The organism is Pseudomonas sp. ef1, from assembly GCF_007293365.2.
GTDB lineage: Bacteria > Pseudomonadota > Gammaproteobacteria > Pseudomonadales > Pseudomonadaceae > Aquipseudomonas > Aquipseudomonas siliginis.
Window position 1 is genome coordinate 4,984,513 of the sequence record NZ_CM129815.1, and the last position, 57,671, is coordinate 5,042,183.

55 protein-coding genes and 1 pseudogene (2 of these 56 only partly in view) are annotated in these 57,671 nt (G+C 57.4%); 28 read left to right on the forward strand and 28 right to left on the reverse strand.

Annotated elements, in window-relative coordinates; all coding sequences use genetic code 11:
• Positions 1–498, reverse strand: the 5' portion of a protein-coding gene (locus FEE99_RS22710; RefSeq protein WP_041477266.1) for a ribonuclease T2 family protein. The gene continues 171 nt to the left of window position 1, outside the view; only the first 498 of its 669 coding nucleotides appear in the window; its start codon is at positions 496–498; its stop codon lies beyond the left edge, outside the window.
• 164 nt (positions 499–662) lie between these two features.
• Between FEE99_RS22710 and FEE99_RS22715 the strand changes: the two genes are divergently transcribed.
• The 8 genes from FEE99_RS22715 to FEE99_RS22750 all read left to right on the forward strand — a co-directional run bounded on the left by FEE99_RS22715 (position 663) and on the right by FEE99_RS22750 (position 6,985).
• Positions 663–1,133, forward strand: coding sequence for a hypothetical protein (locus FEE99_RS22715; protein WP_041477268.1), 471 nt, complete (start codon positions 663–665; stop codon positions 1,131–1,133).
• 102 nt (positions 1,134–1,235) lie between these two features.
• Positions 1,236–2,933, forward strand: coding sequence for a copper resistance system multicopper oxidase (locus tag FEE99_RS22720; RefSeq protein ID WP_041477270.1), 1,698 nt, complete (start codon positions 1,236–1,238; stop codon positions 2,931–2,933).
• An 11-nt stretch (positions 2,934–2,944) separates the two neighbouring features.
• Positions 2,945–3,814: a copper resistance protein B gene (locus FEE99_RS22725; protein WP_064361265.1), complete on the forward strand. Its 870-nt coding sequence runs from the start codon at positions 2,945–2,947 to the stop codon at positions 3,812–3,814.
• A 32-nt stretch (positions 3,815–3,846) separates the two neighbouring features.
• Positions 3,847–4,221, forward strand: coding sequence for a copper homeostasis periplasmic binding protein CopC (gene copC, locus FEE99_RS22730; RefSeq protein ID WP_041477271.1), 375 nt, complete (start codon positions 3,847–3,849; stop codon positions 4,219–4,221).
• 3 nt (positions 4,222–4,224) lie between these two features.
• Entirely contained in the window at positions 4,225–5,094 is an 870-nt protein-coding gene (gene copD / locus FEE99_RS22735) for a copper homeostasis membrane protein CopD (protein ID WP_041477273.1), read from the forward strand.
• 58 nt (positions 5,095–5,152) lie between these two features.
• Positions 5,153–5,938, forward strand: coding sequence for a transporter substrate-binding domain-containing protein (locus FEE99_RS22740; RefSeq protein ID WP_041477274.1), 786 nt, complete (start codon positions 5,153–5,155; stop codon positions 5,936–5,938).
• Positions 5,939–6,128: 190 nt separating this feature from the next.
• Positions 6,129–6,563: a YeeE/YedE family protein gene (locus tag FEE99_RS22745; protein WP_041477277.1), complete on the forward strand. Its 435-nt coding sequence runs from the start codon at positions 6,129–6,131 to the stop codon at positions 6,561–6,563.
• A gap of 2 nt (positions 6,564–6,565) precedes the next feature.
• Positions 6,566–6,985 (forward strand): DUF6691 family protein, encoded by a 420-nt coding sequence (locus FEE99_RS22750; RefSeq protein WP_041477278.1) that lies wholly within the window; start codon positions 6,566–6,568, stop codon positions 6,983–6,985.
• Between the two features lie 58 nt (positions 6,986–7,043).
• Here FEE99_RS22750 and rimA read toward each other — a convergent pair whose 3' ends face one another.
• The 4 genes and pseudogenes from rimA to FEE99_RS22770 all read right to left on the reverse strand — a co-directional run bounded on the left by rimA (position 7,044) and on the right by FEE99_RS22770 (position 10,747).
• The gene (gene rimA / locus FEE99_RS22755) at positions 7,044–7,853 is read right to left on the reverse strand and encodes a S6 modification regulatory phosphodiesterase RimA (RefSeq protein ID WP_052392137.1); all 810 of its coding nucleotides are present in this window, start codon (positions 7,851–7,853) and stop codon (positions 7,044–7,046) included.
• A 141-nt stretch (positions 7,854–7,994) separates the two neighbouring features.
• Positions 7,995–8,867 (reverse strand): methyl-accepting chemotaxis protein, encoded by an 873-nt coding sequence (locus FEE99_RS22760; RefSeq protein WP_370695147.1) that lies wholly within the window; start codon positions 8,865–8,867, stop codon positions 7,995–7,997.
• 33 nt (positions 8,868–8,900) lie between these two features.
• Positions 8,901–9,929 (reverse strand): annotated as a pseudogene (locus FEE99_RS22765) (methyl-accepting chemotaxis protein); the annotation flags it as partial.
• A 455-nt stretch (positions 9,930–10,384) separates the two neighbouring features.
• Positions 10,385–10,747 carry a DUF6124 family protein gene (locus tag FEE99_RS22770; protein ID WP_016775441.1) on the reverse strand — a complete coding sequence of 121 codons (363 nt, stop codon included), beginning with the start codon at positions 10,745–10,747 and terminating at the stop codon, positions 10,385–10,387.
• A 1,305-nt stretch (positions 10,748–12,052) separates the two neighbouring features.
• Between FEE99_RS22770 and FEE99_RS22775 the strand changes: the two genes are divergently transcribed.
• The 3 genes from FEE99_RS22775 to FEE99_RS22785 are packed head-to-tail and all read left to right on the forward strand — an operon-like array spanning position 12,053 to position 15,230.
• Positions 12,053–13,477: a hypothetical protein gene (locus FEE99_RS22775; RefSeq protein WP_052392138.1), complete on the forward strand. Its 1,425-nt coding sequence runs from the start codon at positions 12,053–12,055 to the stop codon at positions 13,475–13,477.
• Positions 13,478–13,479: 2 nt separating this feature from the next.
• Positions 13,480–14,460 carry a helicase HerA domain-containing protein gene (locus FEE99_RS22780; RefSeq protein ID WP_447121733.1) on the forward strand — a complete coding sequence of 327 codons (981 nt, stop codon included), beginning with the start codon at positions 13,480–13,482 and terminating at the stop codon, positions 14,458–14,460.
• 35 nt (positions 14,461–14,495) lie between these two features.
• Positions 14,496–15,230, forward strand: a complete 735-nt coding sequence (locus tag FEE99_RS22785; protein ID WP_447121734.1) for an ATP-binding protein — start codon at positions 14,496–14,498, stop codon at positions 15,228–15,230.
• A 45-nt stretch (positions 15,231–15,275) separates the two neighbouring features.
• Here FEE99_RS22785 and FEE99_RS22790 read toward each other — a convergent pair whose 3' ends face one another.
• Positions 15,276–16,298 (reverse strand): phage portal protein, encoded by a 1,023-nt coding sequence (locus tag FEE99_RS22790; RefSeq protein WP_041477391.1) that lies wholly within the window; start codon positions 16,296–16,298, stop codon positions 15,276–15,278.
• A gap of 181 nt (positions 16,299–16,479) precedes the next feature.
• Here FEE99_RS22790 and FEE99_RS22795 point away from each other — a divergent pair, with 181 nt between their 5' ends.
• The 4 genes from FEE99_RS22795 (at position 16,480) to FEE99_RS22810 (ending at position 19,950) form a co-directional block, all read left to right on the forward strand.
• A complete protein-coding gene (locus FEE99_RS22795) occupies positions 16,480–17,652 on the forward strand; it encodes a polymorphic toxin type 44 domain-containing protein (RefSeq protein ID WP_041477282.1) in 1,173 nt (390 codons plus the stop codon).
• Positions 17,639–18,058: a hypothetical protein gene (locus FEE99_RS22800; protein ID WP_041477284.1), complete on the forward strand. Its 420-nt coding sequence runs from the start codon at positions 17,639–17,641 to the stop codon at positions 18,056–18,058. Before FEE99_RS22795 ends, FEE99_RS22800 begins: the two co-directional genes overlap by 14 nt.
• A gap of 434 nt (positions 18,059–18,492) precedes the next feature.
• Positions 18,493–19,503 (forward strand): tRNA dihydrouridine(20/20a) synthase DusA, encoded by a 1,011-nt coding sequence (dusA, locus tag FEE99_RS22805; RefSeq protein ID WP_081932395.1) that lies wholly within the window; start codon positions 18,493–18,495, stop codon positions 19,501–19,503.
• A gap of 75 nt (positions 19,504–19,578) precedes the next feature.
• On the forward strand, positions 19,579–19,950 hold the full coding sequence (locus FEE99_RS22810) for a DUF2388 domain-containing protein (protein ID WP_041477285.1): 372 nt from the start codon (positions 19,579–19,581) through the stop codon (positions 19,948–19,950).
• Here the strand turns inward: FEE99_RS22810 and FEE99_RS22815 are convergent, their stop codons facing one another.
• Positions 19,951–20,784, reverse strand: coding sequence for an undecaprenyl-diphosphate phosphatase (locus FEE99_RS22815; protein ID WP_041477287.1), 834 nt, complete (start codon positions 20,782–20,784; stop codon positions 19,951–19,953).
• A gap of 571 nt (positions 20,785–21,355) precedes the next feature.
• Between FEE99_RS22815 and FEE99_RS22820 the strand changes: the two genes are divergently transcribed.
• The 3 genes from FEE99_RS22820 to FEE99_RS22830 all read left to right on the forward strand — a co-directional run bounded on the left by FEE99_RS22820 (position 21,356) and on the right by FEE99_RS22830 (position 24,818).
• Positions 21,356–22,096 (forward strand): winged helix-turn-helix domain-containing protein, encoded by a 741-nt coding sequence (locus FEE99_RS22820; protein ID WP_041477288.1) that lies wholly within the window; start codon positions 21,356–21,358, stop codon positions 22,094–22,096.
• Positions 22,097–22,373: 277 nt separating this feature from the next.
• A complete protein-coding gene (locus FEE99_RS22825) occupies positions 22,374–23,033 on the forward strand; it encodes a winged helix-turn-helix domain-containing protein (protein WP_041477289.1) in 660 nt (219 codons plus the stop codon).
• A gap of 390 nt (positions 23,034–23,423) precedes the next feature.
• The gene (locus tag FEE99_RS22830; protein ID WP_016775452.1) at positions 23,424–24,818 is read left to right on the forward strand and encodes an undecaprenyl-phosphate glucose phosphotransferase; all 1,395 of its coding nucleotides are present in this window, start codon (positions 23,424–23,426) and stop codon (positions 24,816–24,818) included.
• Between the two features lie 188 nt (positions 24,819–25,006).
• Here the strand turns inward: FEE99_RS22830 and FEE99_RS22835 are convergent, their stop codons facing one another.
• From FEE99_RS22835 to galE, 6 genes are all read right to left on the reverse strand, one after another.
• Entirely contained in the window at positions 25,007–27,085 is a 2,079-nt protein-coding gene (locus FEE99_RS22835; RefSeq protein ID WP_041477290.1) for a YjbH domain-containing protein, read from the reverse strand.
• Entirely contained in the window at positions 27,082–27,843 is a 762-nt protein-coding gene (locus FEE99_RS22840) for a capsule biosynthesis GfcC family protein (RefSeq protein ID WP_041477291.1), read from the reverse strand. Before FEE99_RS22840 ends, FEE99_RS22835 begins: the two co-directional genes overlap by 4 nt.
• Positions 27,840–28,505: a YjbF family lipoprotein gene (locus tag FEE99_RS22845; protein WP_041477292.1), complete on the reverse strand. Its 666-nt coding sequence runs from the start codon at positions 28,503–28,505 to the stop codon at positions 27,840–27,842. The genes FEE99_RS22840 and FEE99_RS22845 overlap by 4 nt, the downstream gene beginning before the upstream one ends.
• Before the next feature lie 12 nt (positions 28,506–28,517).
• On the reverse strand, positions 28,518–29,579 hold the full coding sequence (locus FEE99_RS22850; protein WP_052269119.1) for a polysaccharide biosynthesis/export family protein: 1,062 nt from the start codon (positions 29,577–29,579) through the stop codon (positions 28,518–28,520).
• 145 nt (positions 29,580–29,724) lie between these two features.
• Positions 29,725–29,961, reverse strand: coding sequence for a hypothetical protein (locus tag FEE99_RS22855; RefSeq protein ID WP_016775457.1), 237 nt, complete (start codon positions 29,959–29,961; stop codon positions 29,725–29,727).
• A 230-nt stretch (positions 29,962–30,191) separates the two neighbouring features.
• Entirely contained in the window at positions 30,192–31,208 is a 1,017-nt protein-coding gene (galE, locus tag FEE99_RS22860) for a UDP-glucose 4-epimerase GalE (RefSeq protein ID WP_016775458.1), read from the reverse strand.
• A 387-nt stretch (positions 31,209–31,595) separates the two neighbouring features.
• Between galE and galU the strand changes: the two genes are divergently transcribed.
• A complete protein-coding gene (gene galU, locus FEE99_RS22865; protein WP_041477294.1) occupies positions 31,596–32,429 on the forward strand; it encodes a UTP--glucose-1-phosphate uridylyltransferase GalU in 834 nt (277 codons plus the stop codon).
• A 32-nt stretch (positions 32,430–32,461) separates the two neighbouring features.
• Positions 32,462–32,872 (forward strand): mannose-1-phosphate guanylyltransferase, encoded by a 411-nt coding sequence (locus FEE99_RS22870; RefSeq protein WP_041477296.1) that lies wholly within the window; start codon positions 32,462–32,464, stop codon positions 32,870–32,872.
• A 95-nt stretch (positions 32,873–32,967) separates the two neighbouring features.
• Here the strand turns inward: FEE99_RS22870 and FEE99_RS22875 are convergent, their stop codons facing one another.
• The 7 genes from FEE99_RS22875 to FEE99_RS22905 form a co-directional block, all read right to left on the reverse strand.
• The gene (locus FEE99_RS22875) at positions 32,968–34,098 is read right to left on the reverse strand and encodes an SGNH/GDSL hydrolase family protein (RefSeq protein ID WP_041477299.1); all 1,131 of its coding nucleotides are present in this window, start codon (positions 34,096–34,098) and stop codon (positions 32,968–32,970) included.
• A gap of 178 nt (positions 34,099–34,276) precedes the next feature.
• Positions 34,277–35,326 carry an acyltransferase family protein gene (locus tag FEE99_RS22880; protein ID WP_041477301.1) on the reverse strand — a complete coding sequence of 350 codons (1,050 nt, stop codon included), beginning with the start codon at positions 35,324–35,326 and terminating at the stop codon, positions 34,277–34,279.
• Between the two features lie 12 nt (positions 35,327–35,338).
• Positions 35,339–36,442 carry a hypothetical protein gene (locus FEE99_RS22885; RefSeq protein ID WP_041477303.1) on the reverse strand — a complete coding sequence of 368 codons (1,104 nt, stop codon included), beginning with the start codon at positions 36,440–36,442 and terminating at the stop codon, positions 35,339–35,341.
• 1,220 nt (positions 36,443–37,662) lie between these two features.
• Positions 37,663–38,775: a polysaccharide pyruvyl transferase family protein gene (locus FEE99_RS22890; protein WP_041477306.1), complete on the reverse strand. Its 1,113-nt coding sequence runs from the start codon at positions 38,773–38,775 to the stop codon at positions 37,663–37,665.
• A 15-nt stretch (positions 38,776–38,790) separates the two neighbouring features.
• Positions 38,791–39,873 carry a glycosyltransferase gene (locus FEE99_RS22895; protein ID WP_041477309.1) on the reverse strand — a complete coding sequence of 361 codons (1,083 nt, stop codon included), beginning with the start codon at positions 39,871–39,873 and terminating at the stop codon, positions 38,791–38,793.
• A gap of 40 nt (positions 39,874–39,913) precedes the next feature.
• A complete protein-coding gene (locus tag FEE99_RS22900; protein WP_041477311.1) occupies positions 39,914–42,136 on the reverse strand; it encodes a polysaccharide biosynthesis tyrosine autokinase in 2,223 nt (740 codons plus the stop codon).
• A 39-nt stretch (positions 42,137–42,175) separates the two neighbouring features.
• On the reverse strand, positions 42,176–42,616 hold the full coding sequence (locus tag FEE99_RS22905; protein WP_041477312.1) for a low molecular weight protein-tyrosine-phosphatase: 441 nt from the start codon (positions 42,614–42,616) through the stop codon (positions 42,176–42,178).
• Between the two features lie 289 nt (positions 42,617–42,905).
• Between FEE99_RS22905 and FEE99_RS22910 the strand changes: the two genes are divergently transcribed.
• Entirely contained in the window at positions 42,906–43,862 is a 957-nt protein-coding gene (locus FEE99_RS22910; RefSeq protein ID WP_041477314.1) for a glycosyl hydrolase family 5, read from the forward strand.
• Between the two features lie 202 nt (positions 43,863–44,064).
• Positions 44,065–44,991, forward strand: a complete 927-nt coding sequence (tal, locus tag FEE99_RS22915) for a transaldolase (protein WP_041477315.1) — start codon at positions 44,065–44,067, stop codon at positions 44,989–44,991.
• Positions 44,992–45,205: 214 nt separating this feature from the next.
• On the opposite strand, the gene rssC is transcribed toward tal, so the two are convergent.
• The 3 genes from rssC to FEE99_RS22930 form a co-directional block, all read right to left on the reverse strand.
• Positions 45,206–45,688, reverse strand: a complete 483-nt coding sequence (gene rssC / locus FEE99_RS22920) for an anti-sigma factor antagonist RssC (RefSeq protein WP_003226553.1) — start codon at positions 45,686–45,688, stop codon at positions 45,206–45,208.
• Positions 45,688–46,869, reverse strand: a complete 1,182-nt coding sequence (rssB, locus tag FEE99_RS22925; protein WP_041477317.1) for a two-component system response regulator RssB — start codon at positions 46,867–46,869, stop codon at positions 45,688–45,690. Before rssB ends, rssC begins: the two co-directional genes overlap by 1 nt.
• A gap of 345 nt (positions 46,870–47,214) precedes the next feature.
• Positions 47,215–47,904, reverse strand: coding sequence for an MlaA family lipoprotein (locus FEE99_RS22930; protein WP_016775470.1), 690 nt, complete (start codon positions 47,902–47,904; stop codon positions 47,215–47,217).
• Positions 47,905–48,103: 199 nt separating this feature from the next.
• Between FEE99_RS22930 and FEE99_RS22935 the strand changes: the two genes are divergently transcribed.
• Entirely contained in the window at positions 48,104–48,724 is a 621-nt protein-coding gene (locus FEE99_RS22935; protein WP_041477319.1) for a phosphatase, read from the forward strand.
• Between the two features lie 108 nt (positions 48,725–48,832).
• On the forward strand, positions 48,833–49,096 hold the full coding sequence (locus tag FEE99_RS22940; RefSeq protein ID WP_016775472.1) for a DUF4404 family protein: 264 nt from the start codon (positions 48,833–48,835) through the stop codon (positions 49,094–49,096).
• Positions 49,097–49,283: 187 nt separating this feature from the next.
• On the opposite strand, the gene queF is transcribed toward FEE99_RS22940, so the two are convergent.
• Positions 49,284–50,114 (reverse strand): NADPH-dependent 7-cyano-7-deazaguanine reductase QueF, encoded by an 831-nt coding sequence (queF, locus tag FEE99_RS22945; RefSeq protein WP_041477321.1) that lies wholly within the window; start codon positions 50,112–50,114, stop codon positions 49,284–49,286.
• A gap of 61 nt (positions 50,115–50,175) precedes the next feature.
• Positions 50,176–50,709, reverse strand: coding sequence for a copper-resistant cuproprotein CopI (gene copI / locus FEE99_RS22950; protein ID WP_041477323.1), 534 nt, complete (start codon positions 50,707–50,709; stop codon positions 50,176–50,178).
• A gap of 166 nt (positions 50,710–50,875) precedes the next feature.
• On the opposite strand from copI, the gene FEE99_RS22955 reads away from it, so the two are divergent.
• Together FEE99_RS22955 and FEE99_RS22960 are read left to right on the forward strand one after the other, a co-directional pair.
• Positions 50,876–51,556, forward strand: a complete 681-nt coding sequence (locus FEE99_RS22955) for a heavy metal response regulator transcription factor (RefSeq protein ID WP_041477325.1) — start codon at positions 50,876–50,878, stop codon at positions 51,554–51,556.
• Positions 51,556–52,902: a heavy metal sensor histidine kinase gene (locus FEE99_RS22960; protein ID WP_041477327.1), complete on the forward strand. Its 1,347-nt coding sequence runs from the start codon at positions 51,556–51,558 to the stop codon at positions 52,900–52,902. Before FEE99_RS22955 ends, FEE99_RS22960 begins: the two co-directional genes overlap by 1 nt.
• Before the next feature lie 119 nt (positions 52,903–53,021).
• Here FEE99_RS22960 and FEE99_RS22965 read toward each other — a convergent pair whose 3' ends face one another.
• The 3 genes from FEE99_RS22965 to FEE99_RS22975 all read right to left on the reverse strand — a co-directional run bounded on the left by FEE99_RS22965 (position 53,022) and on the right by FEE99_RS22975 (position 56,271).
• Positions 53,022–54,266, reverse strand: coding sequence for a lipoprotein-releasing ABC transporter permease subunit (locus tag FEE99_RS22965; RefSeq protein ID WP_024013627.1), 1,245 nt, complete (start codon positions 54,264–54,266; stop codon positions 53,022–53,024).
• A 63-nt stretch (positions 54,267–54,329) separates the two neighbouring features.
• Positions 54,330–55,028 (reverse strand): lipoprotein-releasing ABC transporter ATP-binding protein LolD, encoded by a 699-nt coding sequence (lolD, locus tag FEE99_RS22970; RefSeq protein WP_024013628.1) that lies wholly within the window; start codon positions 55,026–55,028, stop codon positions 54,330–54,332.
• The gene (locus FEE99_RS22975; RefSeq protein WP_041477329.1) at positions 55,021–56,271 is read right to left on the reverse strand and encodes a lipoprotein-releasing ABC transporter permease subunit; all 1,251 of its coding nucleotides are present in this window, start codon (positions 56,269–56,271) and stop codon (positions 55,021–55,023) included. Before FEE99_RS22975 ends, lolD begins: the two co-directional genes overlap by 8 nt.
• A gap of 94 nt (positions 56,272–56,365) precedes the next feature.
• Between FEE99_RS22975 and FEE99_RS22980 the strand changes: the two genes are divergently transcribed.
• Both FEE99_RS22980 and FEE99_RS22985 read left to right on the forward strand, forming a co-directional pair.
• On the forward strand, positions 56,366–56,947 hold the full coding sequence (locus FEE99_RS22980) for a PilZ domain-containing protein (protein WP_016775478.1): 582 nt from the start codon (positions 56,366–56,368) through the stop codon (positions 56,945–56,947).
• 14 nt (positions 56,948–56,961) lie between these two features.
• Positions 56,962–57,671 carry the 5' portion of a glycerophosphodiester phosphodiesterase gene (locus FEE99_RS22985; RefSeq protein WP_041477331.1) on the forward strand. 13 nt of this gene lie beyond the right edge of the window, so the window shows 710 of its 723 coding nt (coding positions 1–710); its start codon is at positions 56,962–56,964; its stop codon lies beyond the right edge, outside the window.

Sequence of the window (57,671 nt, forward strand, 5' to 3'; positions counted from 1 at the left end):
AAACAGATCGACAATCTCTTGCGCTTCGAAGTAGTACGACGTCGAGCCGAACGGCTGTAACGCCTGCGGAATCTTCACCGCGCCGAGGGCCTGATCGGACTTGTCCAGATAGCCCACCGCGCCCAGACCGCTGCAGGTACCGTGCTTGGACCATTCGTGATCAAGGAGTTTTTTCGTCGGGTACATCGTCAGGCCCTTGCTGGTTTCTGCCGCCGACAGCCTGGTCAGCGGCGGACAGGATTGCGGCCAGCCGCCCTTGGCGTATTGCGGCCACAAACCGTGCAGGACAAAACCGTAACCCTTGCCGGTGCACTGCGCATCGTCCTTGTGCGTCAGACAAAAGGTCGGCGACCAGGACAGCGCCAGCAGGTAGTAGTCGAACACCCCCGCCACCGATTCGGCCTGCGCTTTCATCGATGCCGGCTGACGCGCGGCACTCGTGCCGATGCTACCGGCCGTCAGCGCGATCAGCGCCAGAATTGTAAACAGCTTTTTCATTAACCCGTTCCTTGGGACGCCTGCGTCCGTGGTTTTCGTTGTTGGCCAGACCTGGCCAGTGCTGATTTCGACACGCTTGTATTGCAAGCGCATGACGCAAGGCAAGGCCCTGCGCCGTGCAAAGGTCTACGCTGAACAGGCAGACATCCAACAAGGGAACCGACATGAGTAAAGCAGACGAACTCGCCGCCAGACTCAAGCAGACACGGCACACCCAGGCTGATGCGGCGCTGGAAATCGATTGCTGGCCTGCTCAGGTGTACGACTTGTACCACCGCATTGAGGGCTGGCTGCAACCAGTCACCGAAGTAGGACTGAAGATTCGGCGAAATCCTACGCACGTTTGCGAAAGTTCGCCGGATGGTGAAAGCCACGACTACGCCATAGACCAGTTGGTGATCGAAGCCAACCATCACAGTTTGATGTTCGATCCGATTGCGCGGTTTACCGAGGACGGTTGCGGACGTGTCGAGATCAAGGTACCGGGGCGCGATCAGTCGCTGCTGCGCACGGTTGACGAGCATGGCGAGAGTCACTGGTGGTTGCAGACTATCGAGACCGGCCAGGAGCTGGATGCGATTGCGCTGACGGAAAACAATCTGCTGCAAGTGGTGCAGCAAGGGCTGGGGCTGTAACCCGTCCGACTCAACTGACAAAACTGTAATGTTTGCCTCAGCCAACTGAAAGCTGGGGCTGGCTAGTCTCTCTGTCATGAGTCAGACGGGGATTTCCAGCGCATGCCTTCCATTCTCACAAGACGCACTTTTGTCAAAGGCCTGGCCGCCGGTAGCCTGCTCGGTGGCCTCGGGCTCTGGCGTACACCGGTCTGGGCGCTGAACGGCGCCGCGCCCGTCAACGAACTGAGCGGCAACGAATTCGAGTTGTTCATCGGCGAAACTCCGGTCAATTTCACGGGTTCCGCACGCACAGCGATGACCATCAACGGCAGCCTGCCCGGCCCGCTGTTGCGCTGGCGCGAAGGCGATACCGTGACGCTGCGCGTGCGTAACCGGCTCGCGGCCGACACCTCGATTCACTGGCACGGCATTCTGCTGCCGGCGAACATGGACGGCGTGCCGGGTCTGAGTTTCCACGGCATCGAACCGGGCGGCATGTACGTCTACCAATTCAAAGTTCGGCAACACGGCACCTACTGGTATCACAGCCATTCCGGGTTACAGGAGCAGGCCGGCGTCTACGGGCCGCTGGTCATTGAGGCCAAGGAGCCAGAGCCTTTCCAGTACGATCGCGACTACGTGGTGATGCTCAGCGACTGGACTGACGAAGACCCTGCCAGCCTGATGAAGACCCTGAAAAAGCAGTCCGACTACTACAACTTTCACAAACGCACCGTTGGCGACTTTATCAACGACGTCAGTGAAAAAGGCTGGGGCGCCACGGTTGCCGATCGCAAGATGTGGGCGCAAATGAACATGAACCCTACCGACATCGCCGACGTCAGTGGCGCCACGTATACCTTTTTGATCAACGGCCAGGCACCCGATGACAACTTCACCTGGCTGTTCCGTCCCGGCGAAAAACTGCGTCTGCGCCTGATCAATGGCTCGGCCATGACGTATTTCGATGTGCGCATTCCGGGATTGAAAATGACGGTGGTGGCTGCCGATGGCCTGCACGTCAAACCGGTCAGCGTCGATGAACTGCGCATTGCCGTGGCCGAGACCTATGACGTGATCGTCGAACCTGACGCCGAGGCCTATACCCTTTTCGCCCAGGCAATGGATCGCAGCGGTTACGCCCGTGGCACTCTTGCCACACGCGCCGGCATGTCGGCAGCAGTGCCGGCGCTGGATCCGCGTCCGTTGGTGAGCATGGACGACATGGGCATGGGCGGCATGGATCACGGCAGCATGGACATGAGCGCCATGGATCACTCCACCATAGGCCCGATGCAAGCCCATCCCGACAGTGAAAACAACAATCCGCTGGTGGACATGCAGGCCATGATCACCGCGCCAAAGCTCGACGATCCGGGCCTTGGCCTGCGCAACAACGGCCGCCGTGTGCTGACCTACGCCGACCTGCGCAGCACCTTCGAAGACCCGGACGGCCGCGATCCGAGCCGCACGATAGAGCTGCACCTGACCGGCCACATGGAGAAATTCGCCTGGTCGTTCAACGGCATCAAATTCTCCGATGCCGAGCCTTTACGGCTGAAATACGGCGAGCGCATCCGCTTGGTGCTGGTCAACGACACCATGATGACCCACCCGATTCACCTTCACGGGATGTGGAGCGATCTGGAAGACGAAGACGGCAACTTTCAGGTGCGCAAACACACCATCGACATGCCGCCCGGCAGCCGCCGCAACTATCGCGTCACCGCCGACGCCCTCGGCCGCTGGGCCTATCACTGTCATCTGCTTTATCACATGGAAACGGGCATGTTCCGCGAAGTGCGGGTGGAAGAATGAAGAGGCCGATCATGACTCGACTCAGCGTGTTTCCGCTGCTGCTCGCCGGCACCTCAGCCATGGCCGCCGACGACATGCACGGTATGGATCACAGCCAGATGCCCGGGATGGATCATTCGGCAATGCAAAGCGTGGACGACGGCATGATGCAGCCCGCCGCGCCGAGCGAAAGCCGCACGCCGATTCCGCCCGTGACCGACGCCGACCGCGCTGCGGTGTTCACCAGCCCCGGCGGTCATCAGGTGCATGACAGCGTTATAAACAGTTACTTTCTTGCCGACAAACTCGAATGGCAGAACGCCGATGACGGCAGCGCTTTGGCCTGGGATCTGTCCGGCTGGATCGGCGGGGATACCGATCGGCTGTGGCTGCGCTCTGAAGGCGAGCGCAACAACGGCAAGACTGAAGACGCGGAAATTCAAGCGCTATGGGGCCACGCGATTTCACCATGGTGGGACGTGGTCAGCGGCGTGCGTCAGGACTTCAAACCCGGCGCACCGCAAACCTGGGCCGCGTTCGGCGTGCAAGGCATGGCGCTGTACAACTTCGAGGCCGAAGCCACGGCTTTCCTCGGCGAGGGCGGCCAGAGCTCGGTACGGCTGGAAGGCGACTACGACATCCTGCTGACCAATCGACTGATCCTGCAGCCGACCGCTGAACTGAATATCTACGGTAAGAACGATCCGCAGCGAGGCATCGGCTCAGGGTTGTCCAATACCGAGGCGGGCCTGCGGTTGCGTTATGAAATCCGCCGCGAATTCGCGCCTTATATCGGCGTGACGTGGAATCGCACTTACGGCAACACCGCCGACTACGCCCGCGAAGAAGACGAGGATCGCAGTGAGGCGCGCCTGGTCCTCGGGGTCAGGCTGTGGTTCTGAATTCTTCTAAAAAAACAAATCGGAGACCTTGCATGCGCACATTAACCCTGCCCCTGATATTCGCCAGCGGATTGCTCCTGAGCGCCCTCGCCCAGGCCCATCCGAAACTGCTTTCGTCAACGCCGGCCGAAGGCGCGGAAGGTCCCGCGCCGAACAGGATCGAGCTGCACTTTTCCGAGAACCTGGTCACGCAATTCTCCGGGGCCAAACTGGTAATGACCGAAATGGGTGGCATGGCTCACTCGCCGATGCCGATGAAAGCCAAAGTCAGCGCCAGCAGCGATCCGAAAACCATGCTGATCACCCCGCTCGCCCCGCTGCCTGCCGGCACCTATCAGGTGCAGTGGCGCGCGGTGTCCGCCGACACGCACCCGATCACCGGTAACGTCACGTTCAAAGTGAAGTGAACAATGGCGGACCTGCTCAACATCATCCTGCGGTTCGCCTTGTATATCGATTTGCTGCTGTTGTTCGGGCTGGCATTGTTTGGCTTGTACAGCTTCAACACGTTGCTGCAGTTCCGTCGGTTATTGCGTGGCATGGCAGTCACAGGGGCATTGCTGTCAGTGGCCGGGCTGGTGCTGATGACCCGCGCCATGAGTGGCGAAACACAGCTCGCGGCGTTGTGGCCGCACCTGCAGATGATGGTGTTGGAAACGGACGTCGGCCTAGCGTGGGCACTGCGGATGACAGCGCTGGCCATCGTGGTGATCCGACCGGGTCTGTGGCCAGCGTCGTTGGCAGGCGCCATTGCCCTCGCTTCGCTGGCGTGGAGCGGGCATGGCGCGATGGACGAAGGATGGCTGCGGTTCTGGCACTTTCTCAGCGACATCTTGCACTTGCTTGCGGCGGGAGCGTGGTTGGGTGCCTTGCTGGCGCTGGTGTTGATGGCGAGCGGGCGGATCGGTGACACACGCCTTCGCCTGCTCGCCGATGCAGTGAAACGCTTCGAATGGGTGGGCGCTGTGATCGTGCTGACGGTGTTGGTCACCGGCGTGATGAATTATCTTTTCATCGTCGGCCCAAGGCTCGACGGAGTGCTGTTCGGCACTTACGGGCTGCTGCTGGCGATCAAGGTGCTGGCGTTTGCCGTGATGCTGGTGCTGGCTGCGTTGAACCGCTTTCATCTTGGACCGTCACTGCAACGATCGCTGCGCGACGGCCAGCACCTCATCGCCGCGAACGCGCTGCGGCGCAGTGTCGTAATGGAGTTGGCCCTTGCCCTGTTGATCGTGGCGCTGGTGGCGTGGCTCGGCACATTGAGTCCGGACCCGGGATGACACCCGTGGAAGGCTTTCACTACACTGGGTCACCTTCCCTTTCAGAAGCCCGATCTCAATGACAACACTAAAAAGCACGATGATCCTCGGCGGCCTGCTGACCCTGGCGACTGGCGCTCACGCCGCTCCAGGCACTTCCCACCTCGACAGCATTCAGCAACAAGGCCAGTTGCGTGTCTGCACCACCGGCGACTACAAGCCCTACACCTTCAAGCGCAGCGACGGCGACTTCGAAGGCATCGACATCAGCATGGCCCGCTCCCTGGCCGACAGCCTCGGCGTCAAGGTGCAATGGGTGCAGACCACCTGGAAAACCCTGATGCCCGACATGCAGGCCGGCAAATGCGACATTGGCATGGGCGGCATCTCGGTCACCCTCGAACGGCAGAAAAAAGCCTTCTTCAGCAACACCCTCGACACCGACGGCAAAATCCCGCTGGTGCGCTGCGCCGACCAGTCCAAATACCAGACCATCGACCAGATCAACCAGCCCAACGTGCGCCTGGTGGAACCTGCCGGCGGCACCAACGAAGCTTTCGTTCACGCCTTCCTGCCCAGAGCGCAACTGGCCCTGCACGACAACGTGACGATCTTCCAGCAACTGCTCGATAACAAAGCCGACGTGATGATCACCGACGCCTCGGAAGCGCTGTATCAGCAGAAACTCAAACCCGGTTTGTGCGCGGTGAATCCGCATCAATACATGCAATACGGCGAGAAGGCTTATCTGCTGCCGCGCGATGACATCAGTTGGAAACTGTATGTCGATCAGTGGCTGCATTTGAGCAAGGTCACTGGCACGTATCAGCAGACGTTGAGTGAGTGGATTGCGGTGCCACAGTAAGCCACGGAACCCGGCCGACGCGCGCATTGAGGGAACGGTTCGCTCAACGCACGCGGTCGGCACGCGCTGGAGAAAAGTGGCAGCCGTGATTCCAAAAAGCAGACAAGGCCTACACTGAAATCACAGCGACACTTGCGCATCTGCCGCGATGCATACCGCACATCCACCGCTACTGCGCTTGAGGCGTCCCATGAATGTCGACTGGCTCAATTTCACGCCTTGGTCTTCCCTCGCCGGCGGCGCGCTGATCGGTCTGGCCGCGAGTCTGTTCGTGGTCGGCAATGGGCGTATTGCCGGCATCAGCGGCCTGATCGGCAGCCTGCTGCAGCGCAACCGTGAAGGCGCCAGCGAGAAGGCGCTGTTCATCCTTGGCCTGTTGGCGGCGCCACTGCTGTGGGGATTGTTCAAAGCGTTACCGCCGATCGAGTTCCAGAGCGGCTGGTCAGGGCTGATTCTCGCAGGGTTACTCGTAGGGCTTGGCACACGCTACGGCTCAGGTTGCACCAGCGGCCATGGCGTTTGCGGCATATCGCGCCTTTCGCCACGTTCGATGCTCGCCACTGCCTGCTTTATGCTCAGCGGGTTCTGCACCGTATTTGTCCTGCGCCATCTGACGGGAGTCTGAACGTGCTCAAACTCAATGCATTCCTGGCCGGCCTGCTGTTCGGCGTCGGATTACTTCTGGCGGGCATGGCCAATCCGACGAAAGTCCTGGCGTTCCTCGACGTGGCCGGGGCCTGGGATCCCTCGCTGGCATTGGTCATGGTGGGCGCCATTGCCATCGCTATCGGCCCGCTGACCTGGGCACGCCAGCAACGCAAATCGGTACTGGGCAACCCCATGCAACTACCCGCCCGAAAAGAGCTGGACCGACGTCTGGTTGGTGGCAGCCTGCTGTTCGGGGTCGGTTGGGGGATAGCCGGCATCTGCCCCGGCCCGGCAGTGACCATCCTGTTGACGGGCCACTGGCAGGCAACCGTTTTCGTATTGGCGATGATCGCAGGCATGGGGCTATTTACGCTGCTGGAAACCCGACGCAACCCGTGACCGCAGAACAACCGGCATTCAGGCGCAGGGCACCCACGGCAGCCAGTGTTGGTGGTGATCAATGTTTTGCACAAGAGCGCGGATTGGATGATCTCCCCTGCCACGCACTCGTCGAGATCTGCGCCAATGATTTGAAGGCGGGCCTGGCGAACCAGTAGCCCTGCATCAGATAAATGCCGCAATCGGCGAGAAAGTCTCTTTCCTCGGCATCTTCTATGCCCTCGGCGATCACTTCCACGCCCAACTCTCTACACATGTTCACCACGTTGCGCACGATGGTCTGGCGTACGCGGTCACGGTGAATATTGCGGATCAGCGCCATATCCAGCTTGATCAGGTCCGGTTGAAAATCCGCCAACAAGTTAAGGCCGGAATAGCCTGCGCCAAAGTCGTCGATGGCCGTCTTGAAACCAAACTCACGATACTCACGCAAGATATTCATCAAGTGTTTGTTGCTTTCGACGTGCTCGCCTTCCACAGCCTCGAAGATCAGCCGCTCCAGCGGAAAGCCGTATGTGCGCGCCGCTTCCAATGTGCTGCGGATACACATTTCCGGACGGTAAACGGCGTTCGGCAGAAAGTTGATCGACAGGTACTGCGTCATGCCCAAGTCAGCCGCCGTGGAAATCGCCCGCACACGACACAGTTGATCGAATCGATAACGGTTCTGATCGTCCACCTGCTCCAGGACAGACAAGGCGCCTTCACCGTTTACGCCGCGAACCAACGCTTCATGGGCAAACGTGGTTTGATCGCGCAGATCCACAATGGGCTGGAAAGCGAAGGCGAAATCCATCTCTGGCACACCTTTGTTCCTACAGCCCTGGCAGCCACCGGGAGACGCGAATGATTTTGGAAAGTCGGTCATGAACCACCTGATGACGGCGTGCAACCTTCCATGGCGATAAATAAAACAGCTGCTGGCCTTAGTTATCTGCAAACAAGGCAATAACTGTAGCCCTGCGGCGCCTGAGTAGTTGAAGGCACCGCGTGCGCCAAGTTGAAAAGATCAGGTGCGGAAATGCGCGGTCATTCGCTGCAGGTCCTGCCCCAGTGACGCCAACTCAATGGTCGCCGCCGCACTTTCTTCGCTGGCGACAGCCGACTGGTCAGCCACATCACGCACACTGACAATGCTGCGGTTGATTTCGTCGGCCACGGCACTTTGCTGCTCGGCGGCGGCCGAGATCTGCAGACTCATCTCCTGGATCGTACCGATGGACTGATTGATCTCGGTAATCGCCAATTCGGCCTTCTGCGCCAGTACCACCGTATCGAGGGTGCGTTCGCGGCTTGAGGTCATCAGCGTCGCGGCCGCTTGCGTGCCTTGTTGCAGGGTGACGATCAGCGCTTCGATTTCCTTGGTCGAGTCCTGCGTGCGCTGCGCCAGCGAGCGCACTTCGTCTGCCACCACAGCAAAACCACGACCCTGCTCACCCGCCCGCGCGGCTTCGATAGCGGCGTTCAACGCGAGCAGATTGGTCTGCTCGGCGACGGCTTTGATCACATCGATGACTTTGCCGATCTGCTCGCTGTCCTGAGTCAGCACGTTCATCGCACCGCCCAACTCTTCAATGGCCATGGCAAGTTCGCTGATCTGCACCGTCGCCTGCTTGACCACCGTGCTGCCATGGCGCGCCTGCTGATCGGCGAGGGTCGCGGCAGCAGAGGCATCGGTGGTGTTACGCGCAACTTCCTGCACCGTCGAAGCCATTTCATGCATCGCCGTGGCGACCTGATCGACCTCGCTCTTTTGCTGACGCACACCCGCGCTGGTCTGCTCGCTCATGGCCGAGAGCTTTTCCGCAGAGGTGGAAATCTGCGTGACGCCATTGCCGATACCTTGCACCAGCGTGTTCAGGTTCTGCGCCATCTCCTGCATCGCATTTTGCAGATCGCCCAACTCATCTTTGCGCGCAGACCTGGCCTGTACCGTCAGGTCGCCTTTGGCAATACGTCGTGCCAGATCAACCGTCAGCGCTAGCGGCGCAGTGATCTGACGCGAGATGACCACCGAAGCCAACAGCCCGATCACCAGCGCCAACGCAGTCAATACCGCCATCTGAATAAAAGCCGAATGCTGATCCTCATGCGCAAGGCGCTGCTGGGTGTCCATCAGGCCACTCATGATCTTGTCCATCGCCTTGCTTTCCTGGTCGACCTGCTCGCGCATGTTCTGCTTCTGCTCAAACAGCCCGGCCACTTCCACCAGTACTTCGCGATAACGCCGCATGCCGGCGTGGGCTTCTTCCAGTTGGCTCGACAGCGCCGTCGGCAGGCTGGTGCGCGCCTTGCTGATATCACTCAAGAAGGTATCGATGGTTTCCATCAGCAGTTTTTTGTTCACCTCGTTGGGCACCGCAATATAACGACGCAACATCAGGCGAAACGTGGTCATGCCATTGCGCAAGTCGGCTACCGTGCGCAGCTCCCGAACGCGTTCACCATCGGCAGACGCCAAGGCACTGGTCGTGGTGCTTTCAAGCATGCCGGCAAAAGTTTGCGCGTACTTGTCCGACAGCGCCGTCAGCGGTTTCAGCGCATCGGTGGTCGACTGATCGGCAGCGATCAGCCGTTTGACCTTCTGGTCGTAGGCAACAATCGTGGTTTGCAAAGCCTTCAGGGCTTGCTGGTTTTCAGCACGGGTCAAGGTGTCCAGCGCCTTGCCCACAAGGCCCTGCAAGACATTCAACTGCGCGTTATAGGACTCGGCGAAGGCTGCCTCAGCGGCGGCTTCGTACTGTTTCTCGGACAGACGCATATTTTGCGTAGCGTCATTCAACGTGCCGATCAGACGCGTCGTACTCAAGCGATCAACCAGCACGCTGTTGCTGTTATAGCCAATGAAGGCAACCGCCAAAACGGCCAGCAGAAGAATGCCGAAGCCGGTTCCCAGCTTGCGGGAAACTTTGATGTCACCGAGGAAATTCGATGCTACTGCCATATTCAGCCTCAAACGTCCTGACGCGAAACGCCAGGCACAAAAATTGATCTCCGGTAACCACAGTCACCGTCCAGACATTCGGGGGGTCGTCATCCAGGGCGTAATACGGGACGCTCCAGCTGTCCCGGAAATGCAAATGCCGATGCTGTTGAAGCGTCGAAAAGAGACCCGACGCGAGCACCGGCAGACAAACCCTTCACGTCGCAAACAGAGCGTCTGCACGCTGGATTTATCGTTTCAGCAAAGGTGTCTGGAGGGATGCTATTAATTTTGCGAAAACTTGTACAACTTTATATTTTTGTATAAACGTTGAACTTTTTGAGTGGCGTGATGACGCATTGCCATCATTATTTGTGGCACATCGCTACTGCCGTGAAACGGGGGCTGAAAATGTCAATGCAGAACCCCGCCCCTCTGCAGCAACGGCGTGCCGCATGCCACAGAGGGACACGGGTTTACGGCTTGATTTCAACCTTATCCAACGCCTGATTCACCGCCAACTCCGCCAACATCACCACCTGCGCAATGCCTAGCGCAGATTTGCGGCGCGAGTTATCCAGCGTCGCGGCAAAGTTGTTGAGCATTTCGGAGGCAGAACCCAGGGTTTCGCAGGCATTGGCCAACAGGGATTCCATGTCGTACTTCGGATTGGCGAGGTACATGCGTTCGGGCGCATCGGTGCTGGCCCTGATTAGGCTGGCGGGAAGGAGATAGTGATCAAGCGCGCGCTCGGCGGCTTCGTGGAGTTTTTTGGAATTGGCGGATTCGTAGGGGGATGCGGGGTCGGTTTCTGGCGGGTTGGGTGTTGGTTTGAACATGGTGTAACTCCTGACGGATAAACGAAAAGGAGCCATCACTCTCGCTACCAAACGAAGGGTGGAGGCCATACGCAGGTTGGTAGACCGGTCGTCAGGAACCCCGGCGCATCCGAAGACGCCCCGCGCATGACCACCATAAAACGAAGACGAAAAACGCCCTCGCAAGACAGTAGTCTTGTGCTTCTGACGGAGACGGGCTACCAAACCCGATCACTGTTTTCAGTGACCCGGAGACGATAGAACCCGCAGGCTAGACGCACAAGCCGGCGGATTCTGTCTTAGGTGTAGGGGGAGGCGCAAGACAAGGTAGGCTTCGGATGACTTTCACCAGTCAGATTTAAACAAGTGCCTGCGCAATCGTTTAAACGGATACTGAAGGACAGAAAACAGGCAGAAATACACTTCCTCCCATCAGGCCGAGCGCGTCGGAGCCCAGTTCAAACCACAAACAGCGCCTCGCAAGCCTTTGCCTGTTCGCAGACCTGATAAACTCTTGCGCCTTCGCCTTCTTGATCCAGATTCCTCACATGTCCCTACAACCCGTCACACTCTCCCGCCGCTTCTCCGTCGCCCCGATGATGGATTGGCACGGCTAATCCTTTAGGCCGCTAAACCTCTGGCCTCCAGCATCGTCAAGAAACACGCGTACCACTTTCGTACCACCCATTTTCTTTTTCTCTCCTGGCGGGACAAGCGACGATCCTCTTTCATCGTCGACACACACGCCAGTCGCTCCAATCCCAAGCACTTCCTACAAGCGTTTCCGCACGGGCAAAAGGACCTGCGCGAGAGTGTCCCTTTATCATCTGCGTGAGTGAGCCCAGCAGCCATCGGCTGCGCCACCTTAGTAGGAGATGCCGTTTTTCGGGAAACGCATCGGAAAAAGGTAATTTTGGTAAGCCGAACGGTCAATCTTGCTGAGAGCCTTGATTTTACTGGGCTGCAAAGGATCGGCATGAAGTAATTTTTGAGTAATGTAGAAGTAAGGTAATTACCTTTTAAGGAAGTAATATTTTTTTGTGCATCCCTTATAAATCAACCACTTACAACCACATTACCTTTTTCATTACTCAAAATTACTTTCCGAAGTAAGCCAGCAAAGCCAATGAATACAGGGCTTTCGCCGGTAACCTAATATTCGAATTACCACATTACTTTTTTCCGATGGCGCTCCTGAAAAAAGACGCGTCGAAAGGTTTTGCCTACCTGCCTTCCGCTTCCCCAGGTCCGCCCTGTCAGACACCCACCCTTCGCAGGGATCCGCAGGCTTTTTAACCCTGGACGCCACTACTACAGCGCCCGGCTGTGGGGGCGCTCGGCCAGGTGCAGGACTGCGGAAAAAAAGACCCATTTAGCCCGCAGGCGAGGTGGGGGGACGACGGCGCGCGCCAGCGTTCAATCGAGCTGGTGCGGCGCCATTTGCCGTTTGAGTTTGGAGGGGAGAGGAAAGAACTGAGAACGTGTCCTACACTGAAATTTTGCGCCACTATTCTGGCATCAAAGCTGACGACTAAAGGCGAATTTATGGAAGATGGCGGTTATTACGCACTCAAGGGCTTTGACTTTCAAATAGACAAAACCATCATTGAAATTTTTTCGGCAGCGGCGGACACCGACGAAATTTCTATAGAAAGAATCCAAGATCTAAACTCGGATGCTTTCGTCACCCAAGTCAAATATAAAGAAACGCAAACTTTTGCGTTTTCAAAAATTCGAGACCCTGTAGTTCAGTTAATTCAAGAATTCGAGTCCGATACAGCTGATAGAACCTACATACTTTATTGTTACTTCTCCGACCAAATGGAAAGCATTAAGACTTTTGATGCCACTGAAATCGACAACATCCTTGAAATCAAACTAAATAAAAACTGCTCGGACGCACATCGAAAAAAACATGAAATAATAAAGTCCATCCCTAGCTCATTAAAAAAATCCTTCGCAGCTAAATTCCAGCTTATATTCGCACCTAATCACAGTACCCAATTTGATCGAGCACTCAATATAATCGCAAGCCAAGCTTTCTGCGCCACTGATTCTGAAGCTTCATTCTATTACTGCTATTTAGCGGACCACTTACGCCGGCTTGTAATATCAAATCCAGATATTAATTCGAGAGTTTGTACCAGAAAAGGAATAATCTCCTCTCTCACAGATCGCAAGCATCAATTCTTCTATTCAACTCTGGCTTATATGAGCGGACGAGAATCGCTTATAAAAACATTAAAAAAAGTTTTCCCAAAACTGCAGCCACAGCAGAACAACTTATTATTCATAGGCATAAATCTAGCTAAACAGACTTCACAACTCACAAACCTGATCACCTCCATAATCGAACAGCAATTTAACAAGCCAACGTACGATGTCCACCCCATTACTTTCATCGTCGACCAACCGGACATTACTTCCTTAAAAAAAGGCATGCTACTTAAAAACATAACTTTTAACGATGGCTATGAATCAATCCAATTCAATAGTCAACAATTCAACAGAAGACACTTATCCTTACGAAAAACAACGGCTACAGGTAGAGCCCTTGAGACGTTAGGACAAATATCTTACAAAGCACGAATCATCACCCTGGCAAATTTTATAAAATCTAATTCAGATTACGATCGACCGGACAGAATTTACTATTTCGACGCGGATAAATTTAGCGATTACACCGACATTCCCTCGTTCCAAATTAACGAACTCCACTGCGATGAAATTTGGCAATTATTCAAGAGGTAAGTATGAATTCCGAAAACTTCAAAATTGTAAGCGTCTCTTCAAACGCGTTGATTATCGAGATTGTTGATCCTTCGAAATTTTCCGGGGAGTTCAGTATAGGAAGCTATGTCGGGGTACCGTGCAGAGAGTACGCGGGACAACATGTTGTCGGTGTCATAGACAATTACAAAGTTAAAGATAATTATGTAACCGATGCAAACTCCCCGGCCAAATCACCATCTTTTCTACTGGACGTGAAACTTATAGGTATGCTTCACGAGACGGACGAAGGCATGATATTCAAACGAGGTGGCCACGGAATCCCCCTGCCACCTAATAACAGCATACGGATATTAGAAGCAAAAGAGCTTGATGATATTTACTCCACAGACCTGACATTAAAAGACAAACTAATATTTTCATCACTTGTAAACAGCCATAACACGAGAGTGCCTATAAACGGCAATAAATTTTTTAACAAGCATTTTGCGATAGTTGGCTCAACAGGCTCGGGAAAATCGCATACAGTTGCAAAACTCCTCCAATCTGCAGCAGATTCAAAACACGGAAATTTCGAGGGACTAAACAATTCTCACATCGTCATATTTGACATACATGGAGAATATAAAAGCGCGTTCCCAAACTGTAATTACTTAAACTCAGAAAAATTAAAAATTCCTTACTGGCTATTTGACGGTGAGGAACTGAGCGAATTATTCATCGAAAGCTCAGAAAACAATTCATACAATCAAGTTTCTCAATTTAGATACGCTGTCATTGAAAACAAAAAACTTCATAACGAAGGGAAAAAAGTTTTCTTTGACTCACCACTTAAATTTGATATACACGAGGTAATGCGGTACATCAAAAACATGAATTCCGAACTCATCAACAAAAAAAGGGGCGCAAACCAGAAGACAAGGACAACAAATCATTTGAGTCGCGCATCCCCGAATACTTCCAAAATGAGTATGAATTCGACAAACTTAGCGCAGACTTTGTAAACGGTCCTTACACTGGTGATTTTGAACGATTTATAATGCGACTGGAGAACACAATCAGCAACTCAAGGTTGGACTTCCTATTCAAGAACGTTGACGAACTTACTATCGAGGGCGTGTTAGAACAATTTCTAGGTTATCAAAAAAATAATGAAGCGAACGTTACCGTCATTGACTTGAGCGGAATACCTTTTGAAGTACTAAGCATAACTGTATCTTTAATATCCAGGATTTTGTTCGAGTTCGGATACTACTATAAAAGACTTTTATCACAACAGTCGGACTGCGAGACACCTATCCTTCTAGTTTATGAAGAAGCGCACAAATATGTTCCTCGCAGCGACTTAACACGTTATCGCGCATCCAAAAATGCGATTGAGAGGATCGCCAAAGAAGGTCGAAAATATGGCGTTACACTTGCCATAGTCAGTCAACGCCCATCTGAAGTCTCGGAAACCATTTTCTCTCAATGCAGTAACTTTGTTGCCATGCGCCTGACAAATCCAGACGACCAGAGTTATGTACGAAAACTACTACCAGACACCTCTGGGGATTTAATATCAAATCTACCCACCCTGCAGTCGGGCGAAGCACTTATAATTGGGGACTCAATAATAATTCCCTCCATGGTAAAAATCGACAAATGCATAGCAACACCGAACTCTGTAGATATTGCATTTTTTAGTAAATGGTCAGAAAACTGGAAGGATGTAGAGTTCGAAAGTGTCACAGGGCTTTGGAAGCCATCAGATATTTTGGAGTTAGACATTTAAAAAACGTCGAGCCGGTGTTGAAGCACCGGCTCGCGAATTGGCTTACTATGCGGAAGTTTCGCTCCCTGCGGGGATATAATATGGTTTGAACTTGACAACTTCTTCACCCAACCATTCATTCAACTGCGACATACGCGTCTGAATCGGTTCCAGCTCATTGGCCGCATAGATCTGCGCTGCCTCTCTGATCGACCCAAATCCACCTGCGTTTTGCGGCACAATCCCCATCAACTGCGGCGGAATACGCAGGCTTGCCAACACGTCATCCCGTGTCTGATTCTTGATCGAGTTGAATTCATCCTTCGCTGCCACCTCGCTCACCGGGATCAGTTGGATCCCGTCCTTCTTGCCGGTCGGCGAGTACACGAACAAATTCCGAAAATTCCCAGGCCCTTTCGACTCCTTCAACGCTTTCCGCAACGCATCAATATCAGCCTCCGTCTGCGCCGCATCGGTCATGTACAGGATGAACCCGGCATGGCTGCCGTTCTCATAATACTTGCGCCGAAACAACGTCGCAGACTCGTTCAACAGCGCCGACTGCAACGCGCTGATCCATTCCGGCAGCCCATAAATCTCCTGGTGCAGATCCGCCTCGCGCAGATGAAAAATGCTGTCCGGCTCAAACGCATGTTCATCCTTCCATCCACGCACCTGATAGAACTGCCCATCCGGCCCCGCACGCATGTACTTGGCCAACGGCGTCTCCAACTTACGAACCCCACCCAACCGCGACCACCGCCCCTCAAGGTAGCCATTGCCCAGGCACAGGAAATCCAAAGCAAACTGCTCAAACGAAGCACGTGACATCAGCGGATGACTGATAAACGTCTTGCTCAACAGGTTGCGCTTGAACATCAACCCCGAATGCAGATGAACACTCGCCCCCACCGATCGGGCGAGCCCATCCAGCGAAAGCGGCGGCTCATACCACCGCCCGTTGAACCAGCACTCCAGATAGTCGAAAACCTCACGACCACCCAGCACCGGCGTCGGCTCGCCGAAGGAAAACACCTGCGTCCCGGCGCCGGTGACGGGTGTGGTCGCTGGCAACGTCTGGTTGGCCATTTGTTCGGTCATCAGTAAATCTCCATACGCCCGGTGTTGGCAATGGTCTGCCCCTCAAGCGGTTGGTGACCTCAATCTAGTTCCCTCCCTAGAGACCCTTTCGCCACTTTCCGTTAACCTTTCAGCACCCAGGCCAGTCCTGGCGTAAGTCAATGGACGATGGAAACAAGGATGATATTGGATGATTTCCTCTGCACGATTAGGCGACAAACACGTCTGCCCATTACCAGGTCACGGCACTACCCCGATCGCCTCCGCCAGCGGTGACGTAAACATCAATTTCATGGGCTCTGCTCGAGTCGGTGATACGTGTGGTTGCGGAGCGGTGATTACAACAGGCTTCCCATCTATTCAGGTCAACGGTCGCCCAATGGCCCACTTGGGCAGTCCGACCAGTCACGGCGGCACAGTCATAACCGGATCAGGTGACGTCGGTGGCGGCTTCGTGATGGGGGACGCTGGCGGTGCAACGATCATCAATTTCATGGCGCTCGGAGCCTTCCGCCCCGACGGATCCCTGGACGATGAGAAGATGGCAACGTTGCTGGCCGACCCGAAACTCACTGAAAAAGCCAAAGCAGCAAATGCTCTGGTTGAGCCAAAGTCCGCCGCAAAGCAGCCTGATAAAAAAACCGAAAAGAAACCCGAGCCAAAAGCCGCACCCGCTGCCTGTACAGACCCGGACATGATGGAGCAACTGGCGACTTACATCGCGGCCGAGATGAACACCAACATAAATAGCCCAGCCGTTCGCCAGATGAAGGAACTGAACAGCTACGACGCTCATGCAAAAACCAAGGAATACATGGCACTGCCCTTTTACCTTCAGCTCGGTCCCAAGCCAGACTTCTATAGCTTGGCGCTGGGAATGAAGGCAAAGGCTCTGGCTATCTGGACTGAGCGGGTTGGCCAGAATCGCCCATGGGACCACAAACCGATCATCCGCAGGACTATCGGGAGCGTTTGGCACAAGCAGGGAGAGTACGATTACTTCTACGACATTTGGTCGAACATTCATTACGGCTATGTGGGCAGGGCTGGCGGCCTATCCGAAAGTGCATTACTGGATGGTGCAGGTGGCGAGCAGATCGTTTCTGACGCTTTACGAAAAGCCCAGGAGGTCGTAACGAAACCAAAAGAACAGTGGGAGCTACCCGGCCCAAACCGTTCAGGCAATGTCGACGGTTTGAGAGCGTGGGACGATGCGCCCGACCGAATATCCATCAGTATCGGCGTGAAGCTCTATCGCCAACATCCCAATGGGGGCATTACCGCCAAAATGATCATGGATCAGGTGCTTGCAGTGCCCCCTAAAGAATGGGGAAAAGGAATAAAACTACATGAATGCAAATAAAACCAGACGCCGGTATGGGCGCTGGATCCTTCTGGCGCTCATTGCTCTTCCAATCGTTGTTTGGTACTTCGGCTCCCCCGTCGTAGCGGTCAATTTTTCCCCGAACAGTGAGGAAGAATTTCACTACGTTTGGAATACCCAGGACAGGATTCATAGAGGCGATATCAAGCATGGTGGCGCAGCCGTCGAGTTCGGCTACCTATTTCCTGATGACGATTTTTTCATGATGTTTGATTGGTGGACTGATAAAGGTTTTCAGAGGTGCATCGACATCAGCCCCAAATGGGGCCGAACCATTGATATCTATCTGGATGCAACAGGCAGGATCGATATTGCTAAAACCGGCCCGGACGTTATTGCTCGATTGAAACAATGCACTGGTGAACCTGACCCTTTCCGACCATGAGTTAGCCGTGAGCTCTCATGGAACAGCAAGTAGGCCACATCGATCGTCATAGATGGGGCGGCAGCGCCCCAATCTACTCCGAGAATGCCATTCAGTCTTTCCAGCGCAACCAAGACTGGACGTAAGTGCAGCCATTGATGCACTCGAATCCTGCGTTATCGCCCGCTTGAGCGCCCGCTCATCCAGCTCTGATTCGCGCTCGTGTAGTTCGTTTCCGGGGCGCAAATCTCGCTCTCTTGGTAGACTTGCACTCCATTCCGCCTGATGTGGTGCTGCGCGGTGTAACGCACAGCTCACATTCGCCAGTTTTCGAGTCCCGACAACTGCCATAACCGAAAGTGGTACGCATTGAGTTCGAATGGGTACATCGTACCCATCAGATCCCGAAAACCCTTGAAAACGCCCAAAACCACGCCGAAAACACATTGAGTAAAATGGTCCAGAATCAGAGCTTTAGCCCAGTAAAACCAACGCCTGAGCCGTCTCGCCGCTTCAGTGTGGCCCCGATGATGGATTGGACGGACCGCCACTGCCGGTACTTCCTGCGCATCCTGTCCAAGCACGCCCTGCTCTACACCGAAATGGTCACCACCGGCGCGCTGCTCAACGGCGATCACGAACGTTTCCTGCGTCACAACGAAGCCGAGCACCCGCTGGCGTTGCAGCTCGGTGGTAGTGTTCCGCTCGATCTCGCCGCCTGCGCGCGCATGGCCCAGGAACATGGCTACGACGAGGTGAACCTCAACGTCGGCTGCCCAAGCGATCGTGTGCAGAACAACATGATCGGCGCGTGCCTGATGGGGCATCCGCAGTTGGTGGCGGATTGTGTGAAGGCGATGCGTGATGCGGTGTCGATTCCGGTGACGGTGAAGCACCGGATCGGCATCAACGGGCGCGACAGTTATGCCGAGCTGTGCGATTTCGTCGGGACTGTGCGGGATGCCGGGTGCACGAGTTTTACCGTGCATGCGCGGATTGCGATTCTGGAGGGGTTGTCGCCGAAGGAGAATCGCGACATTCCGCCGTTGCGCTATGACGTCGCGGCGCAGCTGAAGGCGGATTTTCCGGAGCTGGAGATTGTGCTGAACGGCGGGATCAAGACCATGGAGGCCTGCCATGAGCATCTGCAGACGTTCGATGGCGTGATGTTGGGGCGTGAGGCTTATCACAATCCGTATTTACTGGCGGAGGTCGATCAGCAACTGTTCGGCAGTACCGCGCCGGTGATCAGTCGGGCTGAGGCGCTGGCGCAATTGCGGCCTTATATCGCCGAGCATTTGCTGGCCGGTGGTGCGATGCATCACATCACTCGGCATGTGCTGGGCCTGGGCACAGGGTTCCCCGGGGCGCGTAAATTCCGTCAGTTGTTGTCGGTGGATATTCACAAGGCCAAGGATCCGTTGGCGTTGCTGGATCAGGCGGCGGAGTTGCTTGAAGGGCGTTGATTGAAGTTTTGAATGTGCGGGCAATGCATGAGCGTTGCCCGGTGTTTTGTTGTACTGACAGGATGTCTTTTGTTTATGCCCGCGTTTACTTTTTCTGCTTTCAAGCGTTTCACCCTCCTCGCCTTGTTCAGCTTCACTTCCAACGTTTATGCGCACTGCGATGGCTTTTGCATGGGCCGTACGGATACGCCGTGGGAGGTGACGCAGTTTTCCGGCTTCACTTTAGTGTCTCTAATCCTCGCACCTATATCGTCTAGCCAAGAAACGACCGACAGTCACAAGCGTGTTTACTCCGCCGAGGAGCAAGAAGACGCGCGACTCTATCTGGCCAGCGACGGCATGCTGCAAGCCGCATATTTCACCTCGGCCTTGCAGCGCTTTCGCCAGGAGTCGTCGGATTCGACGTTAAACGATCTCGCGGTGGCGGCGTTGATCAGCGCGCAGTGATCAGGCGGCCGCTGCGGCGGTCCAGTTGACCCAGCCAAACAGCCAGGTTGCCAGAATCAACAAACCAAAACCGATCCGATACCAGGCGAACGCGGCATAGCTGTGGTTGGCGATAAATTTGAGCAGGCCACGCACGGCGATCATGGCGAAGATGAAGGCGGTGACGAAACCGAGGGCGAAGACTGGCAGGTCGTTGGGTTGGAACAGGTCGCGGTATTTGTAGCCGGAGTACACGGCAGCGCCTACCATGGTCGGCATGGCGAGGAAGAAAGAGAACTCAGTGGCGGCTTTGCGTGAAAGGCCGAAGAGCAGGCCGCCGATAATGGTCGAGCCGGAGCGCGAGGTGCCGGGAATCATCGCCAGGCACTGTACGAAACCGACCTTCAACGCGTGAGACCAGCGCATGTCGTCGACATGTTGGACGCTGACTACATGGCTGCGCTGTTCGGCCCATAACATGACGATGCCGCCGACAACCAGGGCGACGGCAACGGTGATCGGGTTGAACAGGTATTCATGAATCGCGTCGGCGAATAACACGCCGAGGATAACGGCCGGGAAAAACGCGATCAGCAGATTAAGGGTGAAACGTTGCGCGTTGCGCTCGGTGGGCAGGCCTTTGACGATTTCGAAGATCTTCGGACGAAACTCCCAGACCACCGCCAGAATGGCCCCCAGTTGAATAATGATGTTGAACGCCATGGCGCGTTCGCCGCCAAACTCGAGCAGGTCGGCGACAATAATCTGGTGGCCGGTACTCGAAATGGGCAAAAACTCGGTCAGGCCTTCAACCGCGCCTAATATCAATACCTGGAAAAGGGTCCAGAAATCCATTAATCCTCCGTCAGAGCACTCAGGGTGAGCGACCAGTCAATAACACTCAGGGGTTGAGTATCTGAGTTACACAATTGGCGCATATGAAGATCCAAAGATCGCAGCCTTCGGCAGCTCCTACATTTGGAATGCATTTCCATGTAGGAGCTGCCGAAGGCTGCGATCTTTTGATTTCGAAGAATAGGTCTAACGGACTGCCACGCTCAAGTCATGTTAGTAATCGTCGGCCGACGAACTAAACTGAAAAAATTTACATCTATTACTACAAATATTTCAGTTCAGATATGAAGTGTGATCAACTTCACACATTGTTGGCATGGCCAATCAATGGCAAAAGGACATAGACAACGCCATCGTCACAAGCTCAAAATAGTGGCACCATTGCATATAGCCATCACTTATCCATTAGTTCACAAGCCCGAGAAAATCAACTAAAAGCCTGAAAAGCTTAGTTATTGTTAGAAAACTCGGGAGGCACGTCTAAAATCCGCGCAAATGTTACCAATTGTCAGTCACAGATGAGAACCGGTGCTTTAACATCCCGATGTCAGCACCTAATTCGAGTCAACGCATGATGCTCTCAGGGAACTTGGCGACTAGAAGTCCGCGCCCGACAAATGATGAATCCGGTGTTCTTGCTCTGGGTCGTACACTGGGTGTGGCTGATCATTTCAGATCGCTGATCGCAAAGCACGTGCAGCCCGATATGATCCTGGAAACAGGTGCTTTCACTAGTTCGTATAAGCAGCACGGTTACATCGGTTCCTACCGCGCCATCTTCGTCATCATCGATAATCCACAAGCCATCGAAGAAAATCTGGCCTTGGTGCAGAACCTGCGCGATGACAACTTGAAGCCACTTATTTGCGCAATTGTCACCGGCCGCGGTGCCGTCAACAAGATCAAATATTTCCTCGCCGGGGCGGATGCCTGTATCAAGCTCAACACATTGAGCGATGACAGCGAAGACTTGCTCGCGGAGTTCTTCAACAGCGAAGACTGGCAACGAGATATCAATCTCACGCTTGATCCGACGCGGATCTGCCTGATGGACAGTCGGCGCAAACTGGATATCTCTTTCGCCGAGATGAAGATCCTCGAGGCCTTTGCGCACACCGGCAATCACATTCTGAGTCATGATGAAATCGCCAGCATCATGGGCCTCAACAGCAATTTCTACGACCCTCGAGCACTGGAAAAATCAATCAGTCGCTTGCGTGGAAAAATCAAGGACATGTATGGTACAAACGCGATTCAGAGCATCCGCGGCTACGGCTATCGCCTGATGCGGGGCCTGATATCGACTGCCTGAGTCTCGGGCAGTCTTCCCTTTTGCATACGTACGAAGGATCGTCTGATGCAGCCATATCGTTTCAATTGCGCCTCATACTTATTAAAACTCAAGCACTTGAATGAGCACGGCATCACGCCACATAACAATAAAACTCCATAACATAGCAGCAGATCGAGTGGAATTTATCGATGGCCATTTTCGGCCAGAACCCTGCCTACGATTACTTCCGAGGAAGTCATTGCTCGCCTGCCGATTTATCTTTTAGCCAATTTTGGTGTGTATTTAGGAGAGAGACATGGAAACGAGTACAACCCTCCCCAGAAAATATTTTGTTGTTGTGACGCACAGCACAACGTCGCAACGTGAACTGGAAAGCATCTTGTCCAGTGAGCGTTTCAATTCGTTTGGCACGTCGCAGGCACAAATGTTTGTTGAAGGTGTTGCTTCGCCCTCTTCCGCCCCGATGGTCATGGAGTTCAGTTACCCAAGCCTCAGCCGAAAGAATGTTGCGCGCAGTATCGAACATGATACTCAACGCATACTGGCCACTCTTGAAAATGAATGGCGAGCCGCACAAACAGACAATCCGTTTCAAAGCTTCCCGACCCGCAGTGCAGAACGCGCTCATATCTCCAATGTCAGCGAGAGCACTGAGCCTTGCAGCGATACCTGGCATCTCGACGATGAACAAGGCGTGTTGCTCAAGGACAATGTTGCGATCAGCCTGACTGGCCTGGAAACCGCTCTGGTGAGGAAAATGCTGAGCCATGAAGAGCGCGTGGTCAGTCGTGATGACCTGATCATCAGTATTGGCCGGGAACCGGAACAATACCGTGGCCTGGAAATGTGCCTGAGCCGGTTGCAGGACAAGTTCAAGAGTGCGAGTAATGGCGAGCGATTGTTCCGTGCCGTAAGAAATCGCGGATATTGCCTGATCCAGGAAGTCGTAGCGTAATCACCGGCGCCACTAAAACCGAGACAAACAGATATAAAGTGCGACTACAACAACAAGAAGAGCACTCTGTCTGGTTTTCCCTCCCTGATTCAATAAAAGCTTCCCTGCCTCCACCCTGCAACAGTAACAAATACCCCCTCGCCTTTTCATCCCCCGCTCTACGACCTTTTCTAACAGCCATCTATTTAATTATTAAAAAGTTGGCACTGTGCCATCTTGTTAGAACTCGTCAGACACCATTCCCGGCAATAACTTAGTCTATTGGCTGACGACAGTTCGGCTCTCGATGTTGTTACCTCAAGACACTCGCTAAAACAAAAACAATAAGTCTGCATAACAACTCGGCTTTCAACTGTTGAAACCTGAATGGACGTCTTTTGGGGATATCGTATGGATCTTTCTCTCAGTATTAATCGAAGCACGGGCCTCAAGGGACTGACCTTTTGGGGCCAATGGGCGCTGGCACAGGCTTTCGTTGTGACGCTGCTGTTCATCCTCGCTGAACAGCACACCGGCACCGTCGCGTTCTACTACCGAATGTGCGCCACCCTCGCCGTCCTGGCTTCGGTGCCGGCTTACACATTCAGCGGCGTTTATCGCAAACGCGACAACTACCTGACCGGCCTTGGCCGCCTGTTCATGGGTTGGTCGATGACCATGGCCGCGCTGGCGTGCATCGCGTTTGTCTGCCAGGCCGATGAGCTGTTTTCCCGTCAGGTGATTCTGAGCTGGGCGGTGTATGGCTTCCTCGGTCAGGCGTTCCTCTACGCGCCGCTGCATGCGTTTTCCAAGTACTACCAGCGTTCGCGTAAAAGCGAACACCGGACGTTGATCGTCGGTACTGGCGAATTGGCGTTGGGCCTGGCGAAAAAGCTCAGCCAACTGGAAAACCTGCCGCTGATTGGCTTGGTCAGCAACGGTGACAAACCGGTCCTCGCTTCCGACGCACCGCGTGTCGTTGGCGCTCAGGACGAGTTGCTTGAGCTGATCGAGGCCCACGACATCCGTCGTTTGTACATCACCCTGCCGCTGTGCGAAGCCGCGAAGATCGAAGCGATGTATGTCGATTTGCTCGGGGCCAACGTCGATGTGGTGTGGGTGCCGGACTTGAACAGCCTGACCCTGCTCAACCACTCGGTGAAAGTCGTGGACGGCCTGCCGGCGATCTACTTGAACGAAAGTCCGCTGACCAGCCGCCCGACCGCTGCTCTGAGCAAGAGTCTGGTTGAGAAAACCGTGGCGTTCCTGGCGATCATTGCGCTCAGTCCGCTGCTGTTGATCATCGCTCTGGCGGTGAAAATCAACTCGCCCGGCCCGGTGTTTTTCAAGCAGGACCGCCATGGTTGGAACGGCAAGGTGATCAAGGTCTGGAAATTCCGTTCGATGCGTGTCCACGATGACCGCGAAGTGAAACAGGCCAGCCGCAATGACTCGCGCATTACCGCAGTAGGCCGTTTTATCCGCCGCACTTCGCTGGACGAGTTGCCGCAGTTGTTCAACGTGTTGCAGGGGCACATGGCGCTGGTGGGGCCACGGCCGCATGCGGTGGCGCACAACAATTACTACTCGGGCAAGATCCTCGCTTACATGGCGCGTCACCGAATCAAACCGGGCATCACTGGCCTGGCACAGATCAGCGGCTGCCGGGGTGAGACCGACACCATCGACAAGATGCAGAAGCGTGTCGAGATCGACCTGCAGTACATCAACAGCTGGTCGTTGTGGCTGGATCTGAAGATCCTCGTGAAGACGCCGTTTACATTGTTGTCGAAGGATATTTACTGAGGCTCAGCGCTGCAGATCACAAGGGGACGAAAGTCCCCTTTTTTGTGGGCGGGATTTTGGTAACCAGTATCGACTACCGGCACAAACCTTGTAGGAGTGAGCCTGCTCGCGATGGCGGTGGGTCAGTCAATGACGATGTCGGCTGACACGAAGCTATCGCGAGCAGGCTCGCTCCCACAGACCAGCGCCTACTCGGTAATCTTCTCGAAGTTGCGATAGAACATGTCCCCTTCCCGGCTATCCGTCATCGAGTGCAGTTGATAGCTGCGGCTCAGTCTGGCGCCGCCATCTCGGGTCAGTGGTGCCCAGACCAGGTTGGCGCGGCGCATGGTCGACATGCTCATCATCTCGTCGAACGGGATCGACAGGTACAGGCCCTTGTCGAAACTACCTTCGCCATATTCGGCGCTGCTGGCCGTGGTGATGGTCGCCCAGGCACCGACGCGCACGCCATTGAAGAACTCACGCGAGATGTCCACGGTCGTGCCCCAATCGCCGGCCAGATAGCGACCGACACTGACCGCCGCCAGCGTGTCGAACGGCAGGTCGGTATAGCCGGTGATATGCCCGGTCACTACCGAGTAATCGCGCAAGGCAAAGCCCTGATCGAAATCACGCTGGCGCACCCAGTTCAGGTCCGCGCCCAGCGACCAGCGCTCGCCGGTCGGGCGGAACAACACTTCCGCGCCGACGCCGGCAAACATCGACTCCAGATAGCCGCCGTACACCATGCCGTAGAGATCCTTGTCCAACTGCTCGGCATGGCTGAGCTGAAACAACGGCATGGTCGTGTTTGACGTGGTCAGGTACTGGCGCAAATCCGTGCGCACGCGGGGCAAACCGCTCGGTGCGTCGTAGACGAATTTGTCGAAGTTGTTAACCAGGTTGGCGCTGAGCAAACCGCTCCACCAGGTGTTGCGGTTGAAGCGATATTCCGCGTCCGCATCGGCACTGAATTGATAGAGCAAACCATCCGGGCCGCCGACGTTCTGCTTGAAGCCCAGACCCACGCCATAGCTGAAATGCTGCGGCGCTTCGGTGTAGAGGGTTGTCTCGTTGTGCGGCATCGCCGGGTTGATTTCGGTAGTGCGGTGCAGCGCCTCCAAGGGCTCCTCGTTGTTGATCACTTCACGGAAGGTCTGGCGTGGCAGGCTGGTTTCTTCCAACGGCAAGTCATAGCGCTTGTTGACCACGGTGAACCAGTCGATGTCGTCGTTGACACTGTTGTCGAGAATCCGGCTCGCGCGGCCAACGGCTTTGGACGAATGGAAATACCGCTGCTGCTCGCCGTAGACGATCAGTTCGGAATCGCGCTGGCTGATGCGCTCGACCTTGTACCCGGCATTCTGCTGCAAACGCCGCGACACATCGGCCCAGTTGACCTGTTCCATCGAGGTCGTCGGCGCCTTCGCCGGCAGCGGTTCGGGGGTCGGATCGTAAGTCTTGGCCGGCGCTTTGCGGCTGACGAAATTGGTGTGAAAGGTCACGCCGAACATCGCCGTATTGCCCCGTTCCCAGGCAGCGCTCAGATCGATCGAATCGGTCACCTTGAACACCGCGCCAAGGTTGATCGGCGAGTCCTGTTTGATCTCGTTCTCCTTCGGCTCGTTCTTGTAGTCGTTGCCTTCGAATTCCAGCTTCAGGCTCAGCCGATCCCACGGCGTCTGGTAGCTCACGCCACCGAACAGTGAAGGCTTGCCGCGAAAGTACGAGCCGGAGTTGACGTCGCCGGTGCCTTCCAGCGCCGGGCGCGTATCGAAGCGATTGCTGACGTAGCCCAGCGGGTTGTCGAAGTCGCCGCGATTACCGATGTAGCCCCAGGCGATGCCGGCGCTGAAGTCGAAATTGTCGAAGCGCTTGTTGGCGACGAAGAATTCGCTGGAGAACAAACCGGTACCACCGATATCTCGAAAGCCCAGCGCCACTTCCGGCGCCCAGTGGCTTTCCTGCCACAGGCGCACTTTGGCGTCGACCGCCTTGTCCTTGTAGCTTTGGCTGCCGCTGAGGGCCTCCGAGCCGTAGGGCCGGTTGGTGATCGCGGTGTAGCGAAACGAACCTTCGAGCCAGTCCAGCGGTTGCAACGACACGCTGTAGCGGCTGTACGGGTCGGTGCGGTTGGCATTGACGCTCAGCTCGCCGGCCGGGGCCATGCGCGCCGTCGGTGTCTGCAACAGACCGGCGCCACCGAAGTCATTCTGGGTGATGCGCGGCTCGGCGTGAGCCAGACCGCAGGGCAATAACAACACAGCTGCAAAACGTAACTTCAACGAACCACCTCGGCCAGTTGCGTGGCAATGAATTCGGCCAACTGCTGATTCAATTCAGGAAGAGGCGGATCTAGATCATCATTTTTTATCGGCACCAGAATCCTGCTGCCGGCTACCGGAAACTGCCCGGACTCGCGATTCCAGTGCGCGATGCCGACGCGCCGCGACACGCCGTTGGGCTGGATCAGCCACAGGTAATCGGCCTCGGCATCGTCGAGAATCGAGCAGCCTTCGAGATATTCGCGGGCCTCCTGCAATGGCTGATAGGGCAAGTGGCATGGCTCGGTGACCGCGCCCAACACCTGCACTTCATCAACCCGTTTCGGATAGATCAGCCGATCGCCGTCATCCAGGCGAATGTTGCGCGCGAAGCCGACTTCCACCGCCACCGGATCAAGGTCAGCGATCTGCCGTCCGGTCACTGGCATTTGCCGGACTTCTTCAGCAACGCGCTGTGCCAGTGCCGCGCGGCTTGGCCGATCAAACAGGGTCGCCATGCGCTGCAGCACCTCGAGATCGAACAGCACACCAACCTTGAGCCGTGCCTGTTCCTCGACCAGCGACTGGCGCAACAAGCCGCCCGCCAGCCAATAGCCTTCGGCATTGGGCACGGCTTCGCTGATCACATCGAACAGGCGTCCACCCGGCGGCAATGCAATCGGCCCGGGATTGGCGACGTCGCCGGACACGATGACGGCGGCCTGACTCGCCCCAGCGATCAGCAAAAGGCCCGCTGCCAAAATGCTAAAGCGCTTCACGGCAGATGCCTGCGGTCAGGCGTCAATTGCACCAGTTTCACGCGCAGTTGCGAGGTCAGTTGTTGCTCGCTTTGCAGAATGAAACCGTCGCGCGGGTCGACCCAGTAACGGTTGGTTGCGCTGAGGCCGATGGCTGGGGCGTCGATCTGTTCATCGATGCGCAGCACCGAGTAAGCCTTGTCGAGAATCTCCAGGGTCTCGGTGGAACGGCGCGAAAAGCGGCTGTTGACGATCACGCCGACTTCCTGGCCCTTGTACAGATCGATCCAGCGCCGTGTGGTGAAACCGTCGGCGACGTGATGCAGACCGTGCTTGAACGGCGAGTCATCGGCCAGCCGCGTGCCATCCAGATCACCTTGCAGGCCTAGGCCGATGCTGCGCACGGCGAGGCCATCGCGCAGCAGCAACACTTGCTTGCCGGACGCGACCCAGAATTGCAGGTCTTCGCGCTCGCGCACCAGCGCCAGCACGCCTGAGCCGGATGGCGTGGTCAGTTTCAGTTGCGGGTAGTTGACCCCGGCGACTTCGGCTGCTGTCACATCAACCTCGTCGGGGCCGACGACGGCGGCCTTGAGGTTGTTCAGCGACGCGCTCATCAGAGGATTGCAGCCGCACAGCAACGAGGCCGCCATCAGGCAGACGCCCACTTTCAATAGGTTCACAGTCGGGCGGCCTTATTTGCTGTTGTTGCTGTATTCGCTCCAGTTCTTCGCTGCCGAAGCCCCGGTGCCGACAATCGACGCCGACGGCACCAACTGGCTGATGAAACGGTTCCAGCGAGTGACGTTGGCCGGGCCGACGTAGACCACATCCTGTGGCCGCACCTGGAAGTGCGAAGCCAGTGCCATGGCGGTCGGTGATTCGGCTTCGAGCTGATAGATCTTCGCCGGCTCGACGTCGAGATTTTCCACACCGCGAATGACATAGACCGCGTTGCCGTTGGAGCTGGTCTGACTCAGGCCACCGACCGAACCGAGCACGTCGGACAGGTTCATGGTTGCGGTCTTGAAGCTCAGCGCGCGCGGCTGGTTGACCTCGCCCATGACGTAGATGCGCTTGTTGTCGTTGTACGGCAGATACAGCTGATCGCCGCCCTTGAGGTAGACGTTCTGCAGTTCGGAATCCTGCTGATTGAGCGTGTCGAGATTGAGTGGATAGACCCGCCCGTTGCGCGTCAGCAGCAGGCCCGACAAGTCGGCGTTATTGGTGTCGATGCCAGCGGAACCGAGGGCTTCGACCACGCTCAACGGATTGGTCGAAATCGCTTGCGGGCCGGCCTTCGTCACGGCGCCGGTGACCACGACTTTCTGACTGGCGAAGCGCAACACCGCGACGTCGACCTGCGGCTCGGCGATGAATGCCGACAGGCGTTGTTCGATGTCCGCACGCAGTTGCTGGATGGTCCGGCCGGCGGCCTGGACTTCCTTGATGAACGGGTAATACAGCGTGCCATCGGAGCGCACCAGTCGGCCGTTGGCATCGATCTGTTGTTGCGCGCCGGAGGGGGCGGTGAGCTCCGGGTGATCCCAGACGGTGATGTACAAGACGTCGTTGTTGCCGATGCGATATTCCGCCGGCGTTACCAGCAGCTCCGCCGGCAGCGACTCACGCTTCTGCGTGGCGCGGTTCATGGCGATCAGCTTCGGGGTGATCGGAATCAGCTCGACCCGACTGCTTTCGCTGGCACCCTGGCGGGTGATATCGCTGGTGCTCAGGTACTGGCCGGGGGAAAACATGCAACCTTGCAAAGCGAGACTTGCCAACATTAAAAGATAAACACTACGAGTCATAATGGCACTACGCTATTCAAGGGCGAATCCAAAAAACAAAGTCACCCGACTTGCGTCGGGCGACTCTGTACTGCACTAACAAATGTTCCTGTTAGTTATGCGTGCCGGTTGTACCGGTGGTACCCGTCGTACCGGTGGTACCGCCGTTGGCACTGCCACCGCTGTTGGACGCCGCTACAGCACTGGCAACCATTGCAGTACTGGCCGCGGGCGCTTGCGAAGCCGCCACACTGCCACCTACATTGGTTACCGCTGTCAACGGCGCTTCAGCGGCGGCAGCCCAGTTGCTCAACATCGTCAACAGGGCAACTGCCATCACTTTTTTCATAACAACTCCTTTCTAACATTCGAACTGTTAAAAAACAGATCTGTGTCAGAGCTGGTAGCTTTCAAGTCCGCAAAGAGCGCGAACAAGATCCGCTGTTCTTTCACAGTCCTGTGCAACTGCTAAAGTCGAACGGCAGGTTTATATCTACGGATTTGCAAATGGCATTGCCAGTGTAATTTCCCGACGTTATCTAACAACCTGACTGAAACTAACATCGGACTAAATGGCCATCATCGCGAATAACCATTGGGATGATTCGATTGCCAGCGCCAAGTGTCGGCAACCATGTCCTGCAAGTTGCGCGTGGCTTTCCAGCCGAGCTCTTTCGCCGCTTTCGAAGCATCGGCAAAACTCTCGGCAATATCACCGGCGCGACGCGGCATCATCCGGTACGGCACCGGCCGCCCGCAGGCCTGTTCGAAGGCATGCAGCACTTGCAGCACGCTGTAGCCATCGCCGGTGCCGAGGTTCCAGGTGTGAATGCCGGTGCGCTCGCTGATCGACTGCAACGCTTTCAAATGCCCGTCCGCCAGATCGACGACATGAATGTAATCGCGCACGCCGGTGCCATCGGCGGTCGGGTAATCGTTACCGAAGATCGACAGTTCGCGCAGACTGCCGACCGCGACCTGGCTGATATACGGCACCAGATTGTTCGGGATGCCGTTGGGGTCTTCGCCCATGTGCCCGCTGGCGTGGGCGCCGATCGGATTGAAATAGCGCAGCAGCGCGATGCTCCAGCGCGGCTCGGCGAGGCTCAGGTCGCGCAGCACGTTCTCGACGATCAGCTTGGACTGGCCGTAGGGATTGGTCGGATTGCCCGTCGGAAAATCCTCGCGAATCGGCATCTCTTCAGGCTCGCCGTACACCGTCGCCGAGGAACTGAACACCAGCCGGAACACCCCCGCCGCTGCCATCGCCTGACACAGGGTGATGCTGCCGCCGACGTTGGTTTCGTAGTATTCGAGCGGCTTGCGCACACTCTCGCCCACGGCTTTGAGCCCGGCGAAATGCAGCACGGCGTCGATCTGATGCTCGCGGAAAATCCGGTCGAGCAGCGGCCGATCGCAAACATCGCCGCGAATCATCCATGCACTTTTGCCGCAAATGGCTTCAACGGCGTGAAGTGCTGCGTCGCTGCTGTTACAAAGATTATCCAGAACGACAACTTCATAACCTGCTTCAAGCAATGCAAGTGTGGTATGCGAGCCGATATAGCCGGCACCACCCGTTACCAGAATCTTCATAGCGCGGTCCGTCATTGAATAAATACCCGGTAGCGTGTCAAGCCATGCCTGGTGGATATGCGGAGCAATTCACACAAACAAGGCGACAACAACCTCAAACAAATTTAGTTCAACCACTGGCAATAATTATTTTTGCCGGTCAAACTGTTTGACGGGTACTTATTAGCACTCCATGGATACTTATCACTATCGACAGATACCGACTAAAAATAACTTATAACCAAGTAGTCGACATCTCATAACATTAGCGCTTTTTAACAGCGCAACTAATTGCCAGCAACAACCTGACTCGGGTATTAAAGTAAGCCTTCAATAATCATTGAAACTTGCCGCCACTTTCTGGTGCGCAACCGTCGCCTGTGTTCCATGACTGTCCAGGATACTTTTATGATTCGTAAATGTTTGTTCCCCGCTGCCGGCTACGGCACGCGTTTCTTGCCGGCGACCAAAGCCATGCCGAAAGAGATGCTGCCGATCGTCAACAAGCCGTTGATCGAATATGCCGTTGAAGAAGCACGGGACGCCGGCCTGCAACACATGGCCATCGTCACCGGCCGGGGCAAACGCGCGCTGGAAGACCACTTCGACATCAGCTACGAACTCGAGCATCAAATCCGTGGCACCGAGAAAGAGAAATTCCTCGCTGGCACCCGCGAGCTGATCGACACCTGCACCTTCTCCTACACCCGTCAGGTGGAAATGAAAGGCCTTGGGCATGCGATCCTCAGCGGCCGCCCGTTGATTGGCGACGAGCCATTTGCCGTGGTGCTGGCCGACGACCTGTGCCTGAACCTGGAAGGCGACGGCGTGCTGTCGCAGATGATCCAGCTGTACAGGAAATTTCGCTGCTCGATCGTCGCCATTCAGGAAGTCCCGGCCGACCAGACTCACAAGTACGGGGTGATTGCCGGTGAGCTGATTTCCGAGGGCATCTACCGGGTCAACAACATGGTGGAAAAACCGGCGCCGCAGGACGCGCCGTCGAACCTGGCGATTATCGGGCGCTACATTCTCACCCCGGACATCTTCGACCTGATCGCCGACACCGAACCGGGCAAGGGCGGCGAAATCCAGATCACCGACGCACTGATGAAACAGGCGCAAAACGGCTGCGTGCTGGCCTACAAATTCAAAGGCCTGCGCTTCGATTGCGGCGATGCCGAGGGTTATCTGCAGGCGACCAATTTCTGCTACGACAACGTGTACCTCAAGGGCCGCTGAGACGGCTTTTCTCTCCCCACAGGCAGGCAACCATGAACATTGCACAACATTCGACAGAGATTGAACGTGAGGTGGGCAACCTCGGGGTGATGAGCTGGTTGTCGCGCCATCAACCGCTGCCCAGCGCCAACGAAACCTGGCTGGGCACGATTCTGCTGGTGGAGCGGATCGGTGTGTTTCCTGCGTCCGGCGATATCCGCCGGCCGCTGCGTGATCCCTATCCGCTACTCGCGCATCTGAAGGCGTTGTATGGCGAACAGGCGCTGGAAATGGATGACCGCGATGGCCTGAAAGTGATCTTCAGCGACTGGCGCTTTCGCGTGCGCATCTGCTGCAACGACCCGGCGATCATCATCAACGTGGAAACCCGTTGTGATGCGCGGTTGATGCCGCGCAAGCTTGCGGAGTTACTCGAACAAGTCGACAGTTTCGCATCGGCATGATCAACCTGTAGGAGCTGACGAGTGAAACGAGGCTGCGATCTTTGCGGATCGCAATGAAGATCAAGAGATCGCAGCCTCGTTTCACTCGTCAGCTCCTACAACGGGGGTTTGTCGCAACGATCGTTGGCGCCCATGATCCAGCTATAAAAATAATCGGCAATCACCTTCCCGCCCGTGGCTGGCAACGGATGAATCTTGTCCGGGCCGATCATCGCGCTGGCGTAGCGTTTGACGTCGGGGCCGAATGCGCATTGCAGGTTGGCAAAACCGAGCTGCTGCTCACGCGCCCACGGTTCGAGTACCTGAGCGTAGGCCGACATCGGATAAGCGCTGGAGCGCGTGGTGTCCTGACGCATGATCAGGTTGATGCTCGCCGCTGGCTGGATCTCGCGGAGCATGCTCACCAGGCCCTGGACGTTTTGCAGATACTGCGCAGGTTTGACGCCGAAGCCCTGATCGTTGCCGCCGAGCATGATCAGGTAAACGTCGGCCGGGATCTTCGACACCACGGCTTTCCATTGCGTCTGCCACTGTCGATCGGCGTGATAGAAATCGGCCGATGCCGCGCCGGAGGCCGCCAGTTTCGACACTCGCACGCCCTGCTGATGGTTACCCAGCCACAGGCCGAACAGCGTCGGCGCGCCCTTCACCACTTCCAGTCTGAATGACCAGTCTGCGGCTGATGGAGCGCCCGCTAGCGCGATTTCCTGAACGCCTGAGCCTGCGAGTTTCAACGGTTGCCAGGCCTGCGCGGGCGACCAGCGATAGCGCAGCTCATCGGATTCGCCGTTGCCCAGATACAACAGTTTCGCCTGAGTGACCGTGGTATCGATGCGCGGCGAAGGGTTGGCATCGACTTGCAACCAGGCACCCGGCTTGCCGCTGATCGTGCGACTGTCCGGGCTGGCCTGGCCCAGGTCGGAAACCTTCCAGCCGCCGCCGAAGTATTTGTCGTTGCTGCGGGTGTATTTGAAGTGCGTGCCGCCCAGCGCCGCGCCGTGGTTGAAACCGACGTAACCGGGGCCGGCGAAACCCACCTCGGCAGCCACTCGCTGCACCAGTTTGTTCAGGTAGAAATCCTGCCCGGCGGTGTAACTGTCACCGATCACCGAAACCGCCAGCACCTTGCCGGCCTTGCCCTCGCGCCACTGCGCAAAGCGCTGGCGGGCATCGTCTACCGTGATTGCCGAGGTGGCGACTGGTTGAGGGGCGTCTACTGGCATCATTGAATATTTCCTTTGTCCGGGATGGCCCCTTCGCGAGCAGGCTCGCTCCCACAAGGATGGTGTGACTTGCACGAATCCACTGTAGGAGCTGACGAGTGCAACGAGGCTGCGATCTTTTGACCTTCGCAAGCCACGACAAAAGATCAAAAGATCGCAGCCTCGTTTCACTCGTCAGCTTTTACAGGGAGGATTGCGTCTGTACCACCGGGGTGATGGGCGCCAACGGTTTCCGCTTCGCCGCACGCTCGCCAAGGAACAGCACCGAAGTGAAATTGAACCGACTGAACACCATCGCCAACAGCACCGGCCCGAGCAATCCACAACTCAGACCACCGAGCACCAGCAAGCTCTCATCCTTCACGCCGAGGCGCCCGAGGACAAACCGCGAGGTCGCCGCGAACAAAACATGAAAAAGGAAAATCGCATAGGAATATCCACCGAGCCAGGTCAGCGCTTTCGAACGCATGTCACTCGACAGCAACGCAATGCAAGACACGCAACCCACCGTCAAACCAATCAGGCTGCGGCGATCAACAATCAGCTCTCGATCAATCGCCGCGACGTACAGCAGCGTCAGTGAAATCAGCACAAACAACAGCGGCCCGATCACTTTGAAACGCTGTTTCAAAACATCGACATTTTCCTGACCGATCATCCCTGCAACAAAAAACGGCAGCAGGTAAATCGCACCGTTGATACCGAACGCATCCAGCGGCAACGGCGGCAGCAGGAACAACACCGCCGCAAACGCAAACAAGCCATACAGCCGCGTTGCTGAACGCAGCAGGCCGCGCCATTCCAGCAAGCCGACGAAGATGAAAATGCTGAACACCGCCTGCAGGAACCAGAAGTGGTTGATCGGTATCCAGAACGACAACAACGCGTCGATCACGCCGACGTCCTTGTTCACCCCCGGACCCACCGCTTGCAGCACCGAGAACGGCACGCCGACGCAGAACAGCGGCAAGATCAGCCGCCGCACCTTGCCGGCGAAGAACGCGGAAAAGTCATTGCCGCGAATCTTGTAGATCGAATAGATGTAGCCGGAGATAAACGTGAACAGCGGCATGCGCACGTACACCATCGAGTCGGCGATGACCCGGAACGGCGAGCCGATGTCGATCTTCAAGCCGCCGCCCAGCGGGCCGATGACGTGATAGAGCACCAGCAGCAGGCACGCCAGGCCGCGCAGGGTTTCGATCTCCAGGGATTTTTTCTTGCTCGACATAGAGCACCTGCCTTAAGTGAGAATTCTTGATTCGATCTGCACCGGTTTGTTCGCGCGCAGCATCAAGCCCAGGCCGACGAACAACACCGGCACCACCATGGAGAAGTGTCGGGCAAAGGAGCCGAAGTCCGGCTCGAACAAGCCTTGCACCAACAGAAACGCCAGCGGAATCGCGATCAGTTCCTTGGGTTTGGTCTGGATCGGCGCGCCCTTGTAGTCGGTCGAAGTGATGACTTTGAACAGCAGCAGCGCGGTCATGATCATCAGCGCAACAAAGATCACCTGCCCCGGCCCGGACAGCAGAATCAGCTCAACCGGGAACGACAGGCGGAAGAAAATGATCATCGAATCCAGTGCCTGGGAGACGAAGTCACTGCCGCTGAGCCACGACACGATGAGCGACTTCGAGCCCTCCTCGCCCGCCGTGCGCAGCTCGTTGTTGCTCGCCCGGATCGATGACACCGGAAAGCCCAGCGCCAGCTGAATGGCCATGGCCACCGCCAGATAAAACAGGAACAGCATCAGAAAGAAGGTGAAGCGCGAGACGTACTTTTTCATCACGCAGACGCCGACCCACGACAGCGAAAACAGAATCCAGTACGGCCGGATCAACACGCCGTAAATCACCGCCGAAAGAAAAAAACCGCCGCGATATTTGCGCGTCAATGCGCTGAGCAGAATGCTCAACACCGCCACCGAGACGATGATCTCCTTGGTCAAGTTCTCAAGGAAAAACGAGCGCACGATGCCCCATAGGCACAGGGTGCCGAAAATGGTCAGCGGCATGCGCCGGAACACCACCACCGGAATTGCAGTGAGGAAGAAATTGCAGAACATGCCGTAGGCCCAGGCATTGGTCAGATTGATCCCGGTGGGCCGCAGCAGGAACGCCGAACACTCGTAGGACGAGCGATCCGGCGAGAACGGGTTCCAGAAATTGCAGTTGTCGGCGCGCGCATATGACGACCACAAGGTCATTGCATCCGGCCCCGGATCACGCGGCACCAGCAACGGCATCGCCACTGACAGAAACAGTCCGGTGAACAGAATCAGGAAGGAAATAGACGAATCGAATTTGCGCCCACGAAACTCGATGCGCGGCAGCTTCAGGCCCATGACAGCGCAGCCTTTTTTCGCGCCGGTGACACGTGTCAACACTGCAATCACACCAAGTTGCACGACGATGGCGAAGACGTTGCCCCACGCTGCGCCATAGATCGAGTAATGCTTGATCAGCACATAGCTGACCGGCACCGAAATGAGCAGGCAAAGCGCCGCGCTGGCCAGCGACACCCGGCTGTTTTTCGAAGCAATCAAACCGCCCCAGACGATGTCGCCAATCGCCCGCAAAGCGAAGGAAAAAATCAGCACCGCGAGGAGCGCGTTATCCGGGCGCGGCACGCTGCTGGCGACGTAATCGAGCAGCACATTGAAAAACACATAGATCGCCACGGCCACAACCGCAGAGACCACCAGCGAGCGCATCACCCATTTGTTGACGAACAGTTGCCTGACCGTGAACGCCTGCTGATCGGCCTGAAACCGTTTGGCCAACACCGGAATGCCGACCACCGCCACCACCGCATACGACAACGCCTGCAAGGTATTGGCCGCCGACCACGCGTACACATATTTACCGAGGCTGGCGTAGGGCTCCAGGTCGATGATCAGAAAGCGCTCGGCGTACTGACTCAGGGCGATCAGACCGGTCCCAAGATAGAACGGCAACCCGGCCTTCCACACCGTCGCGGTATCCAGCGGCGCTGCTTCGCGGCCCTTGTGCACGTTCACCACGATCAAATAACCGGCGACGATCACCAGGACGTTGGCGGCGACCCACAGCCACAACACACTGGCGATGCCCGCGACCCAGCCGAGCACCATGCCGCCCACCGCCAACACCGCCCACAGGCCGGTCTTGATGAAGAACATCAAGGCGCCGGCGGTGGCTTTCTGCGCGGAAAACACGAAGGAATTGATTTCGAACGACAGGTGCTCGGTGAGCAGCACCAGGGTCACGCAAAGGATCAAGGTGGCGGTTGCTTCCACCGACTGGAACAGCGAATAGACCAGCACCGTCAGTACCGACAACAACAGCCCGACCGCCAGATACAGCAGCAGAACCTTGTCGACCACCCGCCGCGAGCTGCCGCCGACGCTGATCAAACGGTTGATTTCGGAACTGAAGCCGACGCTGTAGAACTTCGAAGCGATCAGCGAAGCCGCGACCACCACACCGTAAAAACCCAGCGCCTCGTAACCGAGGTAATGGGTGATGGCCAACACCAGCAAGAACTTCGCGCCCAAGGCTCCGCCGCGAAGCAACAGCCGAAATATCATCGAACGACACCCTTGATGATTTCGTCCATGGCCACGGTTTTCGCCTCGATCTCGCGGCAAGTGTCGGTCAGGCGCTTGCCGAAATCCGCCAAGGCATTGGGCGCGTAGACGGTGTTGATGATGGTGTCGACGTCGATGTCGCCGCCGTTGATCACCCAGTCCTCGACGCCCATGTCCTGATAGGCGCCAAAGCCTTTGCGCTCGTAGCTGATGTGATACGCCGGCACGCCGGAGAGCAGCGATTCGATGGCGCCGTGCAGACGCACCGAGATCACCAGATCGGGTTGGTATTTGGCGATGGTTGCCTTCAGCGACAGCAGGTCTTCGTTGATGCCCAGCTCGCGGTAGAACGCGCCGTCATCGTTGCCCCGCACCGCGCTCTGTACCGCGCAGACCACTTTGCTTTTGTTCTTCAGGCGCTGCAGCAGCAGTTTCAAATTGGCCACGTAAGCGACCTTCTTCTCTTTGCTCCACTCCGGCGGCTTGCGCAGCACCACGCAGACTGTCGCCGGCGAGGCGGCGCAGCGGGTGAATTTCGGTTGCTGAAGAATCTTGCTCGCCAGCGACTGCACGGCCAGATCCGGCGCGCGGTAGACGTTTTCGCAAGCGTCAAAAATCGCCGAGGAACGGTTGTCACGCACGAACACCGCATCGGCGCTGGCGTAGTGTTCGACGATCTTGCTGCTCTCGCCGTGGAACGGGCCGATGCTCTGCGGCAGGTACACCGACGGCACTTTGCTGAGAATCGCGGTTTCCAGTTGCTTGGCATGGCCGAGCTTCAGCTTGATGTGCTCGAAGGCGCTTTTCGAACGCATGTAACCGCCGCCAACGCCGACGATCAGATCGGTCTTCTTCAGCAGATCGGCGAGCCCGGCGTAGGACTGATTGAGAAACACCGCTTGCTTGACCCGGCCCAGACCTTTGGCCGCCATCACCGGCGCATCGAAACGCGGGTGCGGCAGATAGTTGAACGACTCAGGGTCGGACGCCACGACACTGATCGCGGTGTCGTCACCGAAGTTACGCTGCACCAGAGCAATGGCCAGATCGACGAGCAGGCCGTCACCGGAGTTGGACGCACTGTAGCCATGCAAAATCGTTACGTTCATAAGCTTGAGTTCTACTTAATAAGTGGGAGCGTGATACAGGTCGTAGGTCTGGCGGATCATCAACGCGGCGCTGAAACGTTCGCGGACAATGCTCCGGCCTTCGTTGCCGAGGTCGAGCAGGCGCGGCTTCTGGATGATCGTCAACACGTCGGCCAGCGCCTGGTGATCGCCGGAGGGGAAGACGTAGCCGGACACTTCATTGGTGACCAGTTCCGGCAGTGAAGTGCAGTTGCTGGCGATCACCGGCAGTCCCATGGCCATGCCTTCCAGCGGCACCATGGCAAAGCCTTCCCAGCGACTCGGCACAATCAGCGCATCGGCTTTCTGATACAGCGCCTGCACTTCACTCGGGGTCACCCACGGCAGGTACTCGACCGAATCCATCGGCGGGCACTCGACCGAATCTTCGTTGACCGCACTGCCGACCACGGTGAGTTTCAGGTCGTTGCGGTTGACCTTGGCGTAGGCCTTGAGCAGCACGTCGAAGCCTTTCTGGTAATCCAGGCGCCCGACGAACAGCAGATGAATCGGCTCGGCGCCAGTGGTTTTCGGCGCGTCATCCTTGTGATGAATGCCGTTGTAGATCAGCTTCATGCGCTTGCGCTCGATGCCGAAACGCGCGGCTTTATCCAGCTCGTACTGGCTGACGCAGATGATCACGTCGGTGACTTTCTGCAGCACCCGCTCGATCCACGCATAGACCTTCTGCTTGGTCGGCGAGCTTTCCATGAGGAACGAAAACGCATGCGGGCAGTAGACGATTTTCGGCTTGCGCCATGGTCGCAACAGCACACACACAACACGGCCGATCACCCCGGAAAAGGTGCTGTGCAAATGCACCACGTCGGGTTTTTCCTTGAGCAGCACCTGGCTCAGACGCCAGGCGAAACGCAGCAGCGACGGCACGTTGCGGCCACTGCGTGGAAAGGTGCGCACCTGCTGCGGGGCGATGCCGTGCAGCTCCTTGGCCTGATCCTCGGGCACCAGATAGACCAGTTGATAATTCGCTGCGTCGTCTTCGGGCGATGCCGAGATCGTGCGGATCACCGTCGCCACGCCACCTTTGATCGTCTCTGCCACGTGCAGTATTTTTTTCACAACTCACCCACTTCAAACAGGAAAGAACAATCGGCAACCATCAGGATTTGTCGGACGCGTATTCGTAGTTGTAATAGCCAGTGCCGCCGTAATAGCTGGCGGCACGTTTCTCGACGCCGTTGAACACCGCGCCTTTCAACTCGATGCCGTTCTGGGCGAAGCGGCGAATGGTCAGTTCGATCTCTTTGGCCGGGTTCACCCCGAAGCGAGTAACGATCAGACTGATGCCGGCCTCGCGACCGACGATGGCGGCATCGGTCACTGCCAACAGTGGCGGCGTGTCGATGATCACCAGGTCGTAGCGCTCGCTCAGTTGCGCCAGCAGCTCACGGAAGTTCGCATGCATCAGCAGCTCGGAAGGATTGGGCGGCACCTGCCCCCGGCTGATGAAGTGCAGGTTGTCGACTTCGACTTTGTTGATCGCCTGTTCGAGGGTGCAGCGCTTGACCAGCAGGTCGGACAAACCATTGCTGATCGGCGTGTTGAGGGTTTTGTGCAGGTGCCCTTTGCGCATGTCGGCATCGATCAGCACCACGCGCTGGCCGCTCAGGGCCATGACCGCCGCAAGGTTGGACGAGACGAAGGTCTTGCCGACCTGCGGGCTCGGCCCGGAAATCATGATGCGGTTGTTGGTCGAATCGAGCCCGGCAAAGTGCAGGCAGGTGCGCAGGCTGCGGATCGATTCGATCGACAGATCGGTCGGGTTGCGCAGCGCCAGCAGGTACGCCGGTTTGTCGACGCCATCGCGGGCGCGGCCCTTTTTGTTGTCCTCTTCTTCCTGCAAGGCGCTGTAGGGAATCGACGCATAAACCGGCAGGCCCAACTGCTCGATGCCCTCCGGGCCTTCGAGGCCACGGCTGAGGGATTTGCGCAGCAGCACCAGCGCCACGCCGACAAACGCGCCGAGCAATGTCGCGATCAGTACGATCAGCGGCTTCTTCGGTTTGATCGGATTGGTCAGGTCGACATCGGCAGTGTCGATCAAGCGCACATTGCCGACGGCCCCGGCGCGGACGATGTCGAGCTCCTGGGATTTATTCAGCAACTGCGTGTAGATCTGCGAGGCCACCTCGACGTCACGGGTCAGGTTGAGCAATTCCTGCTGGGTGGCCGGCAGGTCCTGAACCTTGCCTTCGAGGGATTTCTGCTGCTGGGTCAATTCGCCGATCTGCGTCATCAAGGCACGATAGGCCGGGTGCTGTTTGGTGAACTTGCGATCGAGCTCGGCCTGCTGCATTTTCAGCTCGGAGATGCGCGTTTCCAGCGCCACCGACTGGCCCAGCACCGACTGGGTTTCCAGCGAGATGTTTACGGTCTTGCCGTGGGTCTGGTAGGCATTCAAGGCGTCGCTGGCCTTGGCCAGATCACGCTTGACCTGGGGCAACTGGCTTTGCAGAAACGCGAGGCTCTGCGCGGCTTCCGCCGAGGTGCGGCGTACGTTCTGTTCGACGTAGAGCGAGGCGATCTTGTTGAGAATCTTCACCGCTTCGGCCGCGTCGGAGCTGGCCAGCGCCAGACGAATGATCCCCGACTCTTTGCCTTGTTCGGAGATATCCAGCGCGTCCTGATAGCCCTGAATGGTCACAATCCGAGGATTGCGCACCACCTGAAAGCGCGTGCCGGGGTTGGCCAACAAGTGCGCGATCTGCCCTTCTACACCGTCATTGGCAAACGCTTCGCCGGCCACGCCTTCGGCGAGCAGATTGTCGTTTTCATCGAACAGTTGAAAACGCTGCTGCTCGCCGGCGATCAGGGTAAGTTTCTTGCCGAGCAGGTCTTTCGGCAATTGCAGCCGATTGAATTCCAGACGTTCGCCGCCCCAGGCATAACTGTTCAAGCCGAAACGCGGCGGCGCGACGCTGGTCTCGCTGTCTCCGCGATAACGCCGCGAAAGAAAGCCGCCGATTAACGGGAACGTGTTGGGCGTGACGTCGATATCCAGGCGCAGGTCGTCAACGGTTTTGCCGATCACCGCGCGGGATTTGATGATGCCGATTTCGGTCACCGACGGCGATTGCCCACCGAGCATGCTGTTGAGGTCGGAGAAACCGAGCATGTCGTTCTTTTTCGGTTCGACCTGCACCAGCGCGTTCGCCAGGTACACAGGCGTTGCCAGAACCGCATAGGCGACGCCGGTGACCATGAAGGCGCCCGTCAGCGCGCCGATCAGCCACTTCTGGTCGATCAGGCTGCCGAAGATGCCGAGCAGATCAATACTGTCTTGATCATTGTCGCGGGTGCCGATTACGGACGGTAACTGCATAAGTCTGTTCTTACCATTTACTGTTCTGAAGAAGATTCATCAATGCCCGAGACGCTTTGCCCATGAACTAACAGCATCTTCAATCAATGCGTGGGCATGAATAAACGCGGCTTTGCCTTGACGATACGGATCATGTATTTCGCGCTCGCTCTGCCATTTACCGAGCAGAAACACTTTGCCTCTGGCGTGCGAGGCAATCTTCAGCACTTGATTGACGTGGGTCTTTTCCATGACCAGGATCAGGTCCGAGTCATTGACGATGTCCGAGGTCAGTTGCCGCGCCTTGAAAGCCTCGGCGCAATGCCCGTGTTCTTCGAGAACCTGCCGCGCCGAGGCCTCCACGCCCTCGCCGACGCGGGCGGACAGGCCGGCGGAAGACACGGTGATGGCGGACTGGCCCAGCGCGTTGCGCAGCAGTAGTTCGGCCGTCGGACTTCGGCATATATTGCCCACGCAGACAACGAGGATCTTTTTGAACAAGTCTTGCTTTCCTGTGTAATATCAAACAGCCAATATGCCGTGAAAGTTAATGAACCCTCACGACTTTCCTGCACTCAGAAATAGCTTCGCCCTGTTAGTACAGGAACATTAAGTACCACAGCGTTTTAAGCCGCCCCAACCACAATTAGCGGACTAAAAATAACTGTGATTTTCAGTTGCTGTTTTCCTGACAAAAAATAACATTCGCGCACTTAGTGCCATCACCGTTATCGGAAATTGAGTAACGGGATAAATATTCGTAGTTGTCATTCTCTTCAGGAGAGCAGACATGAAAACAGCACAGCGCAATAAACTCGCCGCCCTCGCCCTGATGGCGCTCGGTGCCACCAGCCAGGTTCACGCCAGTGAGCTGTTCCCCAACCTTCCAGCAAAAACCATCGGCGTGCAGGTGAAAATCCAGAGTTTCACCGCCGCCGATGCCGCGCAGATCAAAGCGGCAGGCTTCAGCTTTGTGCGCTTCGGTGTGTGGAGCGACAGCCTCACCGCCAAGACTTATCAGAAACAGGTCAGCGATGCCTTCGCCGCCGCCGCTTCCGCCGGCCTGCCGGTGCTGCTGACGGTGCGCGCGATCAAGGCATTGCCGGCCACTTCGCCCGAAGAGCTGAACGCCGCCGGCGGTAAGTTCGCCAACACTGTGACCGGGCTGGAAAAATCCTGGAGCTCGCAATTGGTGGCGATCGAAATCTGGAACGAGCCGGACCTGGAAACCTATTGGCCGACGCGCAATTTCGACACAACGTTCGTGCCGTTCATGGCCGGCATGTGCAAGGCCTTCGAAGGTCAGCCGCAGACGACACCACGGGTCGGTTTCGGCTTCGCCCGGCCGCCAAGCGCAAGCTCGGCGTCGACGGTGGCGATGAAAAGTATCGTCAGCGAGTACCCGAAATGCCTCAACGCCGTGTCTTATCACCCTTACGGCATGACCGCCACGCAAATCAGCAACGCGCAGACCTTCATCCAGCAGAACTTCAATCTGCCGGGGGTCATCAGTGAATGGGGGGTTTCGGCCCTCGCCTCCAACGGTGGTCCTGAGGGGCAAGCGACCAAGATCAACGCGTTTATTACCGACGTTAAACGCCTGAATATTCCCCTGACCTCTATCTATGAATGGAGGAACAGTGATTCAGGCAGCAACGATCGCGAGAAGAACTTCGGCTTTCTCACCTCTGACGGCCAGCCAAAACCGGCGCGGTTGTCCGTGGAAGGTGTGTTGAACGCTGAGTAGAGCTCGAGCAACCGGTCTGTTCACAGGTCGGTTGCTTTGAACCTGTGGGCTGTTTTGGCATCGTATTCAGCGACACCGCGCCCCACCTTTCAAACAATCGTTTTCAGGTTGTTGCCGCAGGGGCCATCGATCCACGAATGCACCCTTGAGTGCCCGTCAGCGCTCGGGTAATGTCTTCAGACCCATAGGATAGAGCACGCCCATGACTTCCAAGCTGGAACAACTCAAACAGTTCACCACCGTGGTTGCCGACACCGGCGACTTCGAAGCGATCGCCCGAGTCAAACCGGTCGACGCCACCACCAACCCTTCCCTGCTGCTCAAGGCTTCGGCCATTCACGGTTACGCCGAACTGCTGAACGATTGCGTTCGCGACTGCAAGGGCGATGTCGGCCTGGCCAGCGACCGTTTCGGCGTCGCAGTGGGCAAGGAAATTCTCAACGTGGTTCCGGGCCGCATCTCCACCGAAGTGGATGCGCGCCTGTCCTTCGACCAGGATGCGATCCTCAAGCGTGCGCATCGCCTGATCGAGCTGTACGACAAGGCCGGCGTCGGCCGCGACCGCGTGCTGATCAAGATCGCCTCGACCTGGGAAGGCATCCGTGCCGCCGAGATCCTCGAGAAGGAAGGCATCCAGACCAACCTGACCCTGCTGTTCTCTTTCGCCCAGGCCGCCGCCTGCGCCGATGCCGGGGTGTTCCTGATTTCGCCGTTCGTGGGCCGCATCTACGACTGGTACAAGAAGGCCAACGGCAACGACTACACCGGCGCCGATGATCCGGGCGTGCAGTCGGTGACGCGCATCTACAACTACTACAAGGCCAACGACTACAAGACCGTGGTCATGGGCGCCAGCTTCCGTAACATCAACCAGATCGAGCAACTTGCCGGCTGCGATCGCCTGACCATCAGCCCGGAACTGCTGGAGAAGCTGGCCGCCGATACCGGCAAGCTGGAACGCAAACTGGCGCCGGGCAATGCCGGTGAAGCGCGTCTGAGCCTCAACGAAGCGCAATTCCGCTGGTTGTCCAACGAAGACGCGATGGCCACCGAGAAACTGGCTGAAGGCATCCGTCAGTTCGCCCGCGACCAGGAAAAACTGGAAGCATTGCTGCAGGCCAAGCTGTGATTTGAGTTTGTAGAACGCAAAAAGGGCGAACCTGTGAGGGTTCGCCCTTTTTCATTTGCCTGCACTGATAAATGTATCGACCGACCCGACGCCATCGCGGGCAAGCCCGCTCCCACAGGGTATGTGGAGAACCTAAGTTTGAGGTTTCACGCGATCATTGTGGGAGCGGGCTTGCCCGCGATGAGGCCAGCCCAGACACCATCAATTCATGAGGTCAGTGTCTTTCCAGGGCATTGACCAGATCATGAAACGCTTCACGATTGGAATCGTTCAGGCCCATGAGAATCTTGTGCGCTTCCAGCACCTTGATTCGCACCACTTCCTCGGACTGGTCCTGATCCGGCAGGTCGTCCAGGCACTCCGGGCACGGCACCGGGTGGTTGACGATGTTGAACACCTGCTCGAAGCCCATCGACTGCAAAAGCCGAGTGATGTCTTCGTGGGTGGTGACAACCGTCGGCAACAGGCCGACCTTCTGCCGCGACAGGATCGACAGTTTGGCCAGCAGGCCGAGGGTGGTGCTGTCGATGCTGCGGGTTTCGGTCAAATCGATCACGATCGCGTTGAAATTCAGCGCGGTGAAGATTTTCTCAATAGTCGCATCCAACGCCGAACACAGGGTCAGGCGAACTTCACCGACGAACTTCAGGACGAAGGTGCCGTCCTGCTCGGCGAACTGGATTCTACCGGTACTCATTAAAGATTCCTGCTCAACACCAACAGGGCGATATCATCCGGCATCTCCCCTAGCGTGGCCAAACCAAACACTTGCCGCAGACCATCCAGGCTGCCGCCCGCTGACTTCACCCGTTCGGGCAAAGCAGCCTCTTTTTCTTTGAGCGTTGCTTCCGGCAAAAGGTCCAGAATGCCATCAGACATCAGCGTCAGGCTGAACGTCGGCGGCAGCTCAAGCACGTGGTCTTCGTAGGTGGCTTCGTTGAAAAGCCCCACCGGCAGACCACGGCCTTCGAGATAACGAACACTGTCAGGCGTGTACAACACAGGCAAAGGCAGATGGCCGCCGATGCTATAGGTCAACAAACCGGTCTCCTCGTCGATGACTCCACCGACCATTGTGACGTGTTTACCCAGCTTACAACTGATCAGCCCCCGGTTGATATGACCGAGCACTTCCGAAGGTTTGAACTCCGGCAAGGTACCGCTGCGTTTCGATTCGAAGAGCAAACGCGTGGTCATGAACTTCAGCAGCACGGTAACGAAGGCTGATGACGCACCATGCCCGGAAACATCCGCCAGATAAAACGCGACCCGGCGCTCGTCAACGCGGAAATAGTCGACAAAATCACCCGACAGGTACAGCGACGGGATGATCTGGTGGGCGAAATTGAATTCATCGATGCTCCACGGACTTTCCGGCAGCATGTTCATCTGCACCTGGCGACCGGCGTTCTGGTCTTCCTGGAGCAGATTCAGGCTGGCTTCAAGCTCGCGGTTGGCCTTTTCCAGCTTCTCGCTGTAGCGCTGGTTTTCCAGCAGCAGTCGCGCACGATCCAAGGCCCGGCGCACGGAGTGCTCGAGCACAGCCAGATCTTCGAGAGGCTTGATCAGGTAGTCCGCCGCGCCCAGGCGCAGGGCCTCGACCGCGTCGTTCATCACCCCGGCACCCGAGACCACGATCACCGGCGTCTCCGGTGAGCGCTCGGTGACCTGACGGATCAGTTCGAGACCGCCCATCTGCGGCATGCGCAGATCGCAGATGACCAGATCGGGCTCGTCTTGCTCGAATACCTGAAGACCCTGTTGACCGTTGCCGGCCTGCAGGACGCTGAAACCACTGTCTTCCAGATAGGCCGCGAGGCTCGCGCGCACTACCTCGTCATCATCGATTATCAGCAGCGTGGCACTGGTTTTTGGCATGTGGGCAAACGGCGCCAGAATTAGGTTGGCGTAGTGAGCGGGGCAACGGCCCTGCGCAGACTACTGGATTCGCTTTCTAGCCTCTCTGTTGCAGCGCTTTCAAGCATTCGCCTGGCGCGGGGTTTTAAACAGAGGTGCCCTTCTAAGGCGCAGACGGTACTCCCATCCGCAGAGCGTTTCAAGCATGCGCCGATTGTCGCTTGACGACTTTGTTTGTCAAATCACCGGGAGTTATAAGAACCGCTCCAACGGTAACCCGATGGAAGGTAGTGGCAGTCGCAGGCGACGCTCTGGCGCGGACAAAAAAGGCGACCCGAGGGCCGCCTTTTTCATCACCGGTCAAAATCAGAAATCGTCTTCAACCTGACCGTCCTTCACCTTGAACTCACGGTTCTGCAGGTAAGCGTTGCGGATGAAGGTGTATTTATCGCCGCTGATCAGCTTCTCGCTCGACAGCAGGCTGGCGCGGGTGTCGACGATGTTCAGGCCGAAGATCGAGTTACGCGTCGGCACGTGGTCGATGTAGCGGTACGCGCCGGTGAAGCTGTCGACGTATTTGGACGGTGCGTCACGCAGGGTGCTCGGCCCCATCAGCGGCAGCATCACGTATGGGCCGCTGCCCACGCCCCAATAGCCGAGGGTCTGACCGAAGTCTTCGTCGCTGCGGTTCAAGCCCATCTTGGTGCCGACATCAAAGAAGCCGAGCAGTCCGAAGGTGGTGTTGAAAATCAGTCGGGCGGTATCAACGCCCGCCGCAGCCGGTTTGGCCTGGAGGATGTTGTTGGCCAGGTTGGTCACGTCGCCGACGTTGCGGAACATATTGTGAATGCCGTCTTCGACGAACTGCGGAGTGATGAACTCATAACCCTGGGCCAAAGGCTTCAGCGCGTAGGTGTCAACGAAGTCGTTGAACTGGAAAATCGGCCGGTTGACGCTTTCCCAAGGGTCTTCTTCGGTGGCCGCCTGGGTGGCGAACGGCGCCAGCAACAGGCTGGCACATACACTTAGCTGAGTGAGCGAAGGGCTCCAGCGCATAGAAAAACTCCTTGGATTCGATACTGGCGCGGTCCTCTCGGCCCGGGCATTAAGGCCGCTAGTATAAGCGTAAACGGCGATTTGGGCAGTGCACCGCTGCAAGGATATGCAGGAAGTTTCCTACACAGGCTTTCACTCGGCTGTCATGCAACTGTCACCCCAGCGCCCTAGCCTTGAGCGTTATTTCAGGGACGTTGCCATGACTCACGCCGAAACCTTGCCCGTCGCCGCGCCCGGCCTGACTGCCGTGCTGTTCGGCCTGAGCGGTTGCCTGGTGGATTTCGGTGCCCGCGCCGCGCAAGAGCTCAACGCCCAGCCGGAACATGCCAAAACTACACCCGGCGCACTCGATAGCTTGAAAAGTTTGCAGCGCCAAGGAATTCCCTGCGCGTGGCTCGACGAATTGCCCCCTGCCCTCGCTCAACCACTGGCCGCGTCGCTGCCGGACTGGATCAAGCCGACGCAACATTCAGCAACAATGAATCCGTGGCCCGCCCCCAACGCCTGCTGGCAAGCGTTGATGAGTTTGAACATCGACCGCCTCGACGGCTGCGTGCTGGTCAGTGGTGAGCCGCGCCTGTTACAGGCCGGTCTGAATGCCGGGTTATGGACGATTGGCCTGGCGTCCTGCGGCTCGCTGTGCGGCCTGAGCCCGAGCGAGTGGCAGGTTCTGTCGCAAAAGGAACGCGAAAAGTTGCGCGGCAAGGCCACCGTGCAGTTGTTCGGCCTGGGTGTGCATTCGGTGATCGATCATCTCGGCGAACTGGACGCCTGCCTCGCCGACATCAGCTTGCGCCGCGCCAAAGGCGAAAAGCCCTGATCGGCGTCATGCAGGTTTACCAAGAGTGGATTAATCTAAAGGTCAGCCATAGACCTTTGGCGCGTGGCTGCGGTCAATGCCAGTGCCTATTGATAAAAGGAAACCACCATGCCCGCCCAAGAACTGCAAAAACAGCTCGATACTCTGCGCGAGCAGCTGGAACACAATCCACCGCTGTCGGAAGCCGAGCGTGAGGATCTGCATGCGCTGATGGCGCAGATCGAATCCGAAATCCAGCTGGAAACTGCCACCCAGGACGCGAGCATCGCCGACGGCGTGAACCTGGCGGTCGAGCGCTTCGAAGTCGAACACCCGGCGATCGCCGGCACCCTGCGCAATATCATGAATACGCTGGGCAGCATGGGCATCTGACGCCCCGCCGCACAAAAAAGCCCTGCCAGCGATGGCAGGGCTTTTTCATTTGCAAAATGTGCATGCAAGCCCTTGTGGGAGCGAGCCTGCTCGCGAAGGCGTCGTGTTAGTCGACATCATCGTTGAATGACACACCGCATTCGCGAGCAGGCTCGCTCCCACATTGGATATCGCACACTCAGGATCTTTATTGACGTACGAGCCGATGATTCGGCAGCTGTACGCTTTCGGTACTGCGATACGGATTGATATCCAGCCCACCACGGCGAACGTAACGTGCAAACACGGTGAGCTTTTCAGGTTTCAACAACCGCTGCAGATCGAGGAAAATCCGCTCCACGCATTGTTCGTGGAAGTCCGAATGCTGGCGGAAGCTGACGATGTACTCCAGCAGGCTGGCGTGATCCAGCGCCGCGCCGCGATATTCCACCACGACGCTGCCCCAGTCCGGCTGGCTGGTCACCGGGCAGTTGGATTTCAGCAGGTGGCTGTGCACGCTCTCTTCAACGATCCGCGAATCATCGCAACGCAGCAGCTCCGGACGCGGGTGTTCATAATTGCTCACGCTGATATCCAGATCGTCGATGCACACGCCCGGCAACCCCACCACGCCTTCAGCTTCGACGTCCTTCAGACTGCGAACCCGAACGCCCACCGGTTTACCGGCAGCGGCGGACAGATCCTTGACCAGCGTCGCTTGCAATGTGGCAACGTCGGCGAACGGCGTCTGGTTCAGCGAGTTGAGGTAGAGCTTGAACGACTTCGATTCGATGATGTTCGGCGAGTCCGCCGGAATGCTGAATTCAGCGATCGCCACCACCGGTTTGCCCGACGGCAGCAGCCACGACAGCTCGAAGCAGTTCCAGAAATCCACGCCTTTATACGGCAGGGTTTCGGCGGTCAGGCCCAGCTCGGCCCATTTCGCGGTGCGCGGAATCGGGAACAGCAGGGACGGCGTGTACGTGGCGATGTATTCGCTGGATTTGCCCAGCGGCGAATGTTCGGCTGCGGGATGCATGGCGGAAACCTGACTGAAGAATCAGCGGATTCTACCAGCCTTTGCCCGCGCCTTTGAGTGCTTACTGACTGACTGTCAGTTTGCCGACCATGCCCGCCTGATAATGCCCGGGGATATTGCAGGCAAACTCGAGCGCCGTGGCCTTGCTGAAGGTCCAGGTCAACTCGGCAGTTTTACCGGGCTCGACCAGTACGCTGTTGGGGTCGTCATGCTGCATGCCATGGCCCATCGCTGCGTGATCCATGCCCGCCATGTCGTGGGACATTTCTTTCATGCCGGTAGGCGTAAGCATGCCGCTTTGCTGCATCTGCAGCATTTCCTGCTGGTGACTGGCATGCATCGCCGCATCACCGAGGTTGAATTCGTGCAGCAACTGGCCTTTATTCACCAGTACAAAGCGAACCGTCTCACCGGCCTTGACCTGTATGGCTTTCGGGTCGAAGTTCATGTCGCCCATGACGATTTCGATAGTCCGCGTGGCATGGCTCGCCGCTGCCGGCTGGCCGAAGGCGAAGGTGTGCGCCGGTGTCGCCCAGGCTGGCGTACTCAATGCCAGCAGACAGGCGGCTATTTTCAGGGAGGTGCGCAAAAACATGGTCGTACTCCAACAAGACAAGGTTCAGCCTGTGGAAAACTCTAACCACCCAGGGCTGGCATCGACCTGACAGGCAGATTACAACTTTGTCAGCTTGGCGCTTATTGCCGGATCTCACGGTATAACGCCCTCGCCCTTCCAAATACCAACCCCGCCCGAGTCGCCCATGAAACTGTTGATCGTCGAAGACCAAGCGAAAACCGGCCAATACCTGCGTCAGGGCCTGACCGAGGCCGGATTCAATACCGAGCTGGTGGCCGACGGCATCACCGGCCAGCAATTGGCCTTGAGCGGCGACTACGCGCTGTTGATCCTCGATGTGATGCTGCCCGGGCGCAGTGGCTGGCAGATTCTCCAAGCGGTGCGCAGCGCTGGTCTCGACACGCCGGTACTTTTTCTTACCGCCAAAGACGCCGTAGAGGACAGGGTTCACGGCCTCGAACTGGGCGCCGACGATTATCTGGTCAAGCCATTCGCCTTCTCCGAATTGCTCGCCAGGGTGCGCAGCCTGTTGCGGCGCGGCAGCGGTATCGCCCAGGAAACCAGTCTGCAACTGGCCGATCTGCGCCTGGATCTGATCCGCCGCCGGGTCGAACGCAGCGGCCAGCGCATCGACCTGACCGCCAAGGAGTTCGCCCTGTTGGAAATGCTCCTGCGCCGCCAAGGTGAAGTGTTGCCGAAGTCGCTGATTGCCTCGCAGGTCTGGGACATGAATTTCGACAGCGACACCAACGTTATCGAAGTGGCGATCCGCCGCTTGCGCCTGAAGATCGACGATGACTTCCCCAACAAATTGATCCATACCGTGCGCGGCATGGGTTATGTGCTCGAAGAGCGTTCGCTGTGATGCGTCGTTGGTCCTTGAGCACGCGCCTGGCACTGTTGTTTGCCGCCTGCACTGCGGTGGTCTCGCTGTTCGCCGGGGTGCTGTTCGACCGCGCCAGCGAGGCGCACTTCATCGAGCTTGACCAGCAACAACTGGAGACGAAACTGATCGGCCTGCGCCGCGCCTTGCAGGATCTCCAACCTGCCCAGCGCGAGGCGCGGCTGGCCGATGAACTCAGCCGTCAGGCGGATCTGTCGTTGCGCATTACCAGTGGCGACGGTCAGCACTGGTATGACAGCTCGGTGCAGATTCCGAAGAATCTGCCGCTGCAAACAGGCCTGTCGACCATCAGCCATGACGGCACCGATTACCGCGTGCTGCGCGCCCCGCTCTACCCGGACACAGCGGACTCGCCACAACTGACGCTGCTGTTGGACATCACCCATCACCAGCATTTTCTTACGCGCATGCAGCATCTGATCTGGCTGACCGTCGGCCTGTCGGCGCTGGCTACTGCCCTGCTCGGGGCTTGGGCGGCGCGCAGCGGTCTGCGCCCGTTGCGGCGGATGAGCGCAGTGGCCCGTGGGATTTCTGCGCAATCGCTGAATGCCCGACTGCCTGAAGAGAAGATGCCACCAGAGCTTGCAGAAATGGCCTACAGCTTCAACGCCATGCTCGAACGCCTCGACGACTCGTTTCAGCGCCTCTCGGCGTTCTCCGCCGACATTGCCCATGAACTGCGCACACCGTTGTCGAACTTGCTGACTCACACCCAGGTCACCCTCACCCGCCCACGGGCACTGGAGGATTACCGCGAAGCGCTGCACAGCAACCTCGAAGAACTGCAATGGATGGCGCAACTGGTCAACGACATGCTCTACCTGGCCAAGGCTGACCACGGCTTGCTGATGCCCAAGCGCGAACCACTGGAGCTGGCGGATGAGGCCGACATGCTGCTGGAGTTTTTTGCGCCATTGGCGGAAGACGCTGGCGTGAGCTTGAGCCGTGAAGGTGAGGCGCAAATCGAAGGTGATCGCGGCATGTTGCGCCGAGCCTTGTCGAACCTGCTGGATAACGCACTGCGGTTTACCCCGGCCGAGGGTTATGTGCGCTTGAGCATCGTCGACGAGGGGGAAACCGTGCGCGTCTGCGTCGAGAACAGTGGCGAGGGTATTTCCGCGCAATTACTGCCACGTCTGTTCGACCGCTTCTATCGAGCGGATCCGGCGCGGCAGGAAGGCAGCAGTGAGCATGCGGGGTTGGGGCTGGCAATTACCCAGTCGATCGTGCGGGCGCATGGCGGGCAGATTCGTTGTGAATCTGAAGCGGGTTGGACGCGGTTTGTGATCGAGTTGCCTCGGACCTGATCGTTCCCACGCTCTGCGTGGGAATGCAGCCCGGGACGCTCCGCGTCTCTTCAAGAGCCGAACGCAGAGCGTCCTTTGAGGCATTCCCACGCAGAGCGTGGGAACGAGCATGGAGTCGCTTACGAATATCTCAAGGCATGCGCCGGTTCGATCTTCGCCGCCCGCCACGCCGGATACACCGTCGCCAAAAAGCTCAGAATGAATCCCGCCGAGCAGATCAACAGCACATCCCCACCCTGCAGTTCCGAGGGCAGGTTGCTGACGAAATACACGTCCGAACTGAAGATATGCTGGCCGGTCACACGCTCGACCCAGCCGACCAGCTCACTGACATTAAGCGCCGCAATCACGCCCAGCACGCCGCCAATGATGGTGCCGACAATACCGATCACCGTGCCCTGGACCATGAAGATCGCCATGATCTGCCGTGGTGTGGCGCCGATCGTGCGCAGGATCGCGATGTCGGCGCCCTTGTCGTTCACCACCATGATCAGCGTCGCGATGATGTTGAACGCCGCCACCGCGACGATCATCAGCAACAGCAGGCCGATCATGGTTTTTTCCATCTTCATCGCGCTGAACAGGCTGCCCTGGGTGTGAGTCCAGTCGTCAGCCTTGAAGTCAGCACCGAGGCCACCGGCAATGTCCGCAGACACCTTCGGCGCGGCGTACAGATCCTTGACCGCCAGACGCACGCTCTGCACCTGATTCGGCTGCCAGTGCTGCATGGTCGCGGCATCGGCGACATGGATCAGGCCCATCGAGCCGTCCAGCTCGGCGCCGACCTTGAACACGCCAACCACATTCAGGCGCTGCATGCGCGGGGTGATACCGCCCGGCGCGGTGCTGACTTCCGGGACGATCAGAGTGATCTTGTCGCCGACATTGAGGCGGAAACGCCGCGCGGTGATTTCACCGATCACCACACCAAATTCGCCCGGCTTCAAGGCATCCAGACGCCCCTGGACGATGTGCTGGGCAACGATCGACACCTTGCCTTCCTGGGCCGGATCAACGCCGCTGATCTGAATCGGCTGCATCGAACCCTTGTAGGAAAGCATGCCTTCCATCTCGGTGAACGGCACGGCGGCAGTCACTTCGGGATTTTTCATCGCAGCGGCGGCCACTGGCTGCCAGTCATCGATCGGCTTGACGCCAACGATGGTCGCATGGGGCACCATGCCAAGGATGCGCGAGCTCATTTCGCGCTGAAAGCCATTCATCACCGACAGCACCACGATCATCGCCAGCACGCCGAGGGCGAGGCCGATCATCGAGGTCATCGAAATGAACGAAACAAAGCGATTGCGGCGCTTGGCGCGGGTATAGCGCGTGCCGATAAAGATCGATAACGGTCTGAACATTCGCTGGGGCACCGTATAGAAATAAAAGACCCGGCGCCGTTACGGGCGCCGGGTTTCAGCCAGTCAGATAGGGGTCAGGCAACCTTCCTGCAATTGCAGGACGCGGTCCATCTGGCGAGCCAGGTTCATGTCGTGCGTCACCACCAGGAACGCTGTGCGCATCGAAGTGCTCAGCTCCAGCATCAGGTCCTGAATGCCTTCGGCGGTATGCAGGTCAAGGTTGCCGGTTGGCTCATCGAGCATCACCAGCCCCGGGTTGTTCACCAGTGCACGGGCAATGGCCACGCGCTGACGTTCGCCGCCGGAGAGTTCCGCCGGTTTGTGTTCCAGACGATGGCCCAGACCGACGCGCTCCAGCAATGCCGTGGCACGCTGGCGCGCCTCCGGGATGGCGGTCTTGCCGATCAACAGCGGCATGCAGACGTTTTCCAGCGCGGTGAATTCCGGCAGCAGGTGGTGAAACTGGTAAACGAAACCAAGCGCGCGATTGCGCAGCAGGCCCCGCTTCTTCTCGCTTAATGCCGACAGCTCTTCACCGTCGAGCCAGACACTGCCCTTGCTCGGCGTATCGAGGCCGCCGAGCAGGTTGAGCAAGGTACTTTTGCCGGAACCGGATTTACCCACGATCGCCACACGCTCGCCCGGGTGCAACTCCAGTTGCAGGCCGGCCAGCACTTGTACCGACTCAGGACCCTCCTCGTAGGATTTGCCCAGGTTACGGCAGCTCAGAATTGCTTGTTCACTCATGCCCGACTCACTCATAACGTAACGCCTCCGCCGGCTGGGTGCGCGCGGCACGCCAGGCGGGATACAGGGTGGCGAGGAAACTCAGGACCAACGCAGCGGCGCAGACCATGACGACGTCCTGGCTCTGGACCTGCGAAGGAAGATAATCAATGAAATACACGTCAGCATTAAGGAACTTGTGGCCGATCAGCCCTTCAAGCGCCGAAATGGCCGCACTGACATTCAGTGCCGCGAGAATCCCGACCACCGCGCCAATGGCCGTGCCGACCACGCCGATTACCGTGCCCTGAACCATGAACGTGCGCATGATCGTGCCCGGAGTGGCGCCGAGGGTGCGCAGAATGGCGATGTCGCCCTTCTTGTCGTTCACCACCATCACCAGCGTGGAAATGATGTTGAACGCGGCAACGGCAACGATCAGCAGCAACAGCAGACCGATCATGGCTTTTTCCATGCGGATCGCCTGATACAGGTTGCCGTGGGTGCGGGTCCAGTCGCGGGCGTAGTAGCGGTCTTCGCCGAGTTGCTGGGCAATATTCCACGCCTCGCGCGGGGCCTGGAACAGGTCGTCGAACTTCAGACGCAGGCCCTGCACCTGATCGGCTTTCCAGCGGTGCATTTTCGCCAGATCCTGCAGATTGGTCACGCCGAGGTAGCCGTCGAGCTCACCGGCGCCGACATGGAAAATGCCGACCACGGTGAAGCGCTTCATGCGCGGGAACATCCCGGCCGGGGTCACGCTGACCTCAGGTGCAACGAAAGTGACCTTGTCGCCGATGCCAACGCCAAGCTTGGTCGCGGCCTTGTCGCCGATGACGATGCCGAAGCTGCCCGGTGTCAGGTCGTCGAGTTTGCCCTGCTTCATGAAGTTGTCAATGATCGACACATTGCGCTCGAGCGCAGGATCAATGGCATTGAGCAACACCTTGGAAACCTGACCGTTGTTGGTCAGCAGGCCCTGCATCTGGGTGAACGGCGCCACCGCCGTCACCTGCCGGTTCTGCCTGACCTTGTCGGCCAGGCTCTGCCAGTCATTGATCGGCTCGCCGGTCTCGAGAGTGGCGTGGGGCACCATGCCCAGCACGCGGGTGCGCATCTCATGATCGAAGCCGTTCATCACCGACAGCACGACGATCATCACGACCACGCCAAGGGCGAGCCCGATCATCGAAGTCAGGGAAATGAATGACACAAAATGATTGCGACGCTTTGCACGGGTATAACGCGTGCCGATAAATACGAAGAGAGGTCTGAACATGTCGGGGCTTGTTCGGAGGGAAAAGGAACGTCCTTGTGGCGGGGGTCGAAAACCAGCTTTACACTCAGACCACCGCCGCTACCATGGGTTCGCCATGTCGACATTAGATGAAGAAGATCGCCGCGAATACTACCGTATCGAGGACACGATCGCACTGGAAATTCGGCCCCTGTCCGCTCCCGAAGCCGCAGGCCAGGAAGTGTTGCAGGATGCTTCCCCACTCTTCAACCTGCTCAGCGAACTGCACCTGAGCGAATTCGAGTCCCAGCACCTGCTGCGACAGATCAGCGAGCGCGACCGCGCCATCGCCGCGTTCCTCAAATCGCAGAACAAACGCATCGACCTGCTCAGCCAGGTGATCGCCCTGACCGTGCTCGGCCACATCGGCGAACCGCAGCCGGTGATCATCTCCGAGGGCGGGATCGACTTTCAGTACCCGACCCCGATTGCCACCGGCGCACACCTGTCGGTGAAACTGGTACTGATGCCGCAGGCGCTTGGCCTGCTGCTGCGTGCCCGGGTCACCCATTGCGATCCCAAGGGCGATGGCTATGACGTCGGCACCGAGTTCGAGCGCCCGACCGATGCCCAGCGCCAATTGCTCGCGCGCTACATCTTGCAGAAGCAGGCTCAGGAACGCCGTCTGGCCCGCGAACAGAACGAATCTGGCATTTAACTTAAGGAAGCACCGTGACCCTCATCTACGGCCACCGCGGCGCCAAGGGCGAAGCACCGGAAAACACCCTGAGCAGCTTTCAGGAATGCCTCAAGCACGGCGTGCGCCGCTGCGAACTGGATCTGCACCTGTCCAAGGACGGCGAGCTGATGGTCATCCATGACCCGACGCTCAAGCGCACCACCGACCGTCGCGGCAAAGTCGTCGAGCACACCGCCGCCGAACTGGTGACCTACGACGCGCGCAAGGGTGGCCCGGGCTGGATCCAGCCGTGCCCGATTCCGACGCTGGAAGAGTTGTTCGAGAAATGTGATTTCGAGCACTGGCAGCTGGAAGTCAAAAGCGCTTCACGCACCCGCGCGGCGACTACCGTGCTGGCGATTCGGGAAATGGCTCAACGGCATGGCCTGCTCGACAAGGTGACGATCACCTCGAGTTCACGGGAAGTCTTGAAGGCAGCGCTGGACCTGGTACCGGACGTATCCCGTGGCCTGGTGGCCGAATACGCCTGGCTCGATCCGTTGAAGGTGGCGGCCAGCTACGGTTGCGAAATTCTCGCGTTGAACTGGACGCTGTGTACGCCGGAACGCCTGCAGAAGGCGCAGCGTCAGGGCCTGCACGTGTCGGTGTGGACCGTCAACGAGCCTGCACTGATGCGCAGACTCGCCGACTTCGGCGTTGACAGCCTGATTACAGACTTTCCCGGTTTGGCCACTGCCACCCT

Coding starts and splice junctions, on each gene's coding strand:
- FEE99_RS22975 (WP_041477329.1), bottom strand. CDS start 56,271: ATGTTCAGACCTCTCTTCGTATTTATCGGCACGCGTTATACCCGTGCA.
- FEE99_RS22910 (WP_041477314.1), top strand. CDS start 42,906: ATGAAAACAGCACAGCGCAATAAACTCGCCGCCCTCGCCCTGATGGCG.
- galU (WP_041477294.1), top strand. CDS start 31,596: ATGATTCGTAAATGTTTGTTCCCCGCTGCCGGCTACGGCACGCGTTTC.
- FEE99_RS22815 (WP_041477287.1), bottom strand. CDS start 20,784: ATGGATTTCTGGACCCTTTTCCAGGTATTGATATTAGGCGCGGTTGAA.
- FEE99_RS22740 (WP_041477274.1), top strand. CDS start 5,153: ATGACAACACTAAAAAGCACGATGATCCTCGGCGGCCTGCTGACCCTG.
- FEE99_RS22875 (WP_041477299.1), bottom strand. CDS start 34,098: ATGATGCCAGTAGACGCCCCTCAACCAGTCGCCACCTCGGCAATCACG.
- FEE99_RS22830 (WP_016775452.1), top strand. CDS start 23,424: ATGGATCTTTCTCTCAGTATTAATCGAAGCACGGGCCTCAAGGGACTG.
- dusA (WP_081932395.1), top strand. CDS start 18,493: ATGGTCCAGAATCAGAGCTTTAGCCCAGTAAAACCAACGCCTGAGCCG.
- FEE99_RS22980 (WP_016775478.1), top strand. CDS start 56,366: ATGTCGACATTAGATGAAGAAGATCGCCGCGAATACTACCGTATCGAG.
- queF (WP_041477321.1), bottom strand. CDS start 50,114: ATGCATCCCGCAGCCGAACATTCGCCGCTGGGCAAATCCAGCGAATAC.
- FEE99_RS22885 (WP_041477303.1), bottom strand. CDS start 36,442: ATGGGCCTGAAGCTGCCGCGCATCGAGTTTCGTGGGCGCAAATTCGAT.
- FEE99_RS22780 (WP_447121733.1), top strand. CDS start 13,480: ATGAATTCCGAAAACTTCAAAATTGTAAGCGTCTCTTCAAACGCGTTG.
- lolD (WP_024013628.1), bottom strand. CDS start 55,028: ATGAGTGAGTCGGGCATGAGTGAACAAGCAATTCTGAGCTGCCGTAAC.
- FEE99_RS22900 (WP_041477311.1), bottom strand. CDS start 42,136: ATGCAGTTACCGTCCGTAATCGGCACCCGCGACAATGATCAAGACAGT.
- FEE99_RS22880 (WP_041477301.1), bottom strand. CDS start 35,326: ATGTCGAGCAAGAAAAAATCCCTGGAGATCGAAACCCTGCGCGGCCTG.
- FEE99_RS22960 (WP_041477327.1), top strand. CDS start 51,556: ATGCGTCGTTGGTCCTTGAGCACGCGCCTGGCACTGTTGTTTGCCGCC.
- galE (WP_016775458.1), bottom strand. CDS start 31,208: ATGAAGATTCTGGTAACGGGTGGTGCCGGCTATATCGGCTCGCATACC.
- FEE99_RS22870 (WP_041477296.1), top strand. CDS start 32,462: ATGAACATTGCACAACATTCGACAGAGATTGAACGTGAGGTGGGCAAC.
- FEE99_RS22760 (WP_370695147.1), bottom strand. CDS start 8,867: ATGCAGGAGATGGCGCAGAACCTGAACACGCTGGTGCAAGGTATCGGC.
- FEE99_RS22770 (WP_016775441.1), bottom strand. CDS start 10,747: ATGTTCAAACCAACACCCAACCCGCCAGAAACCGACCCCGCATCCCCC.
- FEE99_RS22810 (WP_041477285.1), top strand. CDS start 19,579: ATGCCCGCGTTTACTTTTTCTGCTTTCAAGCGTTTCACCCTCCTCGCC.
- FEE99_RS22825 (WP_041477289.1), top strand. CDS start 22,374: ATGGAAACGAGTACAACCCTCCCCAGAAAATATTTTGTTGTTGTGACG.
- FEE99_RS22715 (WP_041477268.1), top strand. CDS start 663: ATGAGTAAAGCAGACGAACTCGCCGCCAGACTCAAGCAGACACGGCAC.
- FEE99_RS22940 (WP_016775472.1), top strand. CDS start 48,833: ATGCCCGCCCAAGAACTGCAAAAACAGCTCGATACTCTGCGCGAGCAG.
- FEE99_RS22965 (WP_024013627.1), bottom strand. CDS start 54,266: ATGTTCAGACCGTTATCGATCTTTATCGGCACGCGCTATACCCGCGCC.
- FEE99_RS22795 (WP_041477282.1), top strand. CDS start 16,480: ATGATTTCCTCTGCACGATTAGGCGACAAACACGTCTGCCCATTACCA.
- rimA (WP_052392137.1), bottom strand. CDS start 7,853: ATGACCGACTTTCCAAAATCATTCGCGTCTCCCGGTGGCTGCCAGGGC.
- FEE99_RS22785 (WP_447121734.1), top strand. CDS start 14,496: ATGCGACTGGAGAACACAATCAGCAACTCAAGGTTGGACTTCCTATTC.
- copI (WP_041477323.1), bottom strand. CDS start 50,709: ATGTTTTTGCGCACCTCCCTGAAAATAGCCGCCTGTCTGCTGGCATTG.
- FEE99_RS22935 (WP_041477319.1), top strand. CDS start 48,104: ATGACTCACGCCGAAACCTTGCCCGTCGCCGCGCCCGGCCTGACTGCC.
- FEE99_RS22855 (WP_016775457.1), bottom strand. CDS start 29,961: ATGAAAAAAGTGATGGCAGTTGCCCTGTTGACGATGTTGAGCAACTGG.
- FEE99_RS22890 (WP_041477306.1), bottom strand. CDS start 38,775: ATGAACGTAACGATTTTGCATGGCTACAGTGCGTCCAACTCCGGTGAC.
- copD (WP_041477273.1), top strand. CDS start 4,225: ATGGCGGACCTGCTCAACATCATCCTGCGGTTCGCCTTGTATATCGAT.
- FEE99_RS22930 (WP_016775470.1), bottom strand. CDS start 47,904: ATGCGCTGGAGCCCTTCGCTCACTCAGCTAAGTGTATGTGCCAGCCTG.
- FEE99_RS22955 (WP_041477325.1), top strand. CDS start 50,876: ATGAAACTGTTGATCGTCGAAGACCAAGCGAAAACCGGCCAATACCTG.
- FEE99_RS22850 (WP_052269119.1), bottom strand. CDS start 29,579: ATGTTTTCCCCCGGCCAGTACCTGAGCACCAGCGATATCACCCGCCAG.
- FEE99_RS22745 (WP_041477277.1), top strand. CDS start 6,129: ATGAATGTCGACTGGCTCAATTTCACGCCTTGGTCTTCCCTCGCCGGC.
- rssC (WP_003226553.1), bottom strand. CDS start 45,688: ATGAGTACCGGTAGAATCCAGTTCGCCGAGCAGGACGGCACCTTCGTC.
- FEE99_RS22720 (WP_041477270.1), top strand. CDS start 1,236: ATGCCTTCCATTCTCACAAGACGCACTTTTGTCAAAGGCCTGGCCGCC.
- FEE99_RS22800 (WP_041477284.1), top strand. CDS start 17,639: ATGAATGCAAATAAAACCAGACGCCGGTATGGGCGCTGGATCCTTCTG.
- tal (WP_041477315.1), top strand. CDS start 44,065: ATGACTTCCAAGCTGGAACAACTCAAACAGTTCACCACCGTGGTTGCC.
- rssB (WP_041477317.1), bottom strand. CDS start 46,869: ATGCCAAAAACCAGTGCCACGCTGCTGATAATCGATGATGACGAGGTA.
- copC (WP_041477271.1), top strand. CDS start 3,847: ATGCGCACATTAACCCTGCCCCTGATATTCGCCAGCGGATTGCTCCTG.
- FEE99_RS22725 (WP_064361265.1), top strand. CDS start 2,945: ATGACTCGACTCAGCGTGTTTCCGCTGCTGCTCGCCGGCACCTCAGCC.
- FEE99_RS22790 (WP_041477391.1), bottom strand. CDS start 16,298: ATGGCCAACCAGACGTTGCCAGCGACCACACCCGTCACCGGCGCCGGG.
- FEE99_RS22820 (WP_041477288.1), top strand. CDS start 21,356: ATGATGCTCTCAGGGAACTTGGCGACTAGAAGTCCGCGCCCGACAAAT.